Origin of the sequence: Niveibacterium microcysteis, assembly GCF_017161445.1 — a bacterium.
Lineage (GTDB): Bacteria > Pseudomonadota > Gammaproteobacteria > Burkholderiales > Rhodocyclaceae > Niveibacterium > Niveibacterium microcysteis.
This window is the reverse complement of record NZ_CP071060.1, coordinates 2,632,718-2,690,388: the sequence shown is the minus strand read 5'-3', so window position 1 is coordinate 2,690,388 and position 57,671 is coordinate 2,632,718. Positions and strand designations below refer to the sequence as shown.

The window sequence follows — 57,671 nt, the reverse complement described above, 5'->3', positions numbered from 1 at the left end:
GCCACCGCCACCACGTCGCCCCATGACACGGGAAAGGCAAGGGACTGCCCTTTACCCACCTCTTGAGCACGGATCCAGTTGTTTGAGACAGCTTCGTAATAGGGATAGACCATGGCGAGCTCCGTTTTGTGCTCGTTACTGACCACCCGTCACCCGTGACGGGTGTCTGGTTACTGTGCGCCAGCCGGCAACCGAGCGATTGACCGCGATCAACGAGCCGACAGTCCTGCGGTCTAGGGGGACGTCGCAGGCGAAGGAAGTAGGGCAACAGGAGCGGCGCGCCGCAGTGGGAGCATTCACGCCGCCCGGAAGCGATCCGCGGCCAGCCGAAGACCAGACTATCTAGGGAGGGTGGGGAGATTCAGTTTTAATACCAAACTGCGCGATCAGCAGTTTCTAGAACACCAATCGGCGGCATGCAGCACGTAACTGGAAATGAATCGTCGATCCGCCGCTCTACACAAAGCCAGTGCCCGCTGATAGTGATCGTGCGCGGAGTCGTAATCGCGATGCTCCTCGCTTGTGAAGCCGATGTCATCGAGCTTAATGGCCATAAGGAGATTCAAAACCGGGTCGGGGGCCCCTTCAGCGCGACTTTGCCGCAGGAAGGCATCCATAGCCTCGTAAGATCCACCCCATCGCGGCTGCAGGTGAACCATGTACCTCGCGCGCAGCAACAGTGTGTGCGGGTAGAGTTTCGTTCCCTCACGCAAGAGGAGCGCCGACTCTTTTTCATCCCCCTGTTGCAACTCGATGTTCAGAAGGTTGAGTATCGCCAGGAACGAGCGCGGATTGAGCGAAAGGGCTTTCCGCAAATCGGTCTTCGCAATCTCAAACTGCTGATGCATGAACCTCACATTTTCAGCTGGTGTTTGCTGGATATATCGGGTTCCTCTTCGAAACTCGCCCAGTTTTCGGTAGTAAGTTCCACGTGCTAAGTGTGCGATATATGAGTTCGGCTTCTTGTGGATCCAGTCATTCAATTCATTAGAAAAGACGTCTTCGCTCTGATAGAAGGGCTTGTATGCGTCCAATATGTCGTACTCGCCCAGCTTGCCTTGTTTAAACTCACTCTCTCTTGCGTTGAGAACTTTTTCTATGGCTTCAAATTGCTTCGCGCGAAGAGCCTCTTGCACATCAACTCCCTCCGAGTGGCAGGCGCAGGACCAGATTAATAGTGCTGCAGTGAATATTTGCGTATATAGACGCACCTCGTTCTCCATTGTTGTGTTCCTTCACGCAATCGTTTTGCAAAGATATTCTCTGTGCCTGCGGCGGGGAGGTCTGGTTGTGCTGGAAACTACTTGAATTAAAACTGCCTGTCGCAAAAAGTGAAAACTACACAAATCTGACCCATATCTCGGTGGTGCGCTTTAGCACGCGTACCAGATGCAGCCATGGAAACTGGCGTTGAAAGTGGCCAGCGCGGAGCGCAGGCTAGGAAAACAAATAACGCGCAGGTTTGACAGTAAGGATGACTGACAACTTATAGCGCATCACTCGGAGGACACTCCTCTTTCACGCTACTCACTATGCCTGACCTGACGTTTTCGCCCGTTGTTAATACCCGCAAACACCGGTTTCCTTTCCGATAGTTAAAGATGCACGGATTGAAGCCCGTGCCTGCGCACACCTCGACTTCGCTGTAGCCTGCGGCGTAGAACTGTGCCGCGGTGCCCGTCGTTCGTTCGAGTAGGCCATCGCGGAGTTGTAGGTAAGTTTGTCGCGGACTCCAGCCATCACGCACAAGTTGAGCGCGCACAGCAACAAACGGACGACCAACTAACAGATCGTTGTCAGCGGACGCGGCATGCCCGAAGATCATGGTGACGGACAATATTGAAACGCGAAGGGACTGAGCTTTCTTATGTTGAATATTCCAGACGCCGAAGCGTCGCGTAGGGAACCAAAATGCATGGCATTCGGGTGTTCGGTTGACTGCATTGTTAGTCATCAGAGCGAAACTCACATCGACTCTTCTGCTGATTTGATTGTGCGACCCTAACCGGGCCGTCGCCCGTCTGTTTGTAGACCGCAACACGACAAGTGAGGTCTCTCATTGGTGTCGAGAATCCACCTATTCGCTCGTTAACAACGATGTATCTGCCACCTGCTTCTGGGACGAAGGCAACGAACGGAGCGCAGTACTTGTAGAGATTGCCGCTTTCGAGACGAACTACCGAAGTTACAGAGATTTCGTCTCCCCCCTTGATGCGGATTGAGTCTTTGGACGTATCCCCATCAGTTACACGATAAGCGCGCGATTCACGGCAAACGAGCGGGTCACCCATAAGGGGCGTTCCCCGCGGCGACTTGAAATTCTGGTTATGGCTAAATTCAATCTCGGCGGCGTCGTCGCCTTGGTAGCCTGAGGCTACCGGGAGAGTGACTCCCGTTGCCCGCTTGGAGTTCGGTGTGGCGCATGCACAAAGAGCGAGTGCAGCGATCACCATAACGGCACGGCCGGACAGCTTGCGGAACACAATAGAACGCTCCAATTTCTGTATGACTAACGTTGAAAGTAACCGGCACCGGAGCGCAGCGGAGGGGACAAAACGTGCAACATTTTGGCGTCCCGTTGACGGACTGGTTAGCCGAGAGTGGTTGAACAGGCAACGAGGAGGCAATAATGACAACGACTACACTTCCTATGAGGACTGACTGCTCGAAGCGAGTGCAGCCTTGAACCCCGCAGACGAGATGCATTGGAGTATTACGTCGTCAATTGTGTTTGGTAGCGCTCGCAAAATGTCGTCCATCGAAAAAACGATCCCGCTGTAAGCAAGATCAGCTTGCCCCGTGAAGGCGTTTCGCCACAATTCGATTTGCTTGTTGCGGTCTATCACTACGACATCAGCCTTCATTACGAGCAGCATCTTGTCGCGCGAGAGCACCCCCCTCTTTGTAATTGGGTCATCAAGAGAGCGAATCTCTATTCTTATCGCGACGGGGGAGTGCGGCGAGAGTTTGGAAGAGGACTTGACTAGGCTCGCTGTGAATGCCTCCGCTACGTAGTCACCGAGCGGACGTTCGACGGCGTACTCACCCCCGACTTGTTGTTTGTATTGGTCTCGCTTATGAACTAGGACTCGGGGATCGTCGATACGTCGTCTTGTTACTGGGTCGTATCGGTAGTCTGCGACCGTTATTGAATGGAACTGGGTGCGGTCGAGCGCGCCGACAGAGTGAGGCGCCATGGCCGAATTGTATGAAAAGGCCGACTCAGTGTGGGTAAGAGTGCACCCGTTTATCGCGCATATGAGAGGAAGCAAAAGTAGTGCGTAATTCATTGGCAACTGGCTAACGTTGAAGCTGAGCCGCGAGCGGCGGCTGGCCGACGCGAGTTCGCTCGAGCGACTGGTTATGCATGCCGAGCCACGAAAGCACGCTCGCCCAGAAAGCCCCCTGTTGCACCAGGCGCGGGTTCTCAGCCTCGGCCCACTTCACAAAGGGATCCAGGAATGACGGCGCGATGCGATTCAGGACATAGGCCTCCGCGTCGTGCGCAACGGCCGAATTGATGCAGTGCTGAAATTCGTTCAGAGAAAGTGAGAGCTCTTTGAGGCTAGCAGCAAGGAACACCGGACTTTGCTGCTCGATAAGCACCCAAATTTCTAGTGTATTTACCTCGAGCGCGATGACGTTGCCATCCCGGTCTTCACCCAATCCAACGTACCGCTGCGCGTCAATCTCAAACAACGGAAGTTCAGCATCATCTACGAAACCGAAATGAGCGTTCGGAGCGCACCAGGTAGGGAGGCCCTGCGTAGAGAGAAAACTTGCAGGCTCTTCCGATACGCCAAGCTCGCTCAGCCGTGTGGCTGAGTATTTGGTGTATTCGTCAAAAAGGAGCTCTGACATTTGCATGCTTAACGTTAAGTAGACCGTGAATCGAGGTCTTATTGGGGTATTTGTCGCGCGCCAAGCCGTCACAAAACCCTGCAGGCCCGTTGCTTCTAATCATCCAACCGAACTGAAAGGGTCACTATCCTCGATGAACTGCTGTGCTTGGGGGCGGGAGCCGATCCAACGGGGGCGACAAGGGGTCTCAACAATTTTAGCGCTGCTGCGACTACAACGGCCAAGGCAGGATTGCCGTTCGTGTGTGCCATTTCTCGCAGTAGATGGCTTTCTCAGGCACGCCCTGGGCTGCCATCTCTGCGCAGGTTTTCGCCGATATGACGCAGCCCTGGTCGTGACATGGTGATTCGAAGCGGGACGGCGTCGCACCGGCACTCTCCGTTCCACAGGGGGGCCTTTGTCGTTGCCCCGCTGCGCGCGCTCGTGAGCCCGCCACGCCCGCCCGCTTTGTGGCTTGAGAATCTTGCAGCCGCACGTTCGCAACCCGATGAGGTGTGCTGCCGGCGCGACGGGCACGACGGTTCGGGCCAGATTCATGCACTTTCATGCAGCCAAGTACTTGCACGGGCGGTTTGCTGGCCCTGCGTTCCCTGGGTCGCCATTTCTTAGAGAGGCGTCGGAACAAGGTAACCAAGGTAACGAGCGACCAAAACCAGCCCTAAGTGACTGATCCGTAAGGCCGCCGATGGTTACCTTTGGAAAGTAACTTCAGGTAACCAAAAAGGTAACACCGGCTAAGGTATTGATTTTTATAGGGCTGAAAACAGCCTCGGTGACAATCGAAGAAGGTAACCAAGTTACCTTAAGGCTACCCAATAGTTACCTTCTTGCATTTGTCGTAAGGCGTTGCGGGGCAAGGCCTTGAATGGTGTTTCCCGGAAGGGGTTGCCGAAGTTACCTTTTTCCGACGCTAGTCAAAATTCCGGTTCTTGTACGCGCGCCGCGCCTCTGCGCTCGCTGCTTTCTCACAAGGGATGACAACAAAAAGGCCGCCCCATGGGCGGCCTGGATGGGGCGTCGAGGATGCAATCGCGATCAGCGAACCATGATCGACTTCCGGGTCGCGAAGCGTGTCGCCGCAACTAGTTGTAAAGACAGGCCGACAGCGTAAGCTGATCGGCCTGTTTCCCTTATTGGCGACGTATCTCCGTCGCGCTCTGCGATTTTGATGGGGCCAATCAAGTAGAGGAGGACTTCGCGGTCGCTCTGGACGTCCGTGCTTAACATGTCAAACCCCTCGTCCAGGAGCTTGCAGTAGCGTTGGATATCGTCAATGAGCGAGAAGACCAAGGGCTATTCACGTTCAGTCTGTTGAGTGCCGTGGCGGCGGGGTCTGTCGCGGGTCGCCTTAGCCGCGGGGTGAGTCCTGATGATACGTTTGCGCTCGCGGTCGTATCGAGCTGACCAAGCTTGTTGATCCTTCCTTAATTCAAGCTATCCGAACTCGGCTTGCGCGGCCCCCCCGATTGGATCGTTGCAATGCGCGCCGAACGCTCCTTTGCGACGTCTTTGAGGCCACGCGATCGCGATGGGCACCGGCGGAGTCGTAACCCTGGCGTAACCGGCGCTAAGAGCGTGGGCGTTAGGTGGTAGTGGTCTAAACGGAAGGTGTGGTTGCTGGCGCTTGTTTTGCTCGCAGGAAGCGGTTGGTGTTCGGTTCGTGGTGGTCACTTCTTCGTGAGGCGCTCGACGCCCTGCCACTCGGGTGCCGGGGCTTCCTGGAGGTAGCGTTCGCATCGCGCGATGAATAGCTGCGGCACGGTATCGTCTGGGGTGTGGGCGGCAATGGTTTTGAAGGCCGCTAGCGCCGCGTCGAATTGCCGTGCGTAGTAGAGCGACATCGCGGTTCGCAGCATGTCGCGGGTGGCGAGCAGGGCGTCACGCTGGGCCTCCGCCTCGGCGTCGATGACCTGGTAGAGCGCTACAGGCAGGCTCTTGCCCTTCACGGCGACGCGGTCCACCAGGCGGGTTTCGATTGAATCGGGGCGGGCGAGGCTCAGGTAGGTCTGCTCGCCGATCAGCAAGCGCGCGTGGTAGACCTTGGTGAGTTGCTCGATGCGCGAGGCGAGATTCACCGTGTCGCCAATCACCGAACACTGGATGCGGTCGTGCCCACCAACGGTGCCCAGCACTACGGGCCCGCTATTGATGCCGACCCCCATTTGCAAGGTTGGCTGGTCGGCGGCGATAGAGCGTTCATTGAAGGCTTCCAGCGCCCGCCACATGTCGATACCGGCGTGCACCGCGGCGTCCGAAGCGGTATCGAACAATGCCTTGATTTCGTCGCCGGCGAACGAGTCGATGAAGCCGCCGGAATGCGTGATCGGCGACTCCATGCTGACGAAGAATCGGTTGAGCAGGGCGATGACGGTACGCGGGTCGAGGCGCTCTGCGAGCGGCGTGAAACCGCGCAGGTCGGCGAACATCACGCTCATGTTCTTCGCGACGTGTTCGCCGAGGTCAACCTGTGCGATGTCCCGGCGGTTCAGGCTTTCGAGGAACTGGCTGGGGACAAAGCGACGCTGCGCTTCAACCAGGTGAAGTTGCGACGCGTACAGCCGCGCGTTTTCCATCGAGATCGACGCCTGGGCGGCGAGCAGTTTCAGGATCTCGATCCGCTCTTCCGTGAATACGCCGGCTGCGAGCCGGTTCTCCATGTAGATCACCCCCTCGAACTTGCCCTGGCGCAGCAGCGGTACGCAGAGTACCGAGCGGGGCTTGTGGGCGAGCAGGTATGCGTCACGTGTGAAGTGGCCGGGTGCGGTCGCGTCGGAAAGCACGATCGCCTGCTGGGTGTGCATCACCTGATAGATGATCGACATCGGCAGTGGCAGCGCGGTGTCGGCGGCGTCAATGGCGCGCGCTGCCTGCACTTCGTCCTTGCCGGCTTCGCAGGCGCCTTCCATGACGAGTTGGCCATCGTGTCGAACCACAAAGCAGCCACGCTGGCCGCCCGCGTTCTCAAGCATGATGCGCATCGTCGTGCTGAGCAGCCGTTCGAGCACGATCTCGCCAGAGATCGCTTGCGAGGCTTTCATGACGGATGCGATGTCGAGCGCACCGGCTTCTGGCGACTCCTCGCTACTGTCCGACGGCGGGTTGCCCGCGCTGGGCAGTGGGCCCGGCGCAGCGTGCCAGCCGCGTAACTGAGGGAACTCGCTTTCCAGGTGCGCCACCTTGCGATGCGCGCCCCAGCGTTGGTACAGATGCCGTGCGGCGCTCAGATAGCCCTCGGCGGCCTTGCGCCGATTGATCGCAAGCAGATGCCGCGCGGCACGTTCGTTGGCCATCGCCTCATCCCGCCGGAAGCCGCTTGCGTGGGCGGCGTCCGCGGCCTGCTCGTAGCGCCGGAGTGCCAACTCGTTGCGGCCATCGAGTCGCGCGAGTTCCGCTTCCATCAAGTGCTGCAGGTGCAGGAAGTTATCGGGGCAATGCGCGGCCCAGCGGGCCATGCGCCGCAGATCCGCGCGGAGGCGTTTGAGCGTTTCGCGCTGTTCGGTCTCATCCATCTGGGGAACGAGGCTCGCCAGCGTGATGAATGCGGCAATCTGGAATCGCACCAACTGCGGCAGCGACATCGCCGAGGCCATCAGCTTGTCCTGCGCCCGCACATGCTTGAGCGCTTCGGTGTACTCACCGTACAGGCAGCAGATCTCGACCTTGTAGATGTGGTAGTTCGCCACACCGGTCATGAAGCGACGCTGCAACATGCCCTCAAGGCAGCGCTGCTCGTCGAAGCCTGGGTCGTTCATCGAACACAGCGCTTCGGTGCGACCAAGGAAATTGCGCTGCATTTGCAGGAACAGCGTGCCGGAGTCGAGCGAGTCCTGGTACGCGCAATCGCGCACGATGCTGAGGAAGTCTGAGTGTTCCTGCTCGGCCGTTTCGAGGTCGAGCTTGGGGTCCCAGATGATGCAGTCCTGCGCGCTGTAGGCAAGGTAGAGCAGGTCACCGGATTGATATCCGGATTCGATCCCGCGCCGGAACCACGGCGTCATGCTGGACCAGTGCTGGCTCCAGTGGTGCACGAACATCGTGTAGACGTACAGCACGCGCGACTTGAGCGTGATGTCGTCGAAGCGATCGTTCATCGCCACGGCGAGCTGGCCGTACGCGTAACCCGTCGCCGGGTCGTCCAGCACGCCACACAGCAACATGCCGTAGGCGGCGTAAGCGAACGCCGCCTCCGGGCTGTTGCCGCTCTGCAGCGAGATGTTCACCGACTTCAGCACGAGGAAGGGGAACAGGTTCCCGCTACCGGAGAGGAAGGCGGCGGGGAAGATCTCCATCAGCAAGCGGATCGCGACCTTCTTTGCCGGGTCGGTCAGCGGTGGGGCGTCGATCAGCGATGCAATCGGTCGCCCTCCCAGGTTGCGCTTGACCGCCGCTTTTTCACGCTGGATGGCGGCCCGATCCGGGTTGTCCGTGATGCGCATGCCGAGGAGCGAGAGCCCCATGATGGCGGCGCGGATCGACTCGGTCATCTTCCCGGTGGTCGCGTATTGCCGCGTGCGCATCGAGAGGATGTCCGCCTTCTCAAGCGCAGTGCGGGCACGCGCGAGCAGCTGTTCGATGCCGGCTTCGGCCTCGTCGTAGCGCGCGGTGAGGTAGGCACATTGCTGCAACTCGGTCGCAAGCGCCTTCGCCAGTTCGTATTCGCCGTCCCACGCGTTCTGCGGCAGCAGCGATTGGCCGATGCGCAGATATTCGAGCGCCGACTCGTAGGCTGAGGATCGTTGCGCCTTGATGCCTGCCGCCAGGTTCAGGCGCGCCAGCGTGAGGCGTTCGGCAGGATCGTCGATCAGTCGGCGACCTTCGTTGAGGTGGTCCGCGATGTCGATCAGGCGAGCGTCGCGCTCGTCGGCATCGGCGTGCTGCAGGATCAGCCTGCCGACCGAGAGGTGCACGGCCTGCTTCTGGTCTTCGTCGATCAGCGCGTAGGCGGCCTGTTGCACGCGGTCGTGCTGGAAGCGGTAGACCGGGTTCAGCGCTGCGGCATCGTCAGCGGGGATTTCGCCCGCGCCAGCGGCGCCGAAGAGCCTGTAGTCATCCTGCAGCGGAATCACCATGTGGCGCTTGAGTGCGGGCATCAATGCCGCACTGGTCGCATCCATCGATCGCTGGTGGATCACCGCTAGGGTTCGCAGGTCAAAGCGGCTGCCAATGCAGGCGGCGAGCTGCAGCACACGCTGGGTATCGGGTGCCAGCTTGCGCAGGTTGGCAACGACGAGGTCGACCACGTTCCCGCTGAGCCCGCTCTGCTGCACGGCGGCCATGTCCCAGCGCCAGCGACCAATCTCCGGCGCGAAGCGGATCGCGCGAGATTGCTCCAGTGTCCGCAGCATCTCGGTAAGGAAGAACGGGTTGCCTTGCGCCTTGTCGTGTAGCAACGCGGCGAGCGGGGCGCTGTCGGCCGGCGCACAACCCAGCGTGTCCGCCACGAGCTGCTCCACCGATGCTTGCTCCAGGGGGCGCAGCGGCAATTCGTGGATCGTGCGGGATTCTTCGACCTCGTTGAGCGCAAGCCGCAGCGGGTGACCCACGTCGACTTCGTTGCTACGGTAGGCGCCAATGAACAGCAATCGGGTCAGCTCGCGCGCGCTTGCGAGCCACCGGATCAGGTTCAACGACGATGCGTCGCTGAACTGCAGGTCGTCGAGGAAGATCACAAGCGGCTGCTCGGCCGTGATCGCACGGATAAAGTTGAGCAGTGCGATCTGGAAGCGGTTTTGCGCCTCGGTGGGCGGTAGCTCCGGCACGGCGGGTTGCGGGCCGATGATGCGTTCGAGCTCCGGCATCAGGTCGGTCAGTAGCCGCGCGTTAGGCGCCACCGCGGCGAGAATCCGCTCGCGCAGCGCTGCGGTGCGCGCTTCCGGCTCCGCCAGCAACTGCGGCACCAGACTGCGCAGCGCGAGCCCGACGGCCGAGTAAGGGGTGCTGCGATGGAACTGGTCGAACTTGCCCTGGATCAGATAGCCGTTGCGCCGCACGAGCGGCTTGGCGATCTCATTGACCAGCGCCGATTTGCCGATGCCCGAGTAGCCGGACACCATGCAGAACTCGGTGGCGCCGGTCGCCACATGCTCAAACAGGGCGAGCAGCGTTGCGAGTTCCGGTTCGCGGCCGTAGAGCTTCTGCGGGATCTGAAACTTGCGTGAGACGTCGCGTTCGCCCAAGGCGAAGCTGGGCACCGAACCGGTCTGCGACAAGGCGCGCTGGCAGCGTTGCAGGTCGGCGATCAATCCGTAGCTGCTCTGGTAGCGATCCTCCGCATTCTTTGCGAGCAGCTTCAGTACGATTGCCGACACCGCGTCCGGTATGCCAGGCCGCACATCGCTCGGCGAGCGGGGCGCTGCGCTGATGTGGGCATGGACCCATTCGAGCGTTGACGATGCCTGAAAGGGCAACGTACCAGTCAGCAGTTCGTAGAGCGTGACGCCCAGGGAATAGAAGTCGGAGCGGTAGTCCAGATCGCGGTTCATGCGCCCGGTCTGCTCGGGAGAAATATACGGCAGCACGCCTTCGATACGCCGGGAATGCGCATAGTTGGGCCGCTCGCGCGAGAGCTCGGAACAGATGCCGAAGTCGATCAGCCGGATTGCGCCCGCGTCGTTCAGCAGAATGCTGTGGGGCTGGATGTTCTTGTGGACGACATCGAATTCGTGCACATGGCCAATCGTCTCTGCCACGCGGATCGCGACGTCGAAGAACAGATCCAGTGGCACGTCGGCGCCGCGCTGCGAGGCGATCCGATGGGCGAGCGGGTGGCCGAAACGCTCGAATACGACCGCCAGGTTCCCGTTTCCGTGCGGCTCCAGACCATGTACGCGGATGACGCCTTCAACCGGCTGCAAGCGCAGCGTAACCTGGAACTCGCGCAGCAATTCGGCAACGCTTTGCTTGCCGGGATACTCGGCTGAAAGCGTCTTGATGATCAGGGGTGCATTGTCTTCGAGGCGTATTGCCTCGAAGACCGAACGCACACGGGACTGATGCAGTGCCGCGCCGATCTGGTAGCCGGAGAGCTCGGGCGCGGGCATGCAGGGGTGCGCGATGAGTTGCGAGCCTTAGCCCGCAAAGACCTGCGCAATACGCGCGCCGTAGGCTTCCGCTGCGATGTCGCGCAGCGGCTCGCCATGACCGCACAGCGCATGCTTGAAGCTGAGTTCGCGCAGGCGCGAGAAGTCGTCGCCCTTCGGCTCGCTGACCTGCATCCACACCGGGCCGAAGTTCGCCCGCTGGAAGAAGCCCATGCCGGCCATCATGTCGCGCGACTCGTTCGAGAAGAAGTCGTCGGGTTGCACCCAGTTCTGCAACGCGTCGCAGGCGACCAGGATGCCGCCCGCGCGGTCGATGTGCAGGATCGCTTCCGGCAGTTTTGTGGTTTTGAATTCGAAGACGCTGCAGCCCTTGAAGGGCACTTCACCGCCGGGCACGAGGTCGACGTCCGCCGTCAGGCCGCCTTCGTGCTGCATGCCGGGCAGGGCCCAGAAGCGCGCGCCGTAACGTGCTTTGTAGAACGCATCGTCGCGGCCATGCAGCGAACCGATCTTCACGAGATTGACCACGCGCCCGAGGGCTTCGAGCTGTGCCAGACCCGCGTCGTCAAGCCGCACGGAGTTGATCAGCGTAAGTTCGTCGCCATCGCGCACCACCGTCATGTTGCGGCTGAAGTGCCAGTGGGCGTTCATCAGCTCGGTCTTCATCGTGCCGGTGACGAAGAAGACGTCGGGGAACACCTCTTCCAGCGGGCCGTGCGGCAGGGGTGGTGCGTATTGATCCATGGCAAAAAACCTCGCGATTGTCAGGGGCTACAGGGTACTTCGCAGCACGAACTGCCGCAATCGCAAAACACGCCGTAATCAAGTAGTGGCGCGCCGATGCCTCAGTCGTAATGGTAGCGACCGACGTATTCGTACTCGTCGCTGTAGGCGTGCAGGTATTCGTCGAGGTAGGCGCGCTGTGCGGGCGTCAGGCGGTTGTGGCGGATGTCGTCCAGCGTCTCGCTGCCGTCGGAGTGATCGAGCCGCTTGAGGTGGAAGAGCGTCATGTCGCGCCCACCGAAGAAGCCCTTCAGGAAGTCGTGCTGCCAGCGGGCACCCGACATGTCGAACACCGAGCCGGCTAGCGCGGTGTAGAGCGGATGGTGGGCAAGGCTCGCCGCGTCAAAGTGCGGGAAGTCGCCAGCCGGGGGCGCGAAGGGGGCAACCGGCTTCTTGACGTGCACCGGCGTGGCGCGCAGCGCGGCGATGTAGTCGGGGTCGAGTTGTGATGCCTCCGCGCCGTTGAGCAGAATGTTCAGGTAGCGCTGCGTGGGCCGGCATTGTTCGTCGATGAATGAGGGGATACCGACGTAGGCGGTGGCGGCCTGCAGGCCCCGTTCTGTTTCTACCTGCACCGTGATGCGGTCGTAGCCGTGCCCGTAGGCTTCCGCGGCGTCAAGCAGCGCAAGGTGCTGCGGCTCACACAGATGAAGCACACCCCAGACATGGTCTGCGGGGTGGGGGCTCGGCTCGATATTGCCAACGCCGCCTTCGTGGCGGAAGAAGTGGTGCACGTTGAACCGGAGCCGCCAGCCCCGCAGCACGGCGCGCATCGATTCGCGGGGCTCCACACCCTTGGCGCGCAGCGAGCGCAGATCCATGTTCGATCCGTAGCCGAAATACCAGAACACCCCTCATCCTCCGCAAGGCAGACACAGTCAGGTCGAGGTTAGCACGTCGGTTTCCTTGCCCGCATTTGACCAGGCCGCGCACGTCGGAGATTGAAAGGGCGTCGGGTGACTTGACGCATGGGATCGGGATTGGGCCCAACAGTCCAGGTATTTTTCACGTGCGGAATGTGGTGCGAAAACACGTCGACGCCTTAAGCGCCTGCTAAGCTGAAACGGATCGCGCCGCGAGTGCGCGACACCATAACAACACGGCTGTGCGACGCGCGCGGCCCCCTGCGGAGAATCACGATGACCACGCACAGCCCAGCCGTGCCCGTTTCGCACGACTACCTGATCAGCCGTTCGGACACAGACGATGCCTACGCGATGTGGCGCATCAATCTGGATGGGCCCGATCTGCTGCAACGCATGCCGCTGAAGCCGGACGCCAAGTTCGATCGCAGCCATCAGATCCTGTCGATCGGGCGCTATCTGCTCGAATGGGGGCCGGTGGCGCTGGAGGCCTATCAGGCAAGCTTTCCGTACCGGCTGTTCGAGTTCGATCCCGCCAGCGACGACCCGCTCGCCGGCGCGCCTGTGCAGAAGGGGCTGTGGCCGAAGTCCAAGTTCTGGTGGTCGCGGCCGGATTTCGGCAACCCCAACGGCGCCGCGAAGAGTTTCGACTCCGGCAAGAATCTGATGCTCGTGCCGATGGGCGGCTTCGTCCTCAACCTGATTCCGCAAGCAGGGCGCGGCACTTTCCAGCTGTGGAACTTCGACCCCAATCCGGTCGCGCCGTGCCAATCCGATCCGCTTCCCAAGCCTTACTCACCGCAAGGTGCTTTTGATTCCATTGCGGCCGGCCATGAGCTGATTCCGTTCGGCAACTATGTACTCGATCGCGTGGCCGCGACGGGCGACTACTGGGTCTGGAGCTTCGATCCGGGCAACGAATTCCCGCTGGCACGCCCGAGCATCCAGCATGGCCGCTGGGCAGACATCGACGCCAGTCATCAACTGGTTGCAATCGGCGAACATGTGCTCGATTGGGTGCCTGCCGATCGCAGCTACCGCCTGTGGCGATTTGATCCGCGCTCGGCCAATCCGCTCACCGGGCCGGTGCGCAGCGGCGTGCTGCCGGCGGACTTCGATGCGCATACGACGCTGACGGCGATCCAGTCACTGCGGCCCGTTTGCGAACAGCGCAAGGCGGTGCCGGGCACCGTCGACTTCATGCGCGACAAGATCAAGCATGTCGTGTACCTGATGCTAGAGAACCGCTCCTTCGACCATGTCTGTGGTTGGCTGTACGAGAAGGGCGAAGCCGGCATCCACTTTGTCGGCAACGATGCGCCCTTCGACGGTGCGAGCACGGAGATGTTCAACGTCGGCACCGACGACAAGGGCGCCGAACGCAAGGTCTATCTCAGCCAGTACAAGGACGGCAAGCTCAGCGATGACTGGTCACTCGACTTCCTCACCGTGGATCCGTATCACGACCATTCCGACGTGATGCGCCAGTACTTCTACAAGAACCCCCACGGCTACGCCGAGCGCGCCACGCCGGACATGGGCGGCTTCGTGTGGAACAACGCATCCGATTCGGTGATGCTGACCTACAGCCCGACGCAACTGCCGGTGCTCAACGGGCTTGCCAAGCACTACGCCGTGTCCGACGCCTGGTTCAGCTCAATGCCGGGCGCGACCGATTCGAACCGTGCATTCGCCTTTTCCGGCTCCGCACTCGGTCAACTCAACAACTTCCAGAACGGTGCGCAGTACGTCGACTGGCCGGATACCTGGCATCGCCAGTCGATCTGGAAGGTGCTGTGGACCAACGGCTACACCGACTGGAAGATCTACAACTCGATCGAGTGGATGGGCTTCGTCCATACCTACCACCTGTATCTGCAGGGGCAGATTCCCGCGGTGGACGCGAACCCCTCGGCGCACATCGCGAGCATCGAGCAGTTCAAGGCCGATGCGCGTGCAGGCAAACTGCCTGCGTTCAGCTTCCTGGAGCCGGTCTGGGTCGGCTCGGCTGGCACAACGTCCTACCACCCGGGGCCGGATGTGATTCCTGGCGAACAGGCGCTGAACGAATTGTTCAACGCGATGAAGGCAGGGCCGGCGTGGAACGAGACGCTGTTTGTCATCACCTTCGACGAGCACGGCGGCATCTACGACCATGTGGCGCCGCCGTATGCCGAGAACCCATGGCCGAACGACATCGTGGATGGCTACCGCTTCGACATGATGGGCGTGCGCGTGCCGACGATCCTGGTGTCACCGTGGATCAAGGAGAAAACGGTCTTCCGTTCATCCACGCCAGTTCATTACGACGCCACCTCGATCCTTGCCACGCTGTTGCACTGGTACGGCATTCCGAAGACCACCTGGGCGCTGGGAGACCGAACCGATCGTGCGCCGACCTTCGAAGCCGTGTTCCAGCGCACGACACCGCGCACCGACGCGCCGGAGCTGACGCCGCCGTACGACAGCGATTTCCCGCGTGAAGGCAAGCCGAATCCGGATCTCGCGCTCAACGATCTGCACCGCCTGATGACGCCTCGCATCATCTGGGCCATCGCACGCGGCAAGCTCAGCGCCGCGGAGGCAACCAAGGTGTCGGACGACATACTCGCCCGCGCCACCAACCTCGCGACCCTGCATGCCTTGATCGACGACTTTGCGAAGCGGATGGCCTGAACGCGGCGCCCTGTTGGGCAACTGACACCAGCCAGGCTGGGCGCGATCTGCCTGCCTGGCTGGCGCCGCCGCGCGTCAGTGTGAGCCTTGCATCAACTGCCGCCCCAGTCCGCTCCGCCGTCGTGTCGGCTGGGCGCAGGCGGCGACGAAGACTTCGCCATTCCCAGAGATTTCGACGGCCGATGCGGCCCGCGTGACCGCGGTGTAGGCCAGCTCGCGCGTCATCACTGCTGCGGCGCTGGCCGGCAGCAGCAGATGCACGCGCTCGAACTCGGAGCCCTGCGATTTGTGCACCGTCATCGCGAAGGCGTCGGTATGTTCGGGTAGGCGGCTCGGCGTCAGCCGCCGCCAGGTGCCATCGCTATCGGGGAAGGCGACGGCCAACTCGCCCCCCGGCCCCGGCACGCACAGGCCGATGTCGCCATTGAACACGCGCAGCGCATAGTCGTTGCGCAGGATCATCAACGCACGGCCTCGGTACCACGGGCTGCTGCTGGCCGGCGTGGTCAGCCGGCGCACGCGCTGTGCAACGAAGTCGTTGATCGCCATCACGCCGCGCGGCCCCGCCTGCACCGCGCACAGCACGCGGAAGCGATCGAGCGCGCGCATCAACGCGGCCGGGTCATGGCCAGCCGCTTCGTCAAGCAGCGCCTCGAAGTAGGGCGCGTAGCCCGCAAGCACGGCCGCCAGGCTCGCCGCGCTGGGCGCTTCACCTGCGTCATCGATCCAGCGTACCGACTCGTCGGTGCCTGCCTGCATCCAGTCCAGGGCCTCCACACCGCGGCCGGCGTTGATGTCTGATGCGAGCCGGCCAATGCCGGAGTCTGCGCGGAAGCGGCGGCTTTCGGTCAGCCACACCACCGAGTCCGGCAGCGGTGCAACGCCGCTGGCGATGTCGCGAAGGGCGTCGGGCTCACCTCCGACAAGGGTCGCGAGTTCGGCCGCGCACCGATCGCTGAAGCGCTGCCCGGCAGAGAGCTCGGCAAACACCGCGCCTGCCTCCACCGCGGCAAGCTGATCCTTGTCGCCGAGCAGAATCAGCCGTGCGCCGGTGGGCATCGCTTCGACCAGCTGCGTCGCCAGCGCCAGATCCAGCATCGAGGCTTCGTCGACCACCAAGGCATCGATCGGCAGCGGGTTGTCGCGATGGTGGCGGAAGCGCCCGGCCTCGCTGGTGACACCAAGCAGGCGGTGGATCGTCCACGCCTCGGTCGGCAAGCGTTCACGGATCGCCGAGGGCAGGTCCGCGGTGCGGCGGCGCAGGGTGTCCATCATCCGCGCCGCGGCCTTGCCGGTGGGCGCCGCGAGCGCGACCCGTGTGTCTGGTTGCAGCGTCAAGAGTGCCGCCAGCAGGCCGACCACGGTGTGCGTCTTCCCGGTGCCCGGCCCGCCGGAAATCACCGTCAACCCGCCTTGCAGCGCAAGTGCCGCGGCCAGCTTCTGCCGGTCCGGCTCGCTGCGTGGTGCGTCGGCGGGGAAGAGTTGGTCGAGCTGGGCGCGCAGGCGCGCGATGTCGGCATCGGCCAGTGCGAACGGCTGCGCCAGTGCATGCAAGGCGCTCGCAAGGCGACGTTCGTAGTCGTGGTAACGCCACAGGTACAGGCGGCCGCTGCCATCGGCGAACAGGGGCGCTGGCTCGGCGGAGGCGTCGTCCGCCACCACGCCGGTTGCCATCAGCGCGGCGTGCAGCTCATCCGGTGGCATCGCCTGCCACGGCGGCGGCAGCGCATCCACATGGGCGCAGACATGGCCCTCGGCGGTGGCGGCCGACACCAGCCGTGCGGCCGCTTCGGCGAGCGCGACGGCCGGCTCGCTGGCGCCGGCGCGCTGTGCCCAGCGGGTGATGTGGTGGGCGAAGCCGTCAGGCAGGGGGGAAGTGGGCATCATTGGAGCCCGCTTTCGAGATGCACTCGGTTCGATCTTGCTTCGACGGTGGCCAGGGTGGATCGGCGCCATGGCGCCGCAGAGAGCTGTCTGCGGGTCGTACGCAATTTGAATACGTTGTCGTTGAGCGTTCTAGAAATCATCGCGGCAAAGCCCGAATACAGCGGTGTCACGTGGCGTCGTCGAGATGTTCGGACGAATTGTCGCCATTCTTAACGTGCCTTCATGCGCCAGCCCCGATCGACCGAGCGTGGCGATCGAGCGAGCGTTCTCAGCATCCGTTGTGGCACAGATCCTGAAGATATTTGGCTGGCGTTTGGCCCATCTAACGATTAGGGATGCTGCAGCCAAGGCCAAACCCTTGCCCCAGAACACGGGGAGCAAAAAGTAGCCGAAATCCGCCGTGCTGCCTCTCACCCGCAAGGTGATGCATCCGGCGATAGTGCGTTCGTTCGCAGGTTCGATGACCCAATGGAACTCCTCTCCTGAATCCCACCGGGCGGCGCAACCCGAAAAGAATCCCTCGGTCTCCGATACATCGGTGTGTCGTGACCATTCCATGAAATGCGTGACTGCGTCGCTGCTCGTTGCGTCAAAAACGCTTCGAGCGTCGGCCGCCGTTGAACGCCTTAGCCGGACGAGGTCGTTGGCGAGGACGGCAGGTGGATGGCTCATGGCTTGACGTTCGGTTCATCGACGAGCATTTCGATGTGGGCCGGGAAGGTTGGGCTGAGTCGCGCGAAGCCCTCCTTTGGGGGGCGGCTTGCGATGGGTGTTGGTGATTTGCTGGCGTGCGTTGGCCGGGAGTCCGTCCCGGCGGCCGGGTTCCTTTCTCTTGCTTGCCCAAGAGAAAGGAACCAAAGAGAAGGGCACCCGGCGTTCGCGGTCAGGCGCAAGCGCCTGACTTCCCTCGCGTGCTCGCGAAGTCGGGCGGCTGCGGAACTCGGCCCTGCGGGCCTCAGACAGTCCTCGCCGTCGTCGCTTCGCGCCGATCCCCCGACCGCGCTGCGCCACTCGGCGCTCTCGACGGGACCCAAAGTCAAAACCATCGGTTGATCGACGCGTGCGGGTTGTTCGTAGCCTGGATGGAGCGGAGCGGAATGCGGGGCTGCCGTCGCTAGCGGTGCAACGGTACTTGCCGGATGCCGGCCTTCGTCCCGTATCCGGGCTACGAGAACATCGAAACGGTCAATCGTCGACGCCTTTCGATCCCCCTCTGAAACGCCGAGCAGCGCAGAAGCATCGGGTTCCGACGCGCGGAGCGCGGCGGTGGCGAGCACTGTCCGAGCACCGAGCGAAGCGAGGGCGAGTTGCGCAGCCACCCGATGGTTCGAGCAGCGCAGGGCACCGTGCGCGTAGCGCGCGGCGTTGAAGCGGGGGGCATTTCTTTGCCTACTTTCTTGTTGCCACAAGAAAGTAGGGCGCCCGCCGGGGCGCGACCCGGCTTCAGCGGACAAACGATCGCAACGCGACACCGCCAATCGCAAGCCGCAAACACAGCAACGTTGGGCTTCGCAAAGCTCAGCGCAACCTACGACCGTGTCGCTAGCCGCTTCGCGAAGCGTCAGTGCGTGGCCGGTCATAAGGTCAAAACTCCGCCATCACCACCACCCGCAATCAAAGCGTCCAACGCTTCAATATCCGCGCGACTCGGCCGCCTGAAATACACCCCGGCCTGAGCGCCGTCCTCAGCCAACCACCCCGGCCGTACGCCCCGAACAAACAAATACAGCGCCCCCCCGATGTGACTGTCGTAGTCGTAGTGCGGCAGCCGTAGCTTCAAGTGACGGTGCAGCGCGACGAGGTAGAGCAGGTATTGCAGGTGGTAGCCGTGCGCGGCCATCGCGTCGGCCAGCGCTTCGCCGCGGTAGTCGTCGGCGTTGAAGCCGAGCATGTTGGATTTCCAGTCCAGCACCCAGTAACGGCCTTCGTGCTCAAACACCAGGTCGATGAAGCCGGAGAGGTAGCCGTGCAGGCTCTGGAAGCCCAGCGGCGGCATGCGGTAGCCACGCTCGGCGAGCCAGGCGTTGAGGCGCGCGGCGCTCAAGGTCGACGCCGGCAGGTTGAAGCCCATTTCGATGAGTCGCTTCTTCATCGGAAGCTCTGTCAGGCGCAGGCCGGCTGGCAGCGGTGTGCTGACGACGTCGCGGATCAGGCCGGTGAGTTGGGCCACCTGACGAGCCTGCTCGCCACGGCTGCCTTCGATGCCGCGTTGCGGGTGATCGCGCAGCGCGGCGCGGGCGGCGGCGTCCCAGCTTGCCGGGTCGGTGAAATCGGCTCGCTCGAAGGCCGCGTGCATGCAGTCGCCGGCCGATGCGCCACGCGGAAAGTGCAGCACGTCGTCGGGCGGGATGCTCGCCGGCGTCGGGCCGAGCGGGCGCGGCGCGGCGAGGGCGTCATGGTCCTGCTCGGCACCGTGGGCACTGGGCGCGCCTTGCACGAGGCGGCTGAAGCTGCCGATCTTCCAGGCGTCCGGAATGTGCGCGGGCGCAGGCAGGGCGGTGAGCTGGTCGAGCGCCGGCGCGGCGATATCGAGCCGGGCTGCGGCCCCAACGGGCAGCGGTGTCAGCGCGATGTCGCCAGCGGCGGCTTCTGCAATGCGCTGCCATGCGGCGTCGATCTCCGTGGCAGGCGCCTCGCCAGCGTCCCACACCTGCTGATCGCTGCCCACGCCGGCCGCGATCCAGTTCAGCACGCTGCGCGCCGATTCCTTGGTGCTGACGCTCTTGCCGGCGGGCTTGAGGTAGTTGCCGACGACGACGTAGCTGCGGAACACCGCGCGGGTCAGCGCGACGTAGGCGAGCCGCACGTCTTCGGCGGCGCGTTCGCGTTTGCGGGCCTGCTTGATCGTGTCGTCGTCGCCGGCTTCGGGGCGGTAGTCGAGCACGATGCGGCCGTTCGCGTCGTGGTATTCGACCGCGTCGCCGCTGGCATCGCTGCGGCGGTGACCGTCCCACAGGAAGGGCGTGAAGGTGATCGGGTATTCCAGCCCTTTGGACTTGTGAATCGTAACGATCTGCACCAGCTTGCGGTCAGATTCCAGGCGCAACTGCGCAACCTCTTCATGGCGATCGGCCTGCAACTGGTCGGCAAACCAGCGCATCTGCGCCTCGGGCGAGCGATGGGTATCGCTGGCCTGTTGCAGCAACTCCGCCAGATGAAGCAGGTTGGTGAGGCGGCGTTCGCCGTCGCCGGCCGCGAGCATGCGGGCGACCACGCTTTGCGCGGCATCGTCGCCGGCCAGCCAGCGGCGCAGCATCATGCCGATGCCGCGGTTGTTCCACAGTTCGCGCCACTCGGCGAAGCGGGTGACCTGCGCCTGCAGGCGCGCTTCGTCGTGATCCAGCGCGGCGAGCGCTTCGGCGGTTTCGCCCATCAGCGTGGTGGCGAGGGCTGCGCGCAGCAGGCCAACGCGCGCAGGCTCGCGCACCGCGTGCAACACGCGGGCGAGCTCGGTGGCTTCCAGTGTCTGGAACACGTCGGACTGCGAGATCTCGACACTGGCAACGCCGACCTGCGCCAGTGCGGCTTTGATCAGCGCGGCCTGCTTGTGGCTGCGCACCAGCACCGCAATGTCCGCCGCAGCGAGCGGGCGGCCGCCGATGCGGATCTCGCCGCGCTGGCCGGCAGCGAGCAGTCGCGCGATTTCGCTGGCGCAGGCCGCGGGCACCTGAGTCATCGCCGCGCTGCGCAGCATTGCACCGCCGGCTTCGCCGAGTGGCAGTTGCCACAGGTGCAGTGCCGCGTTGGGCGTGCCGCTCTCGTCGCTGAAGACCGGGCGCGGCTTGGCGCCGACCCGCACGGTTTCGTAGCCCAGCTTGGGCAGCACGAAGGCGCCGGGGTTGGCGTTGAACAGCGTGTTGAGCGCTTTGATCAGCGGTCCGGTGGAGCGCTGGTTCTCGCGCAGCGTGTAGCGATGCTGGGCCGCGTCGCCGGCGGCAAGGTAGGTGTGCAGATCGGCGTTGCGGAAGCTGTAGATTGCCTGCTTCGGGTCGCCCACGAGGAACAGCGGCCCCGCCGGATCGCCGGCATAGATCTTCGAGAACACCTCGAACTGCACCGGGTCGGTATCCTGAAATTCGTCGATCAGCGCGGCGGGGTAGTGCTCGCGCAGCGCGGCGGCGAGCCACGGGTTCGCGCCGGAGGTGAGCGCGCGGTGCAGGTTGGCGAGCATGTCGTCGTAGGCCACCACCCGCGCACGCCGCTTGGCGGCACGCAGTGCATCCCCCGCGGTGGAAAGCATGCGGCGAATCAGCCCAAGGCGCGCATGTTCGAGCGCCTGTTCGGCACTGATCCGGGCGGCGACCAGCGCCTCGGCCGCTTCGAAGAACGCGTGTTCCGGCGCGGTGCGGTTCTTGTTCAGCTTGCCTGCGATGAAGCCGGTGCGCATCAGACGCAGCGGCGACTTCTCGCTCGACGGCGCGACGGCGGTGCTCAGTTCGTCGCCGCTGTCGAACCACGCTTCCCACTCGGCCGCACTGGCGTCGATCAGGTGCGGCTTGTACGACGCTGCGTTGAGATCCTTCGCGGCGGCGGCTTGTTTCAGCACTTCGGCTGGCGGCGGGACGGCTGCAAATGCGGCCCGCGCTTCGTCGAACAGTTGCCGGAGTTTATCGGGCGACGGCGCGTCTTCTGGCGCCACGGGCCATTCCACTCTTGCCAGCGGGCGCGCGAGCGATTCGCGCAGCAGCTTGGCCCAGGTGTCCGGCGTGTCCTTGCGCAACAGCAGCCATGCGGCAAGGGAGGGCGGCAGGGTGTCGATGGCGACTTCGCGCCGCCAGAAGTCGGCCACCGCTTCGCGGATCAGCGCGTGGTCGTCGGGGGTGACATCGAGCTTGAACGGCAGGCCCGCCGCGAAGGGCGTATCCGCCAGCGCACGCTGGCAGAAGCCGTGGATCGTGAAGATCGCCGCTTCGTCGAAGGTCTGCAAGGCCAGTTCGAGCTGGCTGCGCAGGCGTGCCTCGTCCGCGACGCCGCTTGCACGCACCGCGGTGAGCAATTGCGGCACGAAGGGGTCGCCCGCCCTGCCGCGGCCGTCGAGGTGGGCGAGCGTTTCGACGATGCGCTGGCGGATCCGCTCGCGCAGTTCCGCAGTGGCGGCCTTGGTGAAGGTGACGACGAGAATCCGCTCGACCGGCAGGCCGTGTTCGAGCAAGAGCCGCAGATACAGGCCGCAGATGTTCCAGGTCTTGCCGGTGCCGGCCGAGGCTTCGATCAGGCTGATGCCGGACAGCGGGCAGGCGAAGACGTCGAGATCGCGCAGCGTGCTCATGCCGTGCGCTCCGCGTCGGTGATCAGCAGGCCGAACACATCCACCGCGACTTGCTCGAATTCTGCATCCAGCGGGTCGGCGACGCCGCGCAGCGCGAACTGGTAGTGCGGGTCTTCGTTCTCACCGGCGAACATCGCGCTCTCCCACTTCTTTCGGGCTTCTGAGAGGCGTTGGCCGCTCTCCACATAGGCCCAGGCACTCTTCGGGTAGAAGTGCAGCGGCCGTGTCTGGCCGAGGCGATACCAGCCAAGCAGGCTTTGCAGGTGGGCGAGCGCGCTGGCGGGGGCCAGTGGCGCCAGGGTCAGCGTCTCATCGCTGGCGAGGTGCTGCGTGCTTGCGACCACGCCGCTCGGCGCGGCGGCACAGAGCACCAGGTGATGCAGGATCGCCTCAACGCGGTCGGCCGCGCGCAGGGCGTCGAGTCGGTAGCGGTACTGACCGCTCGCGCGCAGCCCGGCGAGGTTGCCGCTCAGGCGCCATGTCTCGCCGGCCAGATCGAAGTTCAGCGCGATGGGCACCGGCGCCAGCGCCGCTTCGTCGCGCAGAGGTTGCAGCTTCTGCGAAAAGGCGGCGAGCTGCGCCACCACATCGGCCCGCTGCACGTTGCCTAAGGCGCCGTGCGGATATTCGTTACCCGCTGCGACGCGGGCGCGCAGTTGATCAATCGAACTGCCGGCAAGTACGTCAGCCTCCAGCCGCTGGAAGAGGGCACGGATGCCTTCGTAGTCGGCGACGAAGGGTTCCTCGTCCGCCAGCGCGTCTTCACCCTTGGCGAGCTGGATGCCGAGCCGCTCGCGCAACAGCGAACGCGATGGGTTGCGGAAGAAGCGGATGAAGTGGTCCAGCGGCACGTCTCGCAGTGAAGCGTCGATGGCGAGTGGGGTGGTGAAGAAGGGCGGGGCCGTGCTGGTTTCGTCCTGCGCCTCGCGCTCATCGTCCGCATCGGAAGACGAAGGCCCGAGCGGCGTTCCGGGCGCGCGCTGTGCGTTGGAGAGGCCCGCGCGCAGCGCGTCGCAGAGTTCTGCGTTGTGGCTGTGCAGGCGGGGGTCGGCGCCGGGCAGGAAGAGATCCAGCGCGAAGGGTTGCAGCGGGTGTTCCACCAAGAGCCGGGCGCGCGCAGCGGCGATGGCCTCCGGCGAGGTATCGGTCGCGGTCAACTCGGCGAGCGCATCGAGCAGTTCCGCCACGAGTACCGAGGGCGGCAGCGCGGCGTTGTCGCGCAGGCTGCGGCCGGTGTAGGCGAGGATGAAGTGATCCCGCGCGCTGAGCAGCAGGTCGAGGAACAGGTTGCGGTCGTCGAAGCGGCGCTGGCGGTCGCCCCGGCGCGGGTGGCGCGCGAGCAGATCAAATTCCGCCGGGCGGTCGGTGCCGGGGAAGGCGCCGTCGTCCATGCCCAGCGCGCAGACCACCCGGTAGGGCAAGGGGCGCAGGCTGGCCATCGCGGCGAAGGTGACGCCGCCAGTGGGCACCCCGCCGCGCGCAGGCTGTTCGAGCAGATCGGCGAGCGCGCGGATCACGATGTCTGGCGTAAGGTCGGCGTCGCCGGCCGCATCCATATGCCGATGCAGCTCGGCCATCGTGGCGCGCAGGGTGCGCAGATCTTCCGCCCATTCGAAGCTCGGGGGGATGTAGCGTGCGAGCAGCTCGTCCAGCTCACCGCGCCAGGCTTCGGCGCTGCGCGGCGTGCGCCAGCGCAGCCGCGTGTCGGCCAGATCCTGTACGAAGCGCCAGAGCTGGCCGAGCGCCTGCGCGGCTTGCCCTTCGGGATTGGCGGCGCCGGTTCGGCCGGCGAACACGGCGTCGTCGCCGAGCGCGTAGGCGAGGAAGAGCCGCTCCAACCCATCGGCGAAGCTGTGCACATCGTGTTCCGGCAGGCCCAGTTCGCCGCGCTGGCGGGCGTCGAGCCCCCAGCGGATGCCGGCGCTGGCGACCCAGTCGCGTACCGTTTCGAGTGCCGCGTCGTCGAGCTGATAGCGCGCCGCAATCGGCGCGAGTTGCAGCAGATCGAACACCGCGCTGGCCGGGAAGCGGCCCGGCAGCAGATCGAGTAAGGCGGCGAGCGTACTCGCGACGACGTGCTCGCGCGTCTGGCCGCGGCCGGTAATGGTGTAGGGGATGCGCCGTGCCGGCGGGGCGGTGCCGAACACGGCGTCGATCAGCGGCGCGGCGGTAGCGAGATCCGGCACCACGACCAGCACATCGCTCGGCCGGATCGGCGAGCCCGGCGCGGCTGAACTGGCGCCAAGCAGCGCCAGAAGCCGGTCCTGCAAGGCTTCGAGCTGGCGGGTGAGCGAATGGCACACATGGACTTCGATGCTGCGGTCGTCCGCTTCCAGGGCGAAACTTGCCGGCCCCAATTCCTGCAGGTCGAGTACGGCGTTCTGCACATGGCCCAGCAGCGTGGCGGCCGTGGCTTCGTCGAACCGGCTGTCGGCTTCTTCAAGGGCGTCGTCGTTTTCGAACAGCAGGTCGATATGAGCCTGCGTCTGCCGCCCCCAGGCAGCGAGCAGGCGGTTGCCGACCTCGTGAAAGTCGGACCGGCCCTGCGCGGCGAGAAAGCTGAGGCGGCGTGCCGGTACGATTTCGAACCAGTGCTCGCGGCAGGGATTGAGCACGTAGAGCTGCACCTCGCGGTAGTCCGCGAAGGCGCGCAGCAGGTCAAGGTGCAGCGGGGGCAGGGCGGGCAGGGCGAATACATGCACCGGGCCGCAGTCGGCCGGCGCGGCGGCGCGCTGGGGTTGTTCCTGCAACAGGCGGATGAACGGGTGCTGCCCGGCGACGCCCAATGCGCTGGTCACCCGGCGCCACAAGTCACCCAGCCAGTCGGCAGTGTCGTGATCGTTTCCGGCGGGCAGCGGCAGTGCGCGACGCAGTCGCCACTGTTCCACCCAGTCGGGCCGGTAGGTCACGGTGTCTGTAAAGACGCGGGCGACTTGCTCGGCGAGTTCGAAGCGCATCACCGCGTCGGCATCGGCAAGGTAGCCGGCAACGCCGGGGTGACTGCGCACGAAATCCCCGTCGTTCAATTGCACCAGAATCGCCCATGTCAGCCGGCCGGTGTCGAGCGGTGAGCGCTCTGGTGCCGGCATCCACTGCCCGACCTCCTGCCACAGCCACTGGCCGAGGAAGGGAAAGTCCACTTGGGCGCAGAGCCCGAAACGGTCCGCCATGTCGAGCTCGATACGGCGGCGCACGGCCGTATTCGGCACGATGACCGTCTGCCGGTCGAACGGGCCGGGCTGCTCGGCCTGAAGGCGGGCAAGCAGGATCTGTTCAAGGGTTTCGATGCGGTTGGCGAAGCTGACGCGGATCGGCATGGGGCAAGTCTATCGCGAGCCAAGCTCGCCCGATGAGCCACGCCGCGTGGGGCGTGGCAGCCCGTGCGCAAAGTCGGCGACAATCGGGCGCTTGGTCTTGAGGTGATGCATTCATGGCTCGTATCTACCCCGACGGTTGGGAAGCGCTGGCGAACGGCGCATCGCCCAGCCTGGTTCGACTGCTCGACACGCTGCGCCGCCTGGGCGAAGCCTTGCCCGACGATTGGGCGGTGTTTCACGGTGTGCATTGGCAGCATGGCGCGGATGGTCAAGCGCTGTTTGGCGCGGTGGATCTGGCACTGGTGACGCCATCTGGCGCCTGTGTACTGATCGAGCAGCGCACCGGCTTTCTGCGCGAATCGGCCGAGGGCCTCCTGCGCGGCAGCGCGGCGCAGGCGGTGAACGTGGCGCACCACCTGGGGCGCGCGGTGGCGGTGCTGCGCGAGAAACTCGCTCGCGTGGCCAGCGACGCATCGGTGACTGGTCTGCTCTTCCTGCCGGACTATCGCGTTCGCCAACCGCAAACCGCGGGCCTGGACCCGGCGCTGATCATCGATGCCGATCAACGCGAGGCGCTGGTGGCGCGGGTGCTGGCGCTCGATGCTGATGTCGCCGCTAATGCGGTACGTCACGCCGCGGTGTCGGCGTTTCTGGCGGACGAATTGTCGCTGACGCCGGACGTCGGCGCGGCCGCCGATGCGTCGCGTGCGCTCTACACCCGCCTCTCAGGTGGCCTCACTGAATGGGCGCGGCGGCTGGAAATGTCACCCCATCTGTTGCGGGTGGTGGGCACGGCCGGATCCGGCAAGACGCAGCTCGCGTTGGCGGTCTATCGCGATGCGCTGGCAGCGGGGCGGCGGCCTTTGTACGTGTGCTTCAACCGGCCGCTGGCGGACCATGTGGCTGCGCTGGTGCCCGCGGGGGGCGAGGTCACGTCGTTCCACCAGCTATGCCTGAGCATGTTGCGAACCACCGGTTTGCAGCCCGACTTGCGCCAGCCGGATGCATTCTCGCGGCTGGAGACGGCGTTTGGGGTGATGGCGGTACCGGCGGAGTGGGTGTTCGACGAGATCATCATCGACGAGGGGCAGGATTTTTCGCCCGCCTGGCGCGACGCAGTTTTGCGCTTGGGCCGCCCCGGTGCGCGCTGCTGGTGGCTGGAAGACCCGATGCAGAACCTTTACGCCAAGCCCGCGATCGAGATGCCCGGCTGGGTAACGCTTCGCTCGGCAACCAACTTCCGCAGCCCGCGCGCGATCGTCGACATGCTCAATCGGCTGATGCCCGACGCCTTGCGCCAGGAGCCCGGCAGCCCGATCCGCGGCGACGCGGTGAGTGTGGTGCCCTACGCTGATCGCGAGTCGCTGCTCGAGCAGACGCGCCGGGCGCTCACGCAGGCAATTGGCTTGGGTTTCGAGCGCAGCCAGATCGCGCTGCTGAGCTTTCACGGCCGGGAGCGTTCGGCGCTTGTCGGGCTCGACCGGCTTGGGCCGATCCCGCTGCGACACTTCACAGGGCGCTACGATCTGCTTGGCATGCCTGAGTTCTCGGCCGGCGACGTGCTGTGCGAGACGGTCTACCGCTTCAAGGGGCAGAGCGCGCCCTGCGTGATCCTCAGCGAAGTGGACTTTGCGGTGCTGGACGACGCAGCCTTGCGTAAATTCTTCGTCGGCGCGACCCGCGCCACGATGAAATTGTTCGTGCTGGCGTCGGCTACCGCAGCCGGCTTGCTGAACGAAGCGGGTTTCGCCGACGACGCCTAAAGTCGCTTCATCCCCCGCCGTTAATCGGACGAACGGCGCCCGAGAGCGCGAGCGTGATCAACACGGCGAGGGTCGAATGAGGCAAATCGGGGCGATGATCGTCCTTGGCGCAGCTGCGGCGCTGGGGGCGGGGGCCGGAGCTTGGCTCGGGGGGCGGCGGGGGCCGCGGTGATTTCGGCCTTGCCTGTGATGGTGCTGTTCTGGTGGATACAGCGGCGACAGTGTGCCGGTCTGCAGGCGATGACCACGCTACTCACCGATATCAATCGAGACGGCGACCTCTCGCGCCGCGCGGCGGCTGGCGGTGGCGTCAGCGGTGAACTGGCCAGCGCCTTCAACACGCTCCTAGATGTGGTGCAGGGCGTTGTCGCCAAGGTGATCAGCGATTCGCGTCGGGTTGCAGAAGTTTCCGATCAACTCGGTGCGCGCTCCGAGCGCATGAGCGCCAGTACCGGTTCGCAGCGCGACGCGGCGAACCAGATGGCGCAGGCGATCGAGCAGATGACCGCCAACGTCTATGAAGTCGCCGAACATGCCTCGCAGACTGCTCGCATTGCGCAGGAAGCCCGCGAGCTTTCGATCGCCGGTGGCGGCGTGGTGGCCAATGTGTCGCAGGAAATCGAGCGTATCGCCCAGTGGGTGGAACAGTCCGCATCCGTCGTGGCGTCGCTGGGCGACCGGTCGCAGGCGATCAGCGGCATCGTCAACGTTATTCGCGAGATCGCCGATCAGACCAACCTCTTGGCGCTCAACGCTGCTATCGAGGCAGCGCGGGCCGGCGAGCAGGGGCGCGGTTTCGCAGTGGTGGCCGACGAGGTGCGCAAGCTTGCGGAACGCACATCCAACGCTACGCGCGAGATCACCCAGATGATCGCGGCCATCCAGGGGGAAACGGCCAGCGCTATCGCGACGATTGAAGAAGGTAGCAAACAGGCGCGCAGTGGTGCCCAACTGGCCAGCAGCGCATCGGATTCCCTGCAGGCGATCGACCGTGGCGCGACTGAGACCATGGAGAAGGTCGACGCGATCGCGCTGTCGATACAGGGGCAGAGTCGTGATGCTGAGGCGATCCACGGCTCGGTGCAGCAGATCCTCAAGATGATCAACGAGAACGCCAAGGCGGCGGATGAGTCGCGCGGCGAGGCGGCGCGCCTCGCGAACCTGGCCGGCAACCTGGGCGAGATCGACAAGGTGTTCCGCCTCTCGGACGTTGGGCAGAACGCCGTGGCGGTGCATGCCGCCTTGCCGAGTGTGGCCATGGCGGCCGCCAAGGCGGTGGGCGAGGCGCTTGAGCAGGCGGTGGCATCCGGGCGCATCACGCTGGACGCCTTGTTCGACGACCGCTACGTGCCGATTCCCGACACCAAACCGCAGAAGTTCAACACCCGCTTTGATTCGCTGACCGACGAACTGCTGCCGGCAATTCAGGAGCCGATCCTGGAGCAGCACTCGGCGGTGGTGTACGCCGGGGCGGTGGATCGCAGGGGCTACTTCCCCACGCATAACCGGCGCTTCTCGCAGCCGCTGACCGGCGATTTCGACAAGGACATGGTCGGCAACCGCACCAAGCGGATCTTCGACGATCCGGTCGGCAAGCGCTGCGGTGCCCACGAAATGGAATACCTGGTGCAAACCTACCGGCGCGATACCGGTGAGGTGATGCACGACGTTTCGGCCCCGATTTATATCCAGGGCCGCCACTGGGGCGGTTTCCGGATCGGTTTTCGTGCATAAGCACCCTCAAGTCCGTAACCGCGCTGCCGTTAGTGTTATTGACGCCTGCAAGAATGCAGGCAGGGCCTGGAGTTGGAGAGACGAATGTCCGAACTACTGAAGAGCATTGACGCGCGGACGCGCCTGGCTGGTACGAACAAGCTCGAGATCCTGCTCTTCACCTTGGGCGAGGATCAACGCACCAATCGGCGCGAGACCTTCGGCATCAACGTGTTCAAGGTGCGTGAAGTCATGCGCACACCGCCTATCACCGCCGCGCCGGACATGCAGAGCGCGGTGGAAGGCATGGTTTCGCTGCGCGGGCAGCTTGTGCCGATCGTCGATCTGGCCAAGTACACCGGTGTAAACACCGATGGCAAGCGCGACATCATGATCGTGACCGAATACAACGGCCACACTCAGGGCTTCCTGGTTGAGGCGGTGGATACCATCCTTCGGCTCGACTGGGCGCAGATGCGGGTGCCGCCCGAAATGCTGACTTCGCGTCTGGGCGGCCTGGTAACGGCAGTCACCGAACTTGAAGACGGCCGGTTGATCATGATGCTGGACGTCGAGAAGGTACTGTCGGAAACCACCAAGTACGACGACGACTTCCTGTTCAAGGACTTGCCCAAGGTTCGCAAGAAAGACGCAACCGTTTTCTACGCCGATGACTCGGCCGTCGCGCGCAAGCAAATCGAACGCACGCTCAAGGAAATGGGGATCCGGTCGTTAAGCGCGGTCAACGGCCGCGCTGCGTGGGATGAGCTGGAGAAGCTGGCGAACCACGCCGATATCGTCGGCAAGAAGATGAACAAGCTGGTCACGGTCATCCTGACCGATATCGAGATGCCGGAAATGGATGGCTACATCCTGACGAAGAAGATCAAGTCGGACCCACGTTTCGAGGGGATACCCATCCTCATGCATTCCTCGCTGTCGGGCATGTCGAACCAGGCGCTCGGCAAATCAGTGGGTGTGGATGCCTACGTTTCCAAGTTTGAGCCGCACCGGCTGGCTGACTCGCTGTTGAAGTACATCGACGGCGACCAGGACATGCTCTGAGGGGAACCGAAATGGACCAGGCACAAAGCAATCTGCTCGATTCGGTTGATGCGCGTACCAAGCTCGCCGGTTCCAACCGGATGGAGATCCTGCTGTTTTCGCTCGGCACGACCGAAACCTTCGGCATCAACGTGTTCAAGGTGCGCGAAGTCTCGAAAACGCCGTTCATCACCAAGGCACCGAATATGCCTGCCGGGGTGGAGGGCCTGATTTCGCTCCGCGGCAACGTCATTCCCGTACTCTCGCTGGGTCGCATCCTTGGCTTGAATGGCCCCGAAGCGGGTCTGGGCGGCTCGATGATGGTGACCGAGTACAGCAAGCGAACGCTCGGGTTCCTCGTCAGCGATGTCGACCGCATCATCCGGGTTGAATGGGACAAGGTTCGCCAGCCGGAGAACGTCTCATCGTCGGCGGTCAGCTTCATCACCGCGATCACCGAACTGCCGGACGGCCGTCTGGTGTCGATCCTGGACGTCGAGACGATCCTCGCGCAAACCTTCGGCGAAGCGCCGATCGGGCAGATCGCCCCGCTTGGAAAAGACGTCGAATCGAACATCTTCTTCGTCGATGACTCGTCGGTTGCTCGCAAGAAGATTGTCGAGGTGCTCGACAAGCTTGGCGTACGCCACAAGCACGCGATGAACGGTTTTGAGGCTTGGACCCGGCTCGAAGGCATGGCCTCCCATGCGCAACTGCAGAAGCGCCGCCTTGCCGATGAACTGAGCCTGATTCTGGTTGACGCGGAAATGCCGGAAATGGACGGCTACGTGCTGACCCGCAATATCAAGAGCGACGTTCGTTTTGAGGGGATCCCGGTGGTCATGCACTCGTCCCTCTCCTCGGAAGCGAATCGAGCAATGGGCAAGTCAGTCGGTGTCGATGCGTATGTGGCAAAGTTCGATGCTGAGGTGCTCGCCGAGACGCTGCGCCCATATCTGATGAAGTCGCACAGGGAATAACCCCGGAGAAAAATATGTCCGATCCCAAGATGAAATTCCTCGTGGTTGATGACTTTTCGACGATGCGTCGCATCGTCCGCAACCTGTTGAAGGAATTGGGCTACACAAACGTCGATGAGGCGGAAGACGGCGCCGTTGCCTTGCAGAAACTGCAAGGCGGTGGATTCGACTTCGTCGTCACCGACTGGAACATGCCCAACATGACCGGCATTGAGTTGCTGCAAGCGATCCGCTCGAGTTCTGCGCTGAAGGATCTGCCCGTTCTGATGATCACGGCAGAGGCCAAGAAGGAAAACATCATCATGGCTGCGCAGGCCGGTGCGAGTGGCTACATCGTGAAGCCTTTCACCGCGGCGACCCTGTCCGAAAAGATGGGGAAGATCTTCGAAAAAATGGGCAAGGCGGGCTAATCCGCGACATGCGTGGTGTGCGGCGCGGCTTTCTTTGCGCTGCGCATTCGGTGTGAAAGACCAACAGGAGCCGGAAATGGCAAAACGGCCAGCGAATGACGGATCAGGTGACAACGACGAACTGCAGGAGCTGTTCGACAGCATCGCGAGCGAGGCCGCAGCGCCCCGTCCGCCTGCCGACGAAGGCGACAGCGACGAATTGCAGCATCTCTTCGACGATGTAGCGTCGAAGTTCAATGCGGGCGGGCAGGACGTTCTTGAGGGCGAGGCGCGCGAGGTACCGGCGGAGCCCTTGACACCGGAGGAGCGCCAGGAATCGGTCTTCACGAAGATCGGCCAGATGACGCGGATGCTGCACGACACCTTGCGCGAGCTGGGTTACGACCGGATGCTGGAGGAAACTGCACGCCAGATCCCCGACGCACGCCAGCGCCTTTCCTACATCGCGACGATGACCGAGCAGGCTGCGAGCCGCGTGCTCAACGCGACCGACATCGCGCAGCCGATCCAGGATCGGCAGGAAGACATGTCGCGTCAGCTGCGCGAACGCTGGGACAAGCTCTACGCGAAGGAGCTGTCGGTCGAAGAGTTCAAGGTCCTTGCTCAGGAGACCCGCGGCTTCCTTGGTCAGGTCGCCGACGACAGCAAACTGGTCAATGAACAGTTGCTCGAAATCATGATGGCGCAGGACTTCCAGGATCTGACCGGTCAGGTGATCAAGAAGATCGTCGACATGGCTGCAGTACTGGAAGAGGGCCTGGTGAACGTGCTGCTGCAGGTGGTGCCGGAGAACAAGCGCTCGTCGGCCAGCGAAGGCCTGCTGAATGGCCCGGTGGTCAGCAGCGAAGGGCGCGAGGATGTCGTGACGAACCAGGAGCAGGTGGACGATCTGCTCGAAAGCCTGGGCTTCTGACAGCGTTGCATGACCGACTTAGAGCCGGACTGGCGTAAGACATCGGTGATTCGGAGCGAGCTATGAGCGATTTTGCGGGGATGGAAGATCTCCTTCAGGACTTCCTGATCGAAGCGGGTGATCTGCTATCAGGCGTCGACAACAAGCTTGTCGATCTTGAGCGCACGCCGAACGACACCGGTTTGCTCAACGAGATCTTCCGCGGCTTCCACACGATCAAGGGTGGTGCCGGGTTCCTCAATGCGACCGAGCTGGTGACCTTGTGCCACCTGACCGAGAACCTGTTCGACAAGTTGCGTAACGCGGAACTCGCGATTACGCCGGATGCGATGGACGTCATCCTCGCCGCGACCGGCGCGGTGCGCGACATGTTCAACGAGCTTGAGCGCGGCCAGCAGCCATCCGCTGCGGACCCGCATTTGATCTCGCAGCTGAAGCTGGCGATTGCTGGGAATCTGGTTGGCGGTGCGGCCAAACCAGCCGCTCCGGCGCCGGCACCGGCTCCCGCGCCGAAGGCCGAGACAGCCTTGGTTCCGGTGGCGCCGGTGGTTGTGCACCATCCGGTTGGCGACGACGGCATCGACTGGTATGCGCTTTACGAAGCCGTGACTGGCGTGCCCTCGTCAGCAGTGGCCCCGGCCGCCGCGCCGGCCGCTGTTGTTACTGTTGCAGATCCTTCGCACGACCTCGACGGCAAATCTGCCGACGAGATCATCAAGGCCGCAATCGGGCGACGTGCCAGCGACAAGCCGGGCTATAGCGGGCCGACTGGCCGGCGCGAGGTTGAGCGCACTCGCGACAACTCGATCCGCGTGGATACTTCTCGCCTCGATCAGGTTTTGAACCTGTCCGGTGAAATCGGGCTCACCAAGAACCGGCTCAACGCACTGCGTTCTGACATTCTGAACGGCCGCAGCGACTCGGAAACGCTGCACGCGTTGGACGTGGCAGTGAGCCAGCTCGATCTGCTGGTTTCTGATCTGCAGAACGCGGTCATGAAGACGCGCATGCAGCCGATCGGCCGTTTGTTCCAGAAATATCCGCGAATCGCCCGCGATCTGGCCCGCAGCCTCGGAAAGGATGTTGAGCTGATGCTCAGCGGCGAGGAAACGGAAATCGACAAAACGATGATCGAGGATCTCTCCGATCCGATCATCCACCTGATCCGCAACGCGGTTGATCACGGTGTCGAGCCGACGCACGAACGTCTCGCGGCAGGGAAATCGGACAAGTCCGTAGTGCGCCTTGAGGCGCGTCAGGAAGGCGACCACATTGTCATCATCGTCGCAGACGATGGGCGTGGCATGAACGCCGAGCGGCTGCGCGCCAAAGCGTTGGAGAAAGGCCTCATCACTGATGAAGAGGCCAACACCATGGATGAACGTCAGAGCTACAACCTGATCTTCCTCCCCGGCTTCTCCACCGCATCGGCTGTGTCGGACGTGTCCGGGCGTGGCGTTGGCATGGATGTGGTGAAGACGAATATCCAGAAGCTCAACGGCACGATCGATATCCGCTCGACGCAAGGCAAGGGCACGACCTTCATCATTTCGCTGCCGCTTACTCTGGCAATTCTGCCGGTGCTTGTGGTGCGCCTTGCGGAGCAGCCTTTCGCCGTGCCCCTGTCGATGGTGCGCGAGATCCTGCCGATCGAAGCACAGCATGTGCAGGAGGTTGGTGGCCGCGCGACGATGGTGGTGCGTGGCGAAGTGCTGCCGATCTACACGCTATCTGGCCTGCTGGGCTGGCCGCAGGAGCACGTCGCCGAGTACGGCGTACTCATGCAGACGGCCGAGCGCAACTACGTGCTGGCGATCGACTCGTTCGCGGGCCGGGAAGACGCGGTGATCAAGTCGCTTGATGCCTTCCGTCCGAAGGGCGTGGCGGGCGTGACGACGCTGTCGAACGGGCAGATCGTGCTCATTCTCGATATGAAAGAGCTACTCGGCAGCTCGTCGGATCAAGGCGGCACGACCCGAAAGGCGCTGTTGCGGGATCGTTTGCCGGTCGCCGCATGACGGATCGCTTGTCAGGGTTTTGAACCGTCGGGCCCACCTTGGTGGGCCCGTCCTTTTTGTGGTGCTTGGTGCACGATTGGCTGTTGGTTCTGTGCGGCGCAGGGCGTAGGATGACATTCCATCCCGTCGTCGGAGCCATCGCCATGACCGACACCGAATTTCGTCATCTCAAGGTTTTGGCGCAGACCGACGTTGCCGGCTTCGTGGCGGCAAGGCGAGAGTTGATCGAGCGCATGATCAGTGGCACTGATCCCGAGCGCCAGGCCAAGCTTTGGCAGTTGCAGGATGAGATAGAGCTGATGCGCGCCACGACACCGAACGCCGATCAGGTGACACAGCGGCTTGCCCAGATGATTTCAGAGCGGCTTGATGCCCTTGACCTTGCCTTCTCGCGGCTGCCTACGGCCGCGGAACCTATCGGCGAGACGGTCAATACGGCGCACGGGGCCAAGCATCAGATGTGACCGCTGTTGCCGAGCGGCAGCGTGGCGATACGGTCGCCACGTTAATTCCAATCAGCGGATATTGGTTTCGGCCGAGCGCAATTCAGGCTGGTCTACGACCCGACGGGCGCCGTTGAAGCGCGTGCGCCAGTAGTCGTCAGACATGCTCTCCACGCGCACCTTGCCGCCAGCCGACGGCGAATGGAGAAAGCGGTTGTCGCCAAGGTAAATGCCGACGTGTGAGAAGGTACGACGCATGGTGTTGAAGAACACCAGATCGCCCGGCTTGAGCTCGGAAGGATTGATCCGCTCGCCGGTATTGGCCATTTCCTTGGCCGTACGGGGCAGATTCAGACCGAGCGCATCCATGAACACGCGGCGAACCAAGCCACTGCAGTCAAATCCGGTCTCGGCCGAGTTGCCACCGAAACGGTAGCGGATACCAAGGTATTGAAGGCCGGAATTCATCAGGTCACCGGCGCCGCGCGATGCGCGATCGAGGAGCGACTCCGAGTGCGCCACAATCGACTCTGAGGTCAATGCAGCCGGCGCACCCGGAACGTGCTCCGGCGGCTCCGCGGCAAGCGCTTGTCCGGCAAAGATCGCCAGACATGCAATACAGAGTGTTGTTTTTATGCGCATCACGCGACTATAACTTGGCAGGTGTGACCGGTAAACCCTTGATTTTGTGTTGACGTGTACCTAGATGTTACCGTTGGTCGCGGATTGCCGGCTAAATCAAGGCATTCCGTTGGAATACCCATAAAATCCCGCCCATTGTCTCGCCGCCTGGGTCCCCCGCCATGAAGGTGTTTTCTTACCTGCTATTTCTCGGCTTCGTTGTGCTTGGTGTCTGGTCTGTACGCCGCTGCATGCGCGCGATCCAGGTATCACGCATGCATGCGTCGTCGAGGGAAGAGCAGTTCCTCCTCGCCGCATCGGCCGACCTCGGTGGACCGAACAAAGCGCCGGATGCCGCGCCGAATACCGTGCAGCCTCCCAAGACGAATAAGGCAAGTCCGATGGAAACGGAACTGCTTGCACGGGAAGAGCGGCTTGTTTACCTGCTCTTGAAGGTTGCGCTCCCCGAATTTGAAGTGCTGACCCACGTTAGCAGCGCAAAGCTCTTGCCCCGCGGGGAGCATCTTGGGCTGGCTGTGCTGGACTTCGTTGTTTGCCGAAAGGACTTCCGGCCTGTGGCCGTCGTGGTCCTCGACCGAGCAGGTGAGCCGTCACATCCGGCTCGCTCGCGTGCCCTGGCGGAACTGGCGGGCACGGGCGTGAAGCTCGCCCACTGGCGGGTGGAGCAATTGCCTGGCCGCACGGCGGTTCGCAATTGGGTGCTGGACGATGCCGTCCCCGGTGAGCGTCGCTTCGCTGCCTAAGTGATCTGAGGGCGACGAAGGGGCTTATTCGTCCCGCGCGTCTTTGTACCGCTGATCGAGGCGATTCATGGCCCAAGTGTGCACGCCCACAATCGCCAGGTAGATCAACAGCGCGCCCTGCGCTGCGAAATAAAAGCCAAGCGGAAACCCGAGAAATTCCCATTCGTTCAAGCGCTCGGGCATGAAGCTGGTTACCAGCGTTACAACAAACCATACCGCCAGTAGCGCCAGCGTCAGCGCGAGCGTGCGCCTCCAATGGCGCCGCGCCGCGGCGGAGTCCGGGCGCGGCGCGTCACTCACAGAACTTCCCCTGCCCAGTCGGCAAGCCGCGAGCGCTCGCCTCGCTGCAAGGTGATATGGCCGCTATGAGCCCAGCCCTTGAAGCGATCCACCACGTAGGTCAGGCCTGAGCTCCCCTCGGTCAGATACGGCGTATCGATCTGCGCGATGTTGCCGAGGCAGACCACCTTGGTGCCTGGGCCGGCACGTGTGATCAGCGTCTTCATCTGTTTGGGCGTTAGGTTCTGCGCTTCGTCGATGATCAGGAATTTGTTGATGAAGGTGCGACCCCGCATGAAGTTGAGGCTCTTAATCTTGATCCGGGTACGGATGAGATCGCGTGTCGCGGCGCGCCCCCATTCGCCACCATAGTGGCCACCCTCTTCGGCGTTGCCGTTGAGCACATCAAGGTTGTCCTCGAGCGCGCCCATCCATGGCGCCATCTTTTCTTCCTCGGTGCCAGGTAGAAAACCAATGTCCTCACCAACCGGCACGGTCACGCGCGTCATGATGATTTCGCTGTAGCGCTTGGTTTCCAGCACCTGAGTCAGGCTCGCCGCGAGCGTGAGCAGCGTCTTGCCAGTGCCAGCCTGGCCGAGCAGCGAGACGAAATCTACGTCCGGGTTCATCAGCAGATTCAGCGCGAAATTCTGTTCCCGGTTTCGTGCCGTGATGCCCCAGACGTTGTTCTTCTGATGCGAGAAGTCGATCAGCGTTTCAAGGACGACGGTCGGCCCAGTCCTTTCCTTTACCAGTGCGTAGAGCGGCCGTTCGCCTTCCTGATACACAAATTCGTTGACGACCAACTCCGCGGAAAGCGGACCACGCAGCTTGTAAAACGTGCGGCCGTTCTCCTTCCACGACTCCATGTCCTTGCCATGCGTATCCCAGAAATCCGCGGGCAACTCTCTGACGCCGGTGTAGAGCAGGTCGGTGTCTTCCAGGACTTTGTCGTTGAAGTAGTCCTGTGCATCGAGCCCCATAGCGCGGGCTTTGATGCGCATGTTGATGTCTTTCGACACCAGGATGACTGGCCGCTTCGGGAACTTGGTCGCCAAGTAATGAACGACCGCCAGAATCTGGTTGTCGGCCTTGGCTGTCGGTACGTTCACCGGCAGTTGGATCGGAATCGCCTCGGTTTGCAGGAAAAGGCGGCCGGTTGCGAGTTCTCGCGACGGTTCCGTCAGTTCGATGCCGGTCTCGATGCCGTCGGGTGCGGAGGTCACGATGTCATCCATCATGCGGCTCGCTTGGCGCGCGTTGCGCGCCACCTCGGACATGCCTTTTTTGTGGGCGTCGAGTTCTTCCAGTGTCTGAATGGGAATGAAGATGTCGTGTTCTTCGAACCGGTATAGACAGTTCGGGTCGTGCATTAAGACGTTGGTGTCTAGCACGAAGAGCTTCGTCTTGGCGGCTGTGCTGGCTGGCTGGCGTTTTGCGTTCATGAGCTAGAGCTTCCGCGTAAGTTCGAAAGACAGAAGGGGTCAGAGCGACGTGACGAAGTCGAGCACTTCCTGCGCGTGACCGGGAACCTTGACGCCGCGCCACTCGCGGCAGATCTCTCCTTTCGCATTGATGACGAAGGTGCTGCGTTCGATGCCGCGGACCTGCTTGCCGTACATGTTCTTCAGCTTCATGACGCCAAACGCCTCACACAGCGTCTCGTCCGGGTCGGACAGCAGGTCGAACGGGAATTCTTTCTTGCTCTTGAAATTCTCATGCGACTTGATGCTGTCGCGTGAAACCCCAAGAACCATGGCGCCACGCTTCACGAACTCATCGTGCAGGTCGCGAAAGTTCTCGCCCTCGGTTGTGCAGCCGGGCGTGTTGTCTTTGGGGTAGAAGTAGAGCACCACTGTGTGACCGGCAAGATCAGCGAGACTGATCGTCTTGCCGCCGGTCGCGGGGAGGGAGAATTCGGGCGCTTTCGATCCTGTCATCGCGGTCTCCATGGGTGGATTCCGCACCAGAGTAGCCGAGCCGGATCGTGCCCCGCAAATGGCCGAAAAACGTATGTCGCTAAGCTGCTGATTCAATGATCATTGCCGCGATCACCTTACGGCCCTCCGCGGCGAGGATATTGTAGGTCCGACATGCTGCCGCGGTGTCCATGATCTCGAAACCACGCTGCGCGTCGATCAAAGGCCTGAGCATTTGGGGCGACGGAAAGCGCTGCCGCTGGCCGGTGCCAATCAGGGTAATGACTGCCTCGTGGTCTGCGAGGGCGGCAAAGTCGTCAATCGTGAGCGATTCGAAGCGATCCTTGCCCCACGCGGTGTCCAGCAGCTGGGGGCCGACAACCAGGCTCGCTGTATATCGCTGACCGTTGATGGCGATGAAGCCCGCTCCGTGCGCAGTCACGACGTTGGTTCCAGCCGACAGATCGAGGTTGAGTTTCATCGTTTGTTGCACCGCGATTGCGGCAGTGGTGAGGCTTGGCTACGATTATAACCTTTTGATTTGCCGCGCCTTGGCGTTCAGTCGAGGGCGGATGACGCTTGGAGAAGACTATGACTGCGGGAAATCTGTTGCGGATTACGGGCGAACACGGACTTGAGCCGGTGGCCGCCGCCCGCGCCGCGCGCCCGCTTCACAAGTCGGCGAAGCTCTCCAACGTGTGCTACGACATCCGCGGCCCGGTGTTGGCGCGTGCACGGCAAATGGAGGAAGAGGGGCAGAAGATCATCAAGCTGAACATTGGCAATCTTGCCCCGTTCGGCCTGCTGCCCCCTGATGAGATCGTGCAGGACATGATCCGTAACCTGCCGGACGCCGCGGGTTACACCGATTCCAAGGGTCTGTTCGCGCCGCGCAAGGCGATCGTGCATTACACGCAGGAAAAGGCCATCACTGGTGTCACGGTGGACGACGTGTACATCGGTAATGGCGCGTCTGAACTGATTGTAATGAGCATGCAGGCGCTCCTGAACTCAGGTGACGAGGTGCTCCTGCCGGCGCCCGACTACCCGCTCTATACCGCCGCGGTGAGCCTGTCGGGTGGTACGCCGCGGCATTACCTGTGTGATGAGGCATCGGGTTGGCTGCCTGACCTCGACGATATCCGCCGCAAGATCACGCCCAACACCAAGGGCATCGTGGTGATCAATCCGAATAACCCGACGGGGGCGCTGTATCCGGTTGAAACGCTGCAAGCCATTGTCGACATCGCCCGCGAGCATGGCCTGATCGTGTTCGCCGATGAGATCTACGACAAGACGCTCTTTGACGGCGAAGTACATACCAGCATCGCGTCACTGGCCGACGATGTGCTCTTCGTGACCTTCAACGGCCTCTCGAAGAACTACCGTTCCTGCGGCTATCGTGCCGGCTGGATGGTCGTATCGGGCGACAAGCGCCGTGCGGGGGACTATATCGAGGGGCTGAATATGCTCGCCTCGATGCGCCTGTGCTCGAACACGCCGGGCCAGTTGGCAATCCAGACCGCGCTGGGTGGTTACCAGAGCATCAAGGACCTGGTGGCGCCCGGCGGTCGTCTGACACGCCAGCGCGACATCGCCGTCGATCTGCTCAATCAGATCCCCGGCGTCAGCTGTGTCAAGCCGAAGGCAGCGCTGTACTGCTTCCCTCGGCTGGATCCTAAGCTCTATCCGATCGAGAACGACCAACAGTTCATCCTCGAACTACTGGAGGAATCGAAGGTGCTGGTCGTTCAAGGGACGGGCTTCAACTGGCCGACGCCGGACCATTTCCGCGTCGTTTTCCTGCCGCACGAAGACGATCTGCGCGAGGCGATCGGGCGTATCGCACGCTTCCTCGAGCAATATCGGAAGCGGCATGGCGGTTGAAAACGCTAAACTGTCGCCTTTAAGGGGCGTCACCGGCAAGTTGGTGGCGTCCGACAATCTGTTGGCCATCGTTCGGAACCATGCGGATTCCGCCCTTGGCGAGAAGTATCTCTCCGACGACCTCGTAACCAACGGGGCGTCTCACTCACCGGGGGTAGGTCACCACCTGACTCCGGCTTTGAGTTCGGAAGCATTCGGCTCGGCCCATCGCACCGCGTTGTTTGAACCGGGTACGCCGCGCGATGGTGCGTACTGCTTCCCTTTCCGCAGAAGCTCGATCAACCCCTCCATCAATTTCAAGAAACACCTGTCATGAAACCGATCAACGTTGGCCTGCTGGGCATTGGGACCGTCGGTGGCGGCACATTTACCGTGCTGTCCCGGAATCAGGAAGAAATCACGCGTCGCGCCGGGCGTCCCATTCGAATTGCGTCGGTAGCGGACCGCAACGTGGAGCTCGCCAAAAAGGTGGTGGGCGACAAGGCCCGCATTACGGCCGACGCGTTCGAGGTTGTCCGTGACCCCGAGATCGACATCGTGGTCGAATTGATCGGCGGCTATGGTATTTCGCGCGAGTTGGTGCTCGAAGCGATTGCCAATGGCAAGCATGTCGTGACGGCCAACAAGGCGCTGCTCGCCTTGCATGGCAACGAGATCTTCGCTGCAGCCCAGAAGAAGGGCGTCATGGTGGCCTTTGAGGCTGCCGTCGCGGGCGGTATCCCGATCATCAAGGCGCTGCGTGAAGGCCTTACGGCGAACCGCATCGAATGGATCGCCGGCATCATCAACGGCACCACGAACTACATCCTGACCGAGATGCGGGACAAGGGAATTTCCTTTGATACCGCGCTCAAAGCCGCTCAGGAGCTTGGCTACGCGGAAGCCGACCCGACGTTTGACGTCGAGGGTGTCGATGCCGCACACAAGCTGACGATCATGAGCGCGATCGCTTTTGGCATCCCGATGCAGTTCGACAAAGCCCACGTGGAAGGCATTTCGAAGCTGACTCGCGAAGATATCGCGTACGCCGAGGAGCTCGGCTATCGGATCAAGCTGCTCGGCATTACGCGTCGCACGCCGCGTGGCGTGGAGTTGCGCGTGCACCCGACGCTGATCCCTGAGCGTCGTTTGATCGCCAGCGTTGAGGGCGTGATGAACGCCGTGCTGGTGAAGGGTGATGCGGTTGGGCACACCTTGTACTACGGCCGCGGCGCAGGCGCCGAGCCGACGGCGAGTGCGGTGGTCGCCGATCTCGTCGATGTGACGCGCATGCACACGTCGGATCCTGAGCATCGGGTGCCGCACCTTGCGTTCCAGGCCGATCAGGTCTTCGAACTCCCGATCCTCGCGATCGGCGATGTCGAAACCTCGTTCTACCTGCGCATGCAGGTCTTCGATCGTCCGGGTGTGCTGGCGGATGTCGCGCGCATCCTTGCCGACCACGGCATCTCGATCGAAGCCATGATCCAGAAGGAGCCGCCGGAAGGTGTCGACAAGGCCAGCATCATCCTGCTAACGCATAAGGTGTTGGAGCGCAACGTCGTCGCTGCCATCGAGCGTATCGAGCAGCTCGCTACTGTCGATGGCTCGGTCACCAAGATCCGTCTGGAAGAGCTGGGCAACTGACATGGCGATGAACTACGTCTCGACGCGCGGCAAGGCCGCGCCGATGCACTTCCTCGACATCCTGCTCGGTGGGTTGATGGAGGATGGCGGTCTTGCGATGCCGGAAAGCTATCCCCGTTTCACGCCAGAAGAGTTGGAGTCACTGCGCGGGCTGAGCTATCCGGAGCTCGCGTTCGCGGTTCTGTCGCGTTTTGCGGACGACATTCCGGCCGATGATCTGCGGGCACTGATCAATCGTACCTACACCGCGCAGGTCTACTGCAATGCGCGCGATGCGGCCAAAACGGGTGAGATCACGCCCGTGACCACGCTGGAGCCGGGCCTGCACCTGCTGGAACTCTCCAACGGGCCCACGCTCGCGTTCAAGGACATGGCCATGCAGCTGCTTGGCAACCTGTTCGAGTACGCGTTGGACAAGACAGGCCAATCGCTCAACATTCTTGGCGCCACATCCGGTGATACCGGTTCGGCGGCGGAGTACGCGATGCGCGGCAAGCGCGGCGTGCGCGTGTTCATGCTGTCGCCCGATGGCCGCATGAGTCCGTTCCAGCGCGCCCAGATGTATTCGCTGCAGGATGCGAACATCTTCAACATCGCTGTCCGCGGCATGTTTGACGATGCACAGGACGTGGTGAAGGCGGTGTCGAACGACCTGGCCTTCAAGCGCAAATTTGCGATCGGTACCGTCAACTCGATCAACTGGGCGCGCGTGTCGGCCCAGGTGGTGTACTACTTCAAGGCCTACTTTGCCGTCACGAAGGCGGCCGGCGAAGAGGTCTCGTTTGCCGTGCCGTCAGGCAATTTCGGCAACATCTGCGCCGGCCATATCGCACGCATGATGGGCTTGCCGATTCGTAAGCTGGTGTTGGCGACGAACGAAAACGACGTGCTCGACGAGTTCTTCCGCACCGGCGTTTATCGTCCGCGTGGCACGGCCGAAACGCACGCCACGTCCAGCCCGTCGATGGACATCTCTAAGGCATCGAATTTCGAACGCTTTGTTTTCGATCTGGTGGGCCGCGACGCCGACGTGGTGCGTGATCTGTGGGCCAAGGTCGATGCGGGCGGGGCGTTCGATCTGTCTGCCACGCCGTATTTCTCGAAGATTGCGGGCTACGGTTTCGTATCAGGCAGCAGCTCTCATGCGGACCGTTTGGCGACCATTCGTGCGACGGCGGAGCGCTACGCCGTCACGGTCGACCCGCACACGGCCGATGCGCTCAAGGTGGCAGCCGAGCACCGTGAAGCTGGCATCCCGATGGTGGTTCTTGAGACCGCCTTGCCGGCCAAGTTCGAGGAGACCATTCAGGAAGCGCTCGGCCGTCAGCCCGCGCGTCCGGCCGGCTACGAGGGTATTGAAGCGCTGCCGCAGCGTGTTGAGGTGATGGACGCTGACGCCGCTGCGATCAAGGCCTTCATCGCAGCGCATGTGGGCTGATCGCTAACGCGACCGATCATTCGAACGCTTCACAATCGAGAACGGCCGGGGAACTCCGGCCGTTCTTTTTTGTGGAGGCCGCCCAACTAAAGGTAGATCACGGCGGGGAAAACAGTGATTGCCAGAATATAGATCAGCCATTCGATGTTATGGCGACTCAGGAATCCGGTGAAGTGCAGCACCAGTACGATGATGGAGACGATGTAGTAGGCAACAAAGAAGACGGACATCGAGGCGATTCCTGAATCCACCCCTCACGGGACAGACGTGCTCAAAAGGGGCGGCAAAAGTCGATCGGCATATATAGCCTTAAAGCGCCTTTGCGGCAAGCCAGATTGGCATTGCGCTTCAGGCGCGATCTCAGCGCTCGGTGTGCCGCAGAGACAAGTCAATCGCATGGACATCCTTGGTCAGGCGACCGATGGAGATCCGATCCACACCCACCTCGGCAATCGCCCGTACACCCTCAAGGCCGACGCCGCCGCTGGCTTCTAGTTCGGCACGGCCGGCGGTCAGCTTCACTGCCTCGCGCATTTCATCGAGCGACATGTTGTCGAGCAGCACCATCCGGACGCCGGCGTCGATTGCCTCGCGTAGCTCCTTGAGGTTCTCGACTTCGACTTCGATGAAGACATTTGAAGGGGCAATGGCGCGCGCTGCCTCCACCGCTTTTGCGATGCTGCCGGCCGAGATGATGTGGTTTTCCTTGATCAGGATTCCGTCGTACAGACCGACGCGATGGTTGGTGCCGCCGCCGACGGCGACGGCGTACTTCTGCGCGAGACGCAGCCCCGGCAAGGTCTTGCGCGTATCAACAATCTTCGCCTTCGTGCCGGCTACTGCCTCGACGTAAGCGCTGGTCGTGGTTGCCGTTGCCGAGAGCAGTTGCAGGAAGTTCAATGCAGTGCGCTCTGCGGTAAGCAACGATCGCGCTGTGGCCAGCACATCGCAGAGCAATTGGCCCGGTTCGATTCGGTCGCCGTCCTTTGCGTGCCACACGATCGTGCTATCCGGTTCCAGCGCAGCGAAGGTGGCGGAAAACCATTCGGTGCCGCACAGGACTGCGGCTTCGCGGGTAATCACACGGCCGCGTGCATTGCGGTCGGCAGGAATCAGGCGGGCGGTGAGATCGCCGGTGCCAATGTCTTCGGCAAGCGAAGCGGCGACGTTGCGCAGAATTTCGGCGCGGAGTTGTTCAGTGATTTGCATGGCAGGCTTTCAGGCTATCGCGCCCGTCGATCAGGGCGCGGTATTTCGCGGCGTCTCAGCCGCTACATCAAGCCGCTACGGTATACGGCGGCGACGCGGTCGCCAAGGATTATGCGCGATACGAGCCTCCCGTGTGCCTACTTGCGTTGTCTTGAACGATAGTCGCGACGTCCGCCTCGCGTCCTATGCGGCCTTGGCGAATGGACGATTCTGGCCGAGCACGGCGGCAAAGGTGTGGGTGTCCACATTGCCGCCAGTGATGACGATTCCCGCCCTGCGACCGCGAAGGGCGGGGCGCTCTTGAAGCGCTGCGGCAAGCGACGCCGCGCCAGCACCCTCGGCGACGTTGTGGGTGGTCGCAAAGAGCAGGCGCATCGCGTTCGCGATTTCATCGTCCGTCACCATGACGAAGCGACTGGCACCGCGACGAATCATTGCGAGTGCGGCGGGGTCCGTCCTCCGGCATGCCAGGCCATCGGCCAACAGCGTGTCGGCCGGCGCTTCGGTCTCGATGCCACTTGCAAAGGCCCGCGCGTAGGCAGGGGCATGCGCCGACACCACGCCAACGATCTCGGTATGCAGCCCGAGCGCATCGCGGGCTGCAATCATGCCGCAAAGGCCCGATCCCATGCCCACCGGCACGTACACGATATCGAGCGGGCTGGCGCTGGAGAGGAACTCCAACGCATAGGTGGCGACACCGGCGATCAGCGCCTCATGGAATGCAGGCACCTGGTGCCAACCGTGCGTTTGCGCCAGACGGCTTGCATGCTCGCGCGCAGCCTGGAAATCGTCACCGTATTCGACCACCGAGGCGCCCAGCGCGCGCATCGCTGCGTTCTTCTCGCTGCTGTTGCCGTGTGGCACCACGACCGTGACGTCAAAGCCGTGCAAAGCGCCGGCCATGGCGACCGACTGGCCGTGATTCCCCCGTGTGGCGCACACCACTTGCCGTGGTCCTGCTTGGCCCGCAAGTCGGCCAAAGTAGTTCAGGCCGCCGCGTATCTTGAAGGCACCCGTCGGTGCGTGGTTTTCGTGCTTGACCAATGTCTCGCAAGCGAGCGCCTCACACAGCATGGGCCAGCGGTACTGGGGCGTTGCCGGCACGAGCGGGCGCACATGGCTCATGGCTTGAAGGATGTCTTCGCGCGAAATCCGCATCGTCGTCTCCGCTTGTGGCGATTGGTGATGCGTGGCATTTTGTAGGCACATTTATTCGGATTGTGTGCATGACAACTTGGCTGCCCCGCGTCGCGGGCCTCGATGGTCCGGTCTACCGCGCGATCGTGGATCAACTCGCTGACGCAATTCGGCGAGGCACCCTGAAGGCCGGCGACCGCCTTCCAACGCATCGTCTGATGGCGGATCTACTGGGCATCAACGTCAGCACGGTGACGCGCGCCTACCGTGAGGCCGAACGGCGGCGCCTGATCGGCGGTGAGGTGGGGCGCGGCACGTTCGTGCTCGGCGGCGCGGCAGAGGCACGCCTATTCGCGTTCGCCGACCGACCGCAGGATTCGCTGATCGACCTATCGACCAACACGCCACCCAAGCTGGTGGGCGATGACGGCCTCGCAAAGGCTGTTGCAGCTTTGTTAGAAGAGGGCGAGCTCGAGCGCTTTGCCGACTATCCGACGCCGGGCGATCTTCATCTGCACCGCTTGGCCGCCGAGAGTTGGCTTGTCCAGCACGGCGTGAATTGCGTGGCGGAGCGCATCGTCCTCTGTGCCGGCGCGCAGCACGCGATGGAAGCGGCGCTTGCTGCGGCCGGCGCTACGGTCGTGGGGTGCGAGAGCCTTTGCTGGCCTGGCTTGAAGGCGATTGCGCGCAGCCGTGGATTACGGCTTCATGCGCTGCCGATTGATCGCGATGGCATCCTGCCGGATGCGCTTGAACGTGCTGCCTTGCAGGGGCTGAAATGCCTGGTCTGCATGCCGACCTTGCACAACCCCACCGCGCGCACATGGAGCATCGAAAGGCGTGAGGCGATTGTTGCCGTCGCGCGGCGTCATGATCTGATGCTGATCGAGGAAGATGTGTATGGCGCCCTGATGCCGAATTCGCCAACATCGTTGGCCAGCCTCGCGCCGGAGCGAGTCTGTCATGTTAGTGGCTTGTCCAAGACAGTGGCGCCTGGCCTGCGGCTTGGCTACCTCGTGCTGCCTCCAGCGCTTCACGGACGCCAGGAGGCGCTCGAGCACCATACGCACTGGTATGTCTCACCGCTTGGAGCGGAAATCGCCAGACGTTGGATCGTGGGCGGGGCCGCAAAGGGCCGCCTGATGCGCCAGCGGCGCGAATTGGCGGCACGCTGGAAGCTGACGCAAGCGGCCCTCGCTGATTACGAGCTCGAAGGGGCGACGGTGTCACCGCATCTGTGGCTACCGCTGGCGCGCGGTCGTGATCCGCAGCGCGTTGCGGAGGTCGCGAGGCGTGAGGGTGTCGCGGTGGTGCCCTCAGAGACCTTTGCGGCTGCGACCCATGCCGAGCCCGCCGGTATCCGCGTCTCGCTTGGGGCAGCAAGTAGTCGAAGCCGTTTGCAGGAAGCCCTGAACCGGCTTGCGCCGGTGCTCCAACGTTCGGCGTTGCTGCGTTAGCTGCTGCGCGTGCTGTCGTATGCGATGAGCAAGCCCGAGGCGCCGATTACGAGCATGCCCGCGATCGTGGCAGCAGACGGCGTGTTGCCGAAAACCAGCCAACCGAGCAGGGCGGCCCAGATCAACTGCGTGTAGATCAGCGGCGACAGCAGTGAGGCTGGCGCTTCGCGAAACGCGCGCGTGAGCAGGTAGTGACCGGTCCCACCAAACAGGCCGAGGGCGACGATCATGCCGCCGTCCAGCCAACCGGGCCAGCTAAGCGGGCCGATCAAGGGCTGCGCCAGCGAGAGGCTGACGGTGCCAGCGAGCGCGGTGTAGTAAAGCATTGTGACGGGATGGCTGACGTGGCTCAGTGTGCGAGTCATCAACTGGTAGCCGGCGTAGGCGACGGCGGCCGCCAGCGCGCACGCGACACCCACCGGATCGAGCCCGCTGCCCGGTCGCGTCAGCATGACAACGCCGGTGAATCCGAGCAGCACGGCGGTCCAACGCAGCTTTCCGATGTGCTCGCCGAGAATTGGCCGTGCGAGCAGCGCGACCAGAAGGGGCGATGCGAAGAGTAGGGCAGTGGCTTCGGCCAGCGGCATGCGCTTGAAGGCAGCCATTGCAAGGACGGTTACGGCGACCAGGCTCAGGCCACGTACGCTCTGCAGTACTGGGCGTTCGGTCGCCAACAGTCGCCCTCGCCAGGTCGGTGCTAGGAAGGCGGTCATCAGCACGAAATGCACCACATAACGCCCCCAGGCGAGCATGGCGACCGGCCAGTGCTGCGACAGGTGCTTGGCCGTAGCGTCAAGACAGGCAAAGAGCACCACTGCGACGCAGAAGAGTACGACGCCGCGTATCGGGCGAGGAGCGCTCTGCTTACCCATTGCGTCGTCCCGCAAATCGCGGTCGCGAGCACCTCATGCAGACTCGCTGGTCCAGGCGTTTCTGATGCGACGTGCTGCGTCGATCACTTCGCTGGCGCGCAGCCCGACCGGACCGACGCCGTTTGCGACCAGTGCGTCCGCCGCGGCGCCATGCAGATGCACCGCAGCCTCAAGCGCCATCGGCGCGGGCCATTGCTGGGCCAGCAGGCTTGCAGCGAAGCCGGTGAGGGCGTCCCCCATGCCTGCCACGGCCATGCCTGGATTTCCGCTGGTGTTGATCGCCCAGGCGCCGTCGGGGTGTGCCACGACGGTACCGCAACCTTTGAGCGCAACGTGTGCGCGGTAACGCCGCGCGAGCGCCTTGGCGGTCGCGACGCGGTCCGCCTGGATGGCGGCGGTTGTCGATTGAAGCAGGCGCGCCGCTTCGGCTGGGTGCGGGGTCATCAAAGTATCGTGCGGACGGGCGAGCAGAAGCGTTTCCAGGTCGGGATCGGTGCCAATCAGATTGAGTGCGTCCGCATCCAGCACGAGAGGGCCTGCAAACGCCAGGCAGCGCTTTAGCAGCGCGCGTGCTGGCTCGTGTTGTCCCAGGCCGGGGCCCACCGCCAAGACGGAAGCCAATGAAGGCACTTCGTCGGCACGGCGCATCATCAGCTCGACGGCGCTGGGATCCAGCGCCGGTGCGTCGGCCGCCAGGCATCCGACGAACACCCGCCCGGCACCGAGCGCCAGGGCAGCGCGGCCGGCGATCCAGGCTGCGCCAACCATGCCGCTCGCGCCGCCGACAATGCCGACGTCGCCATAGAGCCCTTTGTGGCTGTTGCGAGGGCGCGGCGTGAGGAGGGTCTCGAAGTTGCTGCGGGTGATCAGGCGACCGGCGCCATCGTGCTGGTCCACCGTGACGTCCAGCGTTGCCAGATGGAGCCGACCGCAATGGTCAGGCCCGTCCAGCGTCATCAAACCCGGCTTCCAGGCGATGAAGCTCAAGGTGTCGGTTGCGCGCACCGCGCATCCCAGTGCACGGCCAGTATCGGCATCGATGCCGCTTGCAATATCGAGCGACAGGCGGCGGCACTTGAGCGCGTTGAAGCGTTCGACCCATTCGGCGACCTGGCCAGTCAGCGGGCGCGTTAATCCAATACCAAATAGCGCGTCGACGGCCAGCACCCAGCCGTCGGACTTGAACTCTCGTGCCAGCGCGCCGTCGCCCTGTAGCCACGCTGCCATTGCAGCGGCGGCATCGGGAGGCAGGCGGTCGGCATCGCCGAGAAAGGCGACGACGACCTCACGACCTCGTTGTCTCAGTTCGCTTGCGAGAACCAGACCATCGCCGCCATTGTTGCCAGGGCCGGCCAGAATCAGGATCGGCCCCGGGGGAAGATGGAACTGCTCGACGAGTCGGGCAGCAGCGTGGCCGGCGCGCTGCATCAGCGTGGGCGCTGCGTCCTTGTAGACCGACTCCACCGAACGTATTGCGGCGGTCGAAAGTATCCAGTTCGCGATTGTGGCAGTCACGCGCCATTCCTCCGTGAGTACCGCCATTCTAGGGGGTCGGCAAGCGGGACGCTCAGAAACGAAAACCCCGGCTCGAGGCCGGGGTTGTACAGCTGATCGCCTTGGCCCGAAGGCCCAATGAATCAGTGCGCAGCAATCGCCGAGACAGGCGCGTTGAACCACATCGCGCCGCGCGACGGATCAAGGCGCTGCGCTTCGCCGTAGGCTTCGTTGGCCTGGGCGTAGCTGCGCAGCTTGCGGTAGCAATAGCCGAGGCCTTGCCAAGCTTCGGTGCGATCCGGAACGAAACTCAGGACGGTGCGGAAAGCTTCCACTGCTTCCTCGAAGCGGCCTGTGCGGGCGTGGTCAACCGCGGCGGCGAAATGGCTGTCGGCGTTGACCGTGGCACCTGCGGCGTGGCGGAAACGAAGGCTGATTTCGTTGTTCATGTTCAAAGTTCCTTGGTGTGGATTCCGGTGCCGGTGCGTACCGTCTGATGCGGTGTTTGCTTTCCGGCGGGGTTGAATGAAGTGTAGGTTCGGGGGCCGAGCCACACCAATTCAGGAATTCAATCTGACCAATAGCGGAACTCGCGCTGTCCAGGCAGCGAGCGCGCAAGCGGGCATGCGAACAGCCCTCCGGCGGGTAAGCGCCAAGAGGGTTATCGGGTACGCAGAGGAAATGCGCGTCGTCGAGCCGGCGACGAGGTGGCGCGGACCATAAGGTCCGCGCAAGCACGGCAGCTCATCGACTGCCGGGCGGGGTAGGTCAGCGACGCGGGCCGTTCTGGCCAGGCGCGGCGCCCATTGCGGGACCACGCTCGTCTTTGTGGCGGAACGTGATCCGCCCCTTGGTCAGGTCATACGGCGACATTTCCAGCGTCACTTTGTCGCCGGCGAGGATACGGATGCGGTGCTTGCGCATCTTGCCGGAGGCGTAGGCGATCACGCCGATGCCATTGTCGAGAATCACCTTGAAGCGCGTATCGGGCATCACTTCTTCGATGACACCGTTCATTTCCAGCAGTTCTTCCTTCGCCATTCATGGCTCCTGTCCGATGCAGACCCGGACGTCTGCGTGTTTATTGGGGCGGCAACAAAAAAGCCCGGGCGAACCGGGCTTTTCGCAAGCATCAGCCCGTGGCTGATTACTCGGGGCGGATGTTCGACGCTTGCTTGCCCTTCGGGCCGGTCGTGACATCAAAGTTCACGCGCTGGCCTTCGGCGAGCGTGCGGAAACCCTTGGTCTGGATTGCGGAGAAGTGCGCGAACAGATCGTCGCCGCCCTCATCCGGGGTGATGAAGCCGAAGCCTTTGGATTCGTTGAACCACTTAACGGTACCGGTAGCCATGTATCTAGCGTCCTGATGAAAAAATTTGGGTATTCGCCTTACCCGGAAAAATTGAAAATCAAGACGGAAGTGATCGAGAACCGGAGAACCGCACGCAGAACTGCTGCGGGGCCTAGCTACTGCAACTGCACACTGCTTGAAATTCGGCGAACCGGTAGTGTGTATCCGCTTTCCGGATTTGGCAAGGATTATTTTTCCTTCAACGCATCACTCGCACCAACAATCCAACCCTCCACAGGGTCGAAGTTGCGCGGCAATCCATAGTTATCGGCTCGCGCCGACCACGCGGCGGCCGCTTGGGTGAGTGCGAGCAGGGCATCGAGCAGGTCCCCACTGCCGTCCGAACATGCCTCGACTTTTATTTCATCTGGCAAGCGAACAGTCAGGCCGGGCGTCAGTTGGCCGCCGGACAGGGCTGCCACGATCTCGCGCCGGACCCGCTCGCGCTCAGGCGTTTGCTTGGTGCGCTCGTCGCTCTTGTAGGACGCACCGCTCACCTTGCGCGCCACCAAGGCGGGGTAAGCCTCTACGGCGATACGCAGCGGGTCGGCCTGGCACATGCCTGCAATGGTGACACCGGCCGCGAGCAGTCGCGTGGCACCTTCAAGAAACATCATGCCGACGGGCGGATTCACAAGTTTGAACGGGCTGTGGCTGCGGGCCGGGATATCGGTGGCGCGATGTGGATAGCGCGCGCCGTAGGGGCGTTCCGTGCGATCAGCGTCGAGTGCTGACTTGAACGCCTGCTTGCCGAGCGCGGCACAGTGGGCGACCAATTCTGGCCAGTGATCGGGCCAGCCCAGCTTGCTCACGCCGTCACGTGGCAGTCCAAACGGGAAATCGAAGGCCCCAAGCCAGGGGCCGGGCGCGCGCAGCAGTTGCTCGAAGCCGGGCCATGCCTCGTGACGGGCGAGCGCTTCGCATACGAGCGTGCCGCCTTCAAGTTGCCCGTGCGCCACGGTAATTGGCTTGCGCCGCGAAGGTGCGGAGGTGAAGTCGACCCCGAGGAGCTTCATCGGTGACGCGCGTCCGCGGCAGCGAAGAAGCACTGATGCGCACGCGAAACGGTTTCGCAGTGGATCGCAACCGTGTCACCGATATCGTTTGCGTAGCCGCCGGCCATGGCGATGGCGAGCGGAACATGATGCGCGAGACAGGCATCGAACACCGCCTGGTCCCTTGCAGCAAGGCCGTCGCGGCTCAGCGCCAGCCGACCAAGGCGATCGCCCTCGAAGGGGTCGGCACCTGCAAGATAGATCACAAGCTGAGGCCGTGACCGGTCGAACGTCGTCTCCAACCCATGCACCAGCGCGGCCAGGTAATCGGCATCGCCGGTGCCGTCTGGCAACTCAATATCGAGATCGCTCGTCTGTTTGCGGAAGGGGAAGTTCTTTGCCCCATGCATGCTGAAGGTGAAGGCGCGCGGATCACCCGCGAGGATTGCGGCGGTGCCGTCGCCCTGGTGGACGTCGCAGTCGATGATCGCAACGCGCGATAGGTGGCCTTCTGCCAGCATGCAGCGCGCTGCGACGGCGGCATCGTTGAACACGCAGAAGCCCGATCCGAAATCCGCATGTGCGTGATGAGTGCCGCCGGCAAGGTTGGCAGAGCATCCATCCGCAAGTGCGCTGCGGCACGCCGCAATCGTTGCGCCGGTGGAACGGCGTGAGCGCTCAACCATTTCGGGCGACCACGGAAAGCCGATGCGACGAATCTCGTCGGCCGCCAACTCGCCGCAGACAACCCGGCGGACATAGTCGGCGGTGTGGGCCATTTGCAAGGTCTCGTCGTCGGCGGCGTCCGGTATGCAGAAGTCGCTTGCCGCAAAGCGGCCGGTGGCCAGCAAGGCTTCGCGCAGCATCCGGTATTTCGCCATCGGAAACCGGTGCCCCTCGGGCAAGGGCAGTACGAACTCGTCGGCGTAGTAAAGCTTCATCGTTGAGCTTGCGGCGTGGCGTCGTCGCCTTGCGGCCGAGCGATCAATCGCTGCCCTGATTGAAGACTGGCGCCTGGTAGCCAATCTTTCGCAGCCCTTCGCTGAGCGCGCGAGAGAGCTTCTTTCCCTCGGGGGTGCGGCGGAAGGCAACGTGAAGGCTCTTGAGCTCGAGCAGGCGGGAGTTCATCACGAGCTGCCCGCGCATACCAACGAGCCGGTGGTCGTTGCCCATCAGATTGGCGAAGACTTTCGAGTCGATCACGGCAAGGTCGATGCGGCCCGCAGCGAGCTTCATCAGGTTGCTGACGTCGTCGAGGGTGCTGTCCGAATTCTGTTCGCCGCTCGCGATCCGTCGGTCCAGGGCGGTGGTGTTGATGTAACCCTCGACCACGCCGATCCGCAGTGATTTCAGGTCGTCCAGCGTTGCCCAGATGCTTGGCGAATCGGCGCGCTGGGCGAAGCCGAGCGGGCTTTCGCCGACAGGGTCGGACAGTTCCGTGCGGCGATCCCGGTCAGACGAGTAGTAGCTCGGGAAGTAGCCAGCAAACCCCTTGCCCGTTTCGCCAAGCGCGACCGCCTTGGGCCAGGGGTGATATTCGACGACCAACTTGTAGCCCGATGCGGCAAGCGCTCGCCGCACGGTATCGGTAACGGTGCCGCCCTCGGAAATGTTGGCACCGGTGTACGGCGGCCATTCGAGTGACGCCAGACGGACCACGCGGTCCTCCGCGCGAGCTTGAGATGAAGCGAATGCGAATACGACCAGCAACGCGGCAAGCAGAAAACGCATGAATCGGTCCACGGTGGGATCTCGGCACCGCCCCCCCGGCCGGTGCAACCGGCGCGTATGTTACTCAAGTTCCGGCCCGGCCACCCGCGCATCGGCGTCGAGCAGGTGGCAGAGCCGACTCAAGATGCGGTCCGCCGCCGCCCGGTCCGCTGGCGCGAGACCGCCAATCAGCGCTCGCGCCTCGGTGTCGAGCAACTCGGTGACTTGCCTCGCGAGCTGATGTCCACTTGGCGTGGCGGCAAGCAGCAGCGCGCGAGCGTCTGCTGCGTCGGGCTCCTTGGTGACCAAGCCCCGTGCATGAAGTACGTCGGTCGCGCGGGTGACGGCGCTCTTCTCCCAACCGGTCTGCTGCACCAGTTCGCGCATCGCAATCGTGTTGGCGCCGGCAATGCGCAGCAGCAGGCGCATCTGGGCATCGCTGCAGTCCGACATGCGGCGAAAGAGGCGCTGTTCTGCGGCGAGAACGCGTTCAGCCAAGGTGCGTAGGGTCAGCGACGGCATCTGCGGTGCTCCAGGCGCAATCCGCTAACGGTATTTTTTTACGTTGCAACTTGCAACTAATGGTGCCGAGCTCCGGTGCCCCGAAGCGATACGTAACCGTACGCTGCGATGCCGCTACCGCATTGCAACGTGACAATGCCCTGCATGCCGCTATACCAATAAATCCGGCGTATCCGGAGTGGATGCATCGCTCTGCGTTCGACGTGGCTTGCCCGAGTGCAACTCGAACGATTGCTGCTAGCGGGCCCGCAATTCAAGCTTTCTGGTGCCTGTTTGCACTACGGGTGCGTACGGAAAACACAACAAACACCTGAAGGAGGAGAAGGTGAATCACAAACGCTTGCGCATCTTTGTCTGTTTCATTGCCCTGCTTTTGTCGCCAGTGGTTTCGGCCGACACCTATACGCAGACGCGGTACCCGATCGTGCTCGTGCATGGAATGATGGGTTTCGACTCTATCGGTGCGATCAATTACTGGTACGGCATTCCAGAGAACCTTCGCGCCGGCGGCGCCACGGTTTTTGTGGCATCGATATCGGCCCTGAACAGTAACGAGGCGCGTGGTGAGCAGTTGCTTCAATACCTTGAAACGCTGAGGGCGAAGTACGGCTACGAACGCTTCAACCTGATTGGCCACAGTCATGGCGGGGCGACTTCCCGCTACGTCGCCGGCGTGGCACCCGGCATCGTGGCGTCGGTCACCACGGTTGGTGCGCCGCACGACGGTAGCAAGGTGGCGGACCTCATCAAGGCGGGCACCAGTGTGACCGGCACGACCGATCTGGTTGCGGCCCTCGTCAACGGTTTCGGGCAACTGATCGGCTTGTTGTCCGGCAACGGATCGCCTCAGGACGCGCTCGGGTCGCTTGCGTCGCTCAATACGGCTGGCGCCCGCGACTTCAATAGACGTTTCCCGGCGGGTGCGCCGACTTCGTATTGCGGAAACGGGGCGGAGCTGGCCGCAAACGGTGTGCGGTACTACTCGGTGGGCGGCACCTCGGTGGCGACCAACGTGCTGGACGTCCTCGATCCGATGCTGGTGGCGTCGTCACTCGTGTTCGGTTTCGAGGCCAACGACGGCCTTGTGTCGCGCTGTTCCTCGCATTGGGGGCGTGTGCTGCGTGACGACTACGGGTGGAACCATATCGACGAAATGAACCATGTCTTCGGCCTGCGCGGGCTCTTCAGCACCAATCCGGTGTCGTTCTACCGCGCTCAGGCGAACCGCCTGCGGAACCTGGGACTGTGAAAGGCGTTGTCATCGCTACTACCGCCGCTTTTGCGGCGGTAGTTTTGCTGCTCTGCCTCGCTCGTGCGCCAAGTAGCCTGGTGCCCGCGCGAACCGAAAGTGCGCACCAGAAGCCGGCAGACGTGAGTGGCGCGAGGGGTTCCGCGGGTCTTCCTTTCCTGTCGAGCCAGCTTGCCCAACGCACACTGAGTGAGTTGCGGGTGGCCGCTCGTGGGGGTGTGCTCGCTGGCGTTGAGCCGGACGGAAGATGGGTCTGCGCGGCAGACGGTGGTTTGCTGCCCGATCGGCGGATTCGCGAGCGCATGGATTGGTACGGCAATCAGCTCGGCCCGATGTCTGCCGACGAGCTCGCCCTGGTGCTGTCGGCCGAGGCGGCCGAAGCTTGCGGCCCAAAGGCGGGGCAGGATGCATCGCAAGTGTGGCGTGCGTATCAGGACGCCATGGTCGCCGTGGCGGGCGTTGTTCCGGCTGACCGTGCGGCGCTTGAACAGAGCGCTCGCGCCGCGGCGGCGGCACGACGCCGCGGCATTGGCCCAAGCTGGGCTGAGGCTTTCTTCGGTGACGACGAGCGCTTGCTGGCGGCGCAGCTTGCGGGGCAGGGTAGCCGGGAAGTGGTGCCACAGCCTCTGCCGGATGCAGCGGCGCGCTCTGCCGCCGTCGATGCATCGTGGGCGAGCTGGCGTCAGCGCATTGAAGATGCGCAGCAAGCCGTTAATCAGCTACGCAATGACCCCAGCCTTAACGCAGAAACCCGGGCGGGCAAATTCCATGAGTTGATCGAGCAACGCTTCGCAGAAACGGAGCGATTGCGCGCCGAGGGGCTCTTGCGCCCAACGCTGGGCGGTTAGCCGACCAGAACGCGACTCTGCCGCGGCACGTGCCGGGCAAGGAAGTCCATCTGATCCGCTAGGATGTTGCGGTTGCAGAGGATCAGGTACTCGGCCTTGTTCGGCACGTACGGGGCATAGATCAGCTCCATGCGCGCCTGTTCAGGCGTGCGACCGCCTTTGCGCTGATTGCATGGGCGGCAGGCGGTAACAACGTTCATCCAAATGTCTCGACCGCCTTGCGATACGGGAAGGACGTGGTCGCGCGTGAGCTTGCCGGCCGGCAGATGCGTGCCGCAATAGCCGCAGACCTGACGGTCACGGTGAAAGAGTTCGCGATTCGAAAGCGGTGGAACCTGGTGCAGCGCGCGCTGGCTGAGCGCCTTGCCGCGTATGGCGATGATGCTGTTTGCCGTGATGACGGAACGCAGCCCGGTATCACGGCGCATACCGCCCTGGATCATGAACTCGTTGTCGCCAGCGGACCAGGCGACCTGATCCCTCGCATAGTAGATCACCGCATGCTGCCAGCTGACCCAGCGGAAGGGCTGGCCATGCACATCAAGCGTGAGGATCAGCGGCCGTCGCGAATTGCCCGCGACCGTGCCGCGTTCAACGAGGATCACGGCGACTCTCTCTCTACAATCGTATAGAGCATACGCCTTGCATGTGTGATTTCAATGACTACTTCAATGTGTCGCGTGACAGGCCAGGGGCGTCCGTTGTATTGGGCGCTTTTGTTGTCGATTGCGGTACATGGTGCGGCGTTGTTCCTGTTTCCAACGATCGACGCCGGCGCTCGCAGTTTGCGGGTTCGGCTTTCCGCTCAAGCGCTTGGCCGTGGCGCTGGCGCATCGGGCGATGTCGCGGCCCCACGGCTTTTGAGCGCGGCGGCGGAGGTGCCGGCCGTGCCTGCACCACGCCAAGCAAACCGGTCGCTGCAGCCGACGAATGGGCCGGCTCGCACCGCTCGCGCGGTAGATATGCCCAAGCGAGCGCCCGACTCGGCGCCGCTGGCGCCCGAACTTCCGGGGCTTGATGCCGGGGCTTTGCGCGGCCTGAAGGTGGCACTCGCGAGCGGATTGGCCGGGGTCTCCTTGCCAGCAGATGCCGCGGGCGCCAGCACCGAGGCGCACCTGGTGTTCGGCGACGGCGGTCGCTTGCTTGCCGTGAGTTTCAGCGGGCAGCAAAGCAGCCGCGAATTGGAGGCGCGGCTGCGAGAGGCGCTGATGAAAGCGGCGGCGCGGATTGACCTTCCGGCGGGGCTGCGGGATGCTCGTTTCGAACTTGAGCTCGCGTTTGAGCTGGGTGACGACGGGCGCTGAGGGTCA

General features: G+C 63.1%; 47 protein-coding genes (2 of these 47 running past the window's edge). 18 read left to right on the top strand and 29 right to left on the bottom strand.

Annotation, left to right across the window (positions count from 1 at the left end; translation table 11 throughout):
- The 6 genes from JY500_RS12165 to JY500_RS12140 form a co-directional block, all read right to left on the bottom strand.
- On the bottom strand, positions 1-113 hold the beginning of the coding sequence (locus JY500_RS12165; protein WP_206252658.1) for a hypothetical protein. It extends 412 nt beyond the left edge of the window; the window shows 113 of its 525 coding nt (coding positions 1-113); the start codon lies at positions 111-113; its stop codon lies beyond the left edge, outside the window.
- 273 nt (positions 114-386) lie between these two features.
- On the bottom strand, positions 387-1,223 hold the full coding sequence (locus JY500_RS12160; protein ID WP_206252656.1) for a DUF4034 domain-containing protein: 837 nt from the start codon (positions 1,221-1,223) through the stop codon (positions 387-389).
- Between the two features lie 2,077 nt (positions 1,224-3,300).
- Positions 3,301-3,861 (bottom strand): SUKH-4 family immunity protein, encoded by a 561-nt coding sequence (locus JY500_RS12155; protein ID WP_206252654.1) that lies wholly within the window; start codon positions 3,859-3,861, stop codon positions 3,301-3,303.
- A gap of 1,667 nt (positions 3,862-5,528) precedes the next feature.
- The gene (locus JY500_RS12150) at positions 5,529-10,901 is read right to left on the bottom strand and encodes an AAA family ATPase (RefSeq protein ID WP_206252652.1); all 5,373 of its coding nucleotides are present in this window, start codon (positions 10,899-10,901) and stop codon (positions 5,529-5,531) included.
- 27 nt (positions 10,902-10,928) lie between these two features.
- A complete protein-coding gene (locus JY500_RS12145; RefSeq protein WP_172199409.1) occupies positions 10,929-11,645 on the bottom strand; it encodes a hypothetical protein in 717 nt (238 codons plus the stop codon).
- Positions 11,646-11,746: 101 nt separating this feature from the next.
- Positions 11,747-12,535 (bottom strand): gamma-glutamylcyclotransferase family protein, encoded by a 789-nt coding sequence (locus JY500_RS12140; RefSeq protein WP_281391146.1) that lies wholly within the window; start codon positions 12,533-12,535, stop codon positions 11,747-11,749.
- Between the two features lie 288 nt (positions 12,536-12,823).
- On the opposite strand from JY500_RS12140, the gene JY500_RS12135 reads away from it, so the two are divergent.
- Positions 12,824-15,223: an alkaline phosphatase family protein gene (locus JY500_RS12135; protein ID WP_206252648.1), complete on the top strand. Its 2,400-nt coding sequence runs from the start codon at positions 12,824-12,826 to the stop codon at positions 15,221-15,223.
- A 75-nt stretch (positions 15,224-15,298) separates the two neighbouring features.
- Here JY500_RS12135 and recD read toward each other — a convergent pair whose 3' ends face one another.
- The 4 genes from recD to recC form a co-directional block, all read right to left on the bottom strand.
- Complete coding sequence (gene recD, locus JY500_RS12130) at positions 15,299-17,107, bottom strand: exodeoxyribonuclease V subunit alpha (RefSeq protein WP_246479604.1); 1,809 nt, start codon at positions 17,105-17,107, stop codon at positions 15,299-15,301.
- A gap of 132 nt (positions 17,108-17,239) precedes the next feature.
- Positions 17,240-17,782 carry a GNAT family N-acetyltransferase gene (locus JY500_RS12125; RefSeq protein WP_206252646.1) on the bottom strand — a complete coding sequence of 181 codons (543 nt, stop codon included), beginning with the start codon at positions 17,780-17,782 and terminating at the stop codon, positions 17,240-17,242.
- Between the two features lie 904 nt (positions 17,783-18,686).
- Positions 18,687-22,379, bottom strand: coding sequence for an exodeoxyribonuclease V subunit beta (gene recB, locus JY500_RS12120; protein WP_206252644.1), 3,693 nt, complete (start codon positions 22,377-22,379; stop codon positions 18,687-18,689).
- Positions 22,376-25,696, bottom strand: a complete 3,321-nt coding sequence (recC, locus tag JY500_RS12115; RefSeq protein WP_206252642.1) for an exodeoxyribonuclease V subunit gamma — start codon at positions 25,694-25,696, stop codon at positions 22,376-22,378. The genes recB and recC overlap by 4 nt, the downstream gene beginning before the upstream one ends.
- 113 nt (positions 25,697-25,809) lie before the next feature.
- On the opposite strand from recC, the gene JY500_RS12110 reads away from it, so the two are divergent.
- The 8 genes from JY500_RS12110 to JY500_RS12075 all read left to right on the top strand — a co-directional run bounded on the left by JY500_RS12110 (position 25,810) and on the right by JY500_RS12075 (position 35,001).
- Entirely contained in the window at positions 25,810-27,459 is a 1,650-nt protein-coding gene (locus JY500_RS12110) for a nuclease-related domain-containing DEAD/DEAH box helicase (RefSeq protein ID WP_206252640.1), read from the top strand.
- Positions 27,460-27,699: 240 nt separating this feature from the next.
- Positions 27,700-29,193, top strand: coding sequence for a methyl-accepting chemotaxis protein (locus JY500_RS12105; RefSeq protein ID WP_246479602.1), 1,494 nt, complete (start codon positions 27,700-27,702; stop codon positions 29,191-29,193).
- Between the two features lie 84 nt (positions 29,194-29,277).
- Positions 29,278-30,237, top strand: a complete 960-nt coding sequence (locus JY500_RS12100; protein WP_172199435.1) for a chemotaxis protein — start codon at positions 29,278-29,280, stop codon at positions 30,235-30,237.
- Between the two features lie 11 nt (positions 30,238-30,248).
- Positions 30,249-31,196, top strand: coding sequence for a chemotaxis protein (locus tag JY500_RS12095; RefSeq protein ID WP_172199438.1), 948 nt, complete (start codon positions 30,249-30,251; stop codon positions 31,194-31,196).
- A gap of 14 nt (positions 31,197-31,210) precedes the next feature.
- Entirely contained in the window at positions 31,211-31,606 is a 396-nt protein-coding gene (gene cheY / locus JY500_RS12090; RefSeq protein WP_172199441.1) for a chemotaxis response regulator CheY, read from the top strand.
- Positions 31,607-31,682: 76 nt separating this feature from the next.
- The gene (gene cheZ / locus JY500_RS12085) at positions 31,683-32,519 is read left to right on the top strand and encodes a protein phosphatase CheZ (RefSeq protein WP_172199444.1); all 837 of its coding nucleotides are present in this window, start codon (positions 31,683-31,685) and stop codon (positions 32,517-32,519) included.
- Positions 32,520-32,581: 62 nt separating this feature from the next.
- Positions 32,582-34,537: a chemotaxis protein CheA gene (locus JY500_RS12080; RefSeq protein ID WP_206252639.1), complete on the top strand. Its 1,956-nt coding sequence runs from the start codon at positions 32,582-32,584 to the stop codon at positions 34,535-34,537.
- 143 nt (positions 34,538-34,680) lie between these two features.
- Positions 34,681-35,001, top strand: coding sequence for a DUF3135 domain-containing protein (locus tag JY500_RS12075; RefSeq protein ID WP_206252637.1), 321 nt, complete (start codon positions 34,681-34,683; stop codon positions 34,999-35,001).
- Positions 35,002-35,052: 51 nt separating this feature from the next.
- On the opposite strand, the gene JY500_RS12070 is transcribed toward JY500_RS12075, so the two are convergent.
- Entirely contained in the window at positions 35,053-35,448 is a 396-nt protein-coding gene (locus JY500_RS12070; RefSeq protein WP_371814575.1) for a C40 family peptidase, read from the bottom strand.
- A gap of 335 nt (positions 35,449-35,783) precedes the next feature.
- Here JY500_RS12070 and JY500_RS12065 point away from each other — a divergent pair, with 335 nt between their 5' ends.
- Complete coding sequence (locus JY500_RS12065) at positions 35,784-36,365, top strand: hypothetical protein (RefSeq protein WP_206252635.1); 582 nt, start codon at positions 35,784-35,786, stop codon at positions 36,363-36,365.
- 24 nt (positions 36,366-36,389) lie between these two features.
- Here the strand turns inward: JY500_RS12065 and JY500_RS12060 are convergent, their stop codons facing one another.
- The 4 genes from JY500_RS12060 to JY500_RS12045 form a co-directional block, all read right to left on the bottom strand.
- The gene (locus tag JY500_RS12060) at positions 36,390-36,665 is read right to left on the bottom strand and encodes a DUF4212 domain-containing protein (RefSeq protein ID WP_172199456.1); all 276 of its coding nucleotides are present in this window, start codon (positions 36,663-36,665) and stop codon (positions 36,390-36,392) included.
- Positions 36,662-38,089, bottom strand: a complete 1,428-nt coding sequence (locus JY500_RS12055) for a PhoH family protein (protein WP_172199459.1) — start codon at positions 38,087-38,089, stop codon at positions 36,662-36,664. The genes JY500_RS12060 and JY500_RS12055 overlap by 4 nt, the downstream gene beginning before the upstream one ends.
- A gap of 39 nt (positions 38,090-38,128) precedes the next feature.
- Positions 38,129-38,584: a peroxiredoxin gene (locus tag JY500_RS12050; RefSeq protein ID WP_172199462.1), complete on the bottom strand. Its 456-nt coding sequence runs from the start codon at positions 38,582-38,584 to the stop codon at positions 38,129-38,131.
- Between the two features lie 79 nt (positions 38,585-38,663).
- Positions 38,664-39,044: an Mth938-like domain-containing protein gene (locus JY500_RS12045; RefSeq protein ID WP_172199465.1), complete on the bottom strand. Its 381-nt coding sequence runs from the start codon at positions 39,042-39,044 to the stop codon at positions 38,664-38,666.
- 110 nt (positions 39,045-39,154) lie between these two features.
- On the opposite strand from JY500_RS12045, the gene JY500_RS12040 reads away from it, so the two are divergent.
- Genes JY500_RS12040 through thrC form a run of 4 tightly spaced genes read left to right on the top strand, consistent with a single transcriptional unit; the run spans position 39,155 to position 43,514 of the window.
- Positions 39,155-40,450, top strand: coding sequence for a pyridoxal phosphate-dependent aminotransferase (locus tag JY500_RS12040; protein ID WP_206252633.1), 1,296 nt, complete (start codon positions 39,155-39,157; stop codon positions 40,448-40,450).
- On the top strand, positions 40,440-40,766 hold the full coding sequence (locus JY500_RS12035) for a hypothetical protein (RefSeq protein ID WP_206252631.1): 327 nt from the start codon (positions 40,440-40,442) through the stop codon (positions 40,764-40,766). The genes JY500_RS12040 and JY500_RS12035 overlap by 11 nt, the downstream gene beginning before the upstream one ends.
- Complete coding sequence (locus tag JY500_RS12030; RefSeq protein ID WP_206252629.1) at positions 40,763-42,076, top strand: homoserine dehydrogenase; 1,314 nt, start codon at positions 40,763-40,765, stop codon at positions 42,074-42,076. The genes JY500_RS12035 and JY500_RS12030 overlap by 4 nt, the downstream gene beginning before the upstream one ends.
- Before the next feature lie 7 nt (positions 42,077-42,083).
- Complete coding sequence (gene thrC / locus JY500_RS12025; RefSeq protein WP_206256471.1) at positions 42,084-43,514, top strand: threonine synthase; 1,431 nt, start codon at positions 42,084-42,086, stop codon at positions 43,512-43,514.
- Between the two features lie 86 nt (positions 43,515-43,600).
- Here thrC and JY500_RS12020 read toward each other — a convergent pair whose 3' ends face one another.
- From JY500_RS12020 to JY500_RS12010, 3 genes are all read right to left on the bottom strand, one after another.
- Positions 43,601-43,744 carry a hypothetical protein gene (locus tag JY500_RS12020; protein ID WP_172199486.1) on the bottom strand — a complete coding sequence of 48 codons (144 nt, stop codon included), beginning with the start codon at positions 43,742-43,744 and terminating at the stop codon, positions 43,601-43,603.
- 130 nt (positions 43,745-43,874) lie between these two features.
- A complete protein-coding gene (nadC, locus tag JY500_RS12015) occupies positions 43,875-44,723 on the bottom strand; it encodes a carboxylating nicotinate-nucleotide diphosphorylase (protein ID WP_206252628.1) in 849 nt (282 codons plus the stop codon).
- 183 nt (positions 44,724-44,906) lie between these two features.
- Complete coding sequence (locus JY500_RS12010) at positions 44,907-45,884, bottom strand: threonine dehydratase (RefSeq protein WP_206252626.1); 978 nt, start codon at positions 45,882-45,884, stop codon at positions 44,907-44,909.
- A 68-nt stretch (positions 45,885-45,952) separates the two neighbouring features.
- On the opposite strand from JY500_RS12010, the gene JY500_RS12005 reads away from it, so the two are divergent.
- Entirely contained in the window at positions 45,953-47,320 is a 1,368-nt protein-coding gene (locus JY500_RS12005) for an aminotransferase-like domain-containing protein (protein ID WP_206252624.1), read from the top strand.
- Here the strand turns inward: JY500_RS12005 and JY500_RS12000 are convergent.
- From JY500_RS12000 to JY500_RS11960, 9 genes are all read right to left on the bottom strand, one after another.
- Complete coding sequence (locus tag JY500_RS12000; RefSeq protein WP_172199498.1) at positions 47,317-48,192, bottom strand: DMT family transporter; 876 nt, start codon at positions 48,190-48,192, stop codon at positions 47,317-47,319. The two genes, JY500_RS12005 and JY500_RS12000, sit on opposite strands and share 4 nt — an antisense overlap.
- A gap of 33 nt (positions 48,193-48,225) precedes the next feature.
- Entirely contained in the window at positions 48,226-49,707 is a 1,482-nt protein-coding gene (locus tag JY500_RS11995) for an NAD(P)H-hydrate dehydratase (protein ID WP_246479601.1), read from the bottom strand.
- Between the two features lie 122 nt (positions 49,708-49,829).
- Entirely contained in the window at positions 49,830-50,135 is a 306-nt protein-coding gene (locus tag JY500_RS11990; RefSeq protein WP_206252620.1) for a tetratricopeptide repeat protein, read from the bottom strand.
- A 319-nt stretch (positions 50,136-50,454) separates the two neighbouring features.
- Positions 50,455-50,727 (bottom strand): translation initiation factor IF-1, encoded by a 273-nt coding sequence (infA, locus tag JY500_RS11985; protein ID WP_172199507.1) that lies wholly within the window; start codon positions 50,725-50,727, stop codon positions 50,455-50,457.
- Between the two features lie 106 nt (positions 50,728-50,833).
- Positions 50,834-51,037: a cold-shock protein gene (locus tag JY500_RS11980; RefSeq protein ID WP_172199510.1), complete on the bottom strand. Its 204-nt coding sequence runs from the start codon at positions 51,035-51,037 to the stop codon at positions 50,834-50,836.
- A gap of 188 nt (positions 51,038-51,225) precedes the next feature.
- A complete protein-coding gene (locus tag JY500_RS11975) occupies positions 51,226-52,053 on the bottom strand; it encodes a DUF429 domain-containing protein (protein WP_206252616.1) in 828 nt (275 codons plus the stop codon).
- The gene (locus tag JY500_RS11970) at positions 52,050-52,973 is read right to left on the bottom strand and encodes a histone deacetylase family protein (RefSeq protein WP_206252615.1); all 924 of its coding nucleotides are present in this window, start codon (positions 52,971-52,973) and stop codon (positions 52,050-52,052) included. The genes JY500_RS11975 and JY500_RS11970 overlap by 4 nt, the downstream gene beginning before the upstream one ends.
- Before the next feature lie 43 nt (positions 52,974-53,016).
- Positions 53,017-53,763 carry a substrate-binding periplasmic protein gene (locus JY500_RS11965; protein ID WP_172199519.1) on the bottom strand — a complete coding sequence of 249 codons (747 nt, stop codon included), beginning with the start codon at positions 53,761-53,763 and terminating at the stop codon, positions 53,017-53,019.
- Between the two features lie 60 nt (positions 53,764-53,823).
- Positions 53,824-54,264: a MarR family transcriptional regulator gene (locus tag JY500_RS11960; protein WP_206252614.1), complete on the bottom strand. Its 441-nt coding sequence runs from the start codon at positions 54,262-54,264 to the stop codon at positions 53,824-53,826.
- Positions 54,265-54,589: 325 nt separating this feature from the next.
- Here JY500_RS11960 and JY500_RS11955 point away from each other — a divergent pair, with 325 nt between their 5' ends.
- Entirely contained in the window at positions 54,590-55,513 is a 924-nt protein-coding gene (locus tag JY500_RS11955) for an esterase/lipase family protein (protein ID WP_246479600.1), read from the top strand.
- A gap of 122 nt (positions 55,514-55,635) precedes the next feature.
- Positions 55,636-56,361 carry a lipase secretion chaperone gene (locus tag JY500_RS11950; RefSeq protein WP_206252606.1) on the top strand — a complete coding sequence of 242 codons (726 nt, stop codon included), beginning with the start codon at positions 55,636-55,638 and terminating at the stop codon, positions 56,359-56,361.
- On the opposite strand, the gene JY500_RS11945 is transcribed toward JY500_RS11950, so the two are convergent.
- Positions 56,358-56,966, bottom strand: a complete 609-nt coding sequence (locus JY500_RS11945) for an HNH endonuclease (RefSeq protein WP_246479599.1) — start codon at positions 56,964-56,966, stop codon at positions 56,358-56,360. The two genes, JY500_RS11950 and JY500_RS11945, sit on opposite strands and share 4 nt — an antisense overlap.
- A 357-nt stretch (positions 56,967-57,323) precedes the next feature.
- On the opposite strand from JY500_RS11945, the gene JY500_RS11940 reads away from it, so the two are divergent.
- Entirely contained in the window at positions 57,324-57,665 is a 342-nt protein-coding gene (locus JY500_RS11940; RefSeq protein WP_206252604.1) for a hypothetical protein, read from the top strand.
- Positions 57,666-57,668: 3 nt separating this feature from the next.
- Here JY500_RS11940 and JY500_RS11935 read toward each other — a convergent pair whose 3' ends face one another.
- A protein-coding gene (locus JY500_RS11935; RefSeq protein WP_206252595.1) for an NAD-dependent epimerase/dehydratase family protein crosses the window boundary here: on the bottom strand, positions 57,669-57,671 show its 3' end. 939 nt of this gene lie beyond the right edge of the window; 3 of the gene's 942 nt are visible here — the last part of the coding sequence; the start codon falls outside the window, past its right edge; the stop codon is at positions 57,669-57,671.

Bases quoted from the DNA above. Each gene is read 5' to 3' on its own strand.
- JY500_RS12160 (WP_206252656.1), bottom strand. From the start codon at position 1,223: ATGGAGAACGAGGTGCGTCTATATACGCAAATATTCACTGCAGCACTA.
- JY500_RS12155 (WP_206252654.1), bottom strand. From the start codon at position 3,861: ATGTCAGAGCTCCTTTTTGACGAATACACCAAATACTCAGCCACACGG.
- JY500_RS12150 (WP_206252652.1), bottom strand. From the start codon at position 10,901: ATGCCCGCGCCCGAGCTCTCCGGCTACCAGATCGGCGCGGCACTGCAT.
- JY500_RS12145 (WP_172199409.1), bottom strand. From the start codon at position 11,645: ATGGATCAATACGCACCACCCCTGCCGCACGGCCCGCTGGAAGAGGTG.
- JY500_RS12135 (WP_206252648.1), top strand. From the start codon at position 12,824: ATGACCACGCACAGCCCAGCCGTGCCCGTTTCGCACGACTACCTGATC.
- recD (WP_246479604.1), bottom strand. From the start codon at position 17,107: ATGCCCACTTCCCCCCTGCCTGACGGCTTCGCCCACCACATCACCCGC.
- JY500_RS12125 (WP_206252646.1), bottom strand. From the start codon at position 17,782: ATGAGCCATCCACCTGCCGTCCTCGCCAACGACCTCGTCCGGCTAAGG.
- recB (WP_206252644.1), bottom strand. From the start codon at position 22,379: ATGAGCACGCTGCGCGATCTCGACGTCTTCGCCTGCCCGCTGTCCGGC.
- recC (WP_206252642.1), bottom strand. From the start codon at position 25,696: ATGCCGATCCGCGTCAGCTTCGCCAACCGCATCGAAACCCTTGAACAG.
- JY500_RS12110 (WP_206252640.1), top strand. From the start codon at position 25,810: ATGGCTCGTATCTACCCCGACGGTTGGGAAGCGCTGGCGAACGGCGCA.
- JY500_RS12105 (WP_246479602.1), top strand. From the start codon at position 27,700: ATGACCACGCTACTCACCGATATCAATCGAGACGGCGACCTCTCGCGC.
- JY500_RS12100 (WP_172199435.1), top strand. From the start codon at position 29,278: ATGTCCGAACTACTGAAGAGCATTGACGCGCGGACGCGCCTGGCTGGT.
- JY500_RS12095 (WP_172199438.1), top strand. From the start codon at position 30,249: ATGGACCAGGCACAAAGCAATCTGCTCGATTCGGTTGATGCGCGTACC.
- cheY (WP_172199441.1), top strand. From the start codon at position 31,211: ATGTCCGATCCCAAGATGAAATTCCTCGTGGTTGATGACTTTTCGACG.
- cheZ (WP_172199444.1), top strand. From the start codon at position 31,683: ATGGCAAAACGGCCAGCGAATGACGGATCAGGTGACAACGACGAACTG.
- JY500_RS12080 (WP_206252639.1), top strand. From the start codon at position 32,582: ATGAGCGATTTTGCGGGGATGGAAGATCTCCTTCAGGACTTCCTGATC.
- JY500_RS12075 (WP_206252637.1), top strand. From the start codon at position 34,681: ATGACCGACACCGAATTTCGTCATCTCAAGGTTTTGGCGCAGACCGAC.
- JY500_RS12070 (WP_371814575.1), bottom strand. From the start codon at position 35,448: ATGAATTCCGGCCTTCAATACCTTGGTATCCGCTACCGTTTCGGTGGC.
- JY500_RS12065 (WP_206252635.1), top strand. From the start codon at position 35,784: ATGAAGGTGTTTTCTTACCTGCTATTTCTCGGCTTCGTTGTGCTTGGT.
- JY500_RS12055 (WP_172199459.1), bottom strand. From the start codon at position 38,089: ATGAACGCAAAACGCCAGCCAGCCAGCACAGCCGCCAAGACGAAGCTC.
- JY500_RS12050 (WP_172199462.1), bottom strand. From the start codon at position 38,584: ATGACAGGATCGAAAGCGCCCGAATTCTCCCTCCCCGCGACCGGCGGC.
- JY500_RS12045 (WP_172199465.1), bottom strand. From the start codon at position 39,044: ATGAAACTCAACCTCGATCTGTCGGCTGGAACCAACGTCGTGACTGCG.
- JY500_RS12040 (WP_206252633.1), top strand. From the start codon at position 39,155: ATGACTGCGGGAAATCTGTTGCGGATTACGGGCGAACACGGACTTGAG.
- JY500_RS12035 (WP_206252631.1), top strand. From the start codon at position 40,440: ATGGCGGTTGAAAACGCTAAACTGTCGCCTTTAAGGGGCGTCACCGGC.
- JY500_RS12030 (WP_206252629.1), top strand. From the start codon at position 40,763: ATGAAACCGATCAACGTTGGCCTGCTGGGCATTGGGACCGTCGGTGGC.
- thrC (WP_206256471.1), top strand. From the start codon at position 42,084: ATGAACTACGTCTCGACGCGCGGCAAGGCCGCGCCGATGCACTTCCTC.
- JY500_RS12020 (WP_172199486.1), bottom strand. From the start codon at position 43,744: ATGTCCGTCTTCTTTGTTGCCTACTACATCGTCTCCATCATCGTACTG.
- nadC (WP_206252628.1), bottom strand. From the start codon at position 44,723: ATGCAAATCACTGAACAACTCCGCGCCGAAATTCTGCGCAACGTCGCC.
- JY500_RS12010 (WP_206252626.1), bottom strand. From the start codon at position 45,884: ATGCGGATTTCGCGCGAAGACATCCTTCAAGCCATGAGCCATGTGCGC.
- JY500_RS12005 (WP_206252624.1), top strand. From the start codon at position 45,953: ATGACAACTTGGCTGCCCCGCGTCGCGGGCCTCGATGGTCCGGTCTAC.
- JY500_RS12000 (WP_172199498.1), bottom strand. From the start codon at position 48,192: ATGGGTAAGCAGAGCGCTCCTCGCCCGATACGCGGCGTCGTACTCTTC.
- JY500_RS11990 (WP_206252620.1), bottom strand. From the start codon at position 50,135: ATGAACAACGAAATCAGCCTTCGTTTCCGCCACGCCGCAGGTGCCACG.
- infA (WP_172199507.1), bottom strand. From the start codon at position 50,727: ATGGCGAAGGAAGAACTGCTGGAAATGAACGGTGTCATCGAAGAAGTG.
- JY500_RS11980 (WP_172199510.1), bottom strand. From the start codon at position 51,037: ATGGCTACCGGTACCGTTAAGTGGTTCAACGAATCCAAAGGCTTCGGC.
- JY500_RS11975 (WP_206252616.1), bottom strand. From the start codon at position 52,053: ATGAAGCTCCTCGGGGTCGACTTCACCTCCGCACCTTCGCGGCGCAAG.
- JY500_RS11970 (WP_206252615.1), bottom strand. From the start codon at position 52,973: ATGAAGCTTTACTACGCCGACGAGTTCGTACTGCCCTTGCCCGAGGGG.
- JY500_RS11965 (WP_172199519.1), bottom strand. From the start codon at position 53,763: ATGCGTTTTCTGCTTGCCGCGTTGCTGGTCGTATTCGCATTCGCTTCA.
- JY500_RS11960 (WP_206252614.1), bottom strand. From the start codon at position 54,264: ATGCCGTCGCTGACCCTACGCACCTTGGCTGAACGCGTTCTCGCCGCA.
- JY500_RS11940 (WP_206252604.1), top strand. From the start codon at position 57,324: ATGCCCAAGCGAGCGCCCGACTCGGCGCCGCTGGCGCCCGAACTTCCG.